Raw genomic sequence first — 43,348 nt, forward strand, 5'->3', positions numbered from 1 at the left:
GGCACCTATTCGGTGGTGCCACGGATGTGGGGCGGCGTGACCAACCCTTCGGAACTGCGCCGCATCGCCGACGTGGCCGACAAATACAACGTACCGATGGTCAAGGTCACCGGCGGTCAGCGCATCGACCTGCTGGGGATCAAGAAGCAGGACTTGCCGGGCGTCTGGAAAGACCTCGACATGCCGTCCGGCCACGCCTACGGCAAATCCATCCGCACCGTGAAAACCTGCGTCGGCAGCGAGTTCTGCCGCTTTGGCACGCAGAACTCGACGCAGTTGGGTATCGAGCTTGAGCACGACCTGTTCAACATGTGGTCGCCGCACAAGGTGAAACTCGCTGTCTCCGGATGCCCACGCAACTGCTCGGAAGCGGGGATCAAGGACGTAGGAATCATCGGTGTCGACTCCGGCTGGGAGATGTACATCGGCGGCAACGGCGGGATCAAGACCGAAGTCGCCGAGTTCTTCGTCAAGCTGAAAACCGCCGAGGAAGTTCGTGAATACAACGGCGCGTTCCTGCAGCTGTATCGCGAAGAAGCCTTTTACCTCGAACGCACCGTGCACTACCTGCAACGGGTCGGCATGGAGCACATCAAGCAGGCCGTGCTTGAAGATCCGGAGCGGCGCAAGGCCCTGAACGAGCGTCTGCAGTTCTCCCTGTCGTTCGAACAGGACCCGTGGAAAGAGCGTCTGGCGCAGCCGCAACTGAAGAAAGAATTCGAGGTGATCCCCGTGAAAAACCTGGAGGTGCCGGCATGAATTGGCTCGATATCTGTGCCCTGGAAGAGATCAATGCCCTCGGTTCGCGGATCATTGCCGGGCCGAAAGGCGACATCGCGATTTTTCGTACAAGCGACGACGAAGTTTTCGCCCTCGACGACCGCTGCCCGCACAAGGGCGGGCCGCTGTCACAAGGTTTGATCTACGGAAAACGCGCGGCCTGCCCGCTGCACAACTGGCAGATCGACCTGCAAACCGGCGAGGCTCAGGCCCCGGACATCGGCTGCGCGCACCATCATCCGGCCCGGGTCGAAAACGGCCGCGTGCAGTTGGCACTGCGGGATGCGGTCTGATGAACCGCCAGACGACCGCCTCGACCTGCTGCTACTGCGGCGTCGGCTGCGGCGTGCTGATCGAGCATGACGGCGAGCGCATTCTCGGCGTCAGCGGCGATCCGGCGCATCCGGCCAACTTCGGCAAATTGTGCAGCAAAGGCTCGACCCTGCACCTGACCGGCGATCTGGCCGCCCGGGCGCTGTACCCGGAGCTGCGTCTGGGCAAAGGCCTGGCGCGCAGTCGCTGCGACTGGAATACGGCGCTGGATCACGCGACCCAGGTCTTTGCCGAGACCATCGCCGAACACGGCCCGGACAGCGTGGCGTTTTACATCTCCGGACAGTTGCTGACCGAAGACTATTACGCCTTCAACAAATTGGCGCGAGCGCTAGTCGGGACCAACAACATCGACAGCAATTCCCGGCTGTGCATGTCGTCGGCAGTGGTCGGTTACAAGCGCAGCCTCGGCGCCGATGCGCCGCCGTGCAGCTATGAAGATCTGGAGCTCAGCGATTGCGTGATGATCGCCGGCAGTAACATGGCCTACGCCCACCCGGTTCTTTTCCGACGCCTTGAAGAGGCAAAATCGCGCCGACCGCAGATGAAGGTCATCGTCATCGACCCCCGACGCACCGACACCTGTGAGCTGGCGGACCTGCATCTGGCAATTTTGCCCGGCACCGATGTCGCTCTGTTCCATGGGATTTTGCATCTGCTGCTGTGGGAAGACTGGATCGACCGCGACTTCATCAAGGCGCACACCGACGGTTTGCCTGAACTGAAAAATCGGGTGCGCGATTACACCCCGCAAATGGTCGCGCAACTGTGCGGGATCAGTGTCGAGCAATTGCAGCAGTGCGCGGAATGGGTGGGCACGGCGCCAAGTTTCCTGTCGCTTTGGTGCATGGGCCTGAATCAGTCCACCGCTGGCAGCGCGAAAAACAGCGCGCTGATCAATCTGCACCTGGCCACCGGGCAGATCGGCCGGCCAGGCGCAGGACCTTTCTCGCTGACCGGTCAGCCAAATGCCATGGGCGGGCGGGAAACCGGCAGCCTGTCCAATTTGCTGCCCGGTCACCGGGAGGCAGCCAACCCCGAACACCGCGCCGAAGTGGCAGCCTATTGGGGCGTCGATCAACTGCCTGAAAACATTGGACTGAGCGCCATCGAGCTGTTCGAGCGGATGCGCAGCGGCCAGATCAAGGCGCTGTGGATTGCCTGCACCAACCCCGCACAGTCCATGCCCGATCAACACGCGGTTCGCGAGGCGCTGCAGGCCTGCCCGTTCGTGGTGTTGCAAGAAACCTTCCGCACCACCGAAACCGCCGCCTTCGCCGACCTGTTGTTACCCGCTGCCAGTTGGGGCGAGAAAGAAGGTTCGGTGACCAACTCCGAACGGCGCATTTCCCACGTGCGCCAGGCCATTCTCCCACCCGGTGAAGCGCGGCCGGACTGGGCGATCACCGTGGATTTCGCACAACGGCTGGAGCAACGTCTGCGTCCGCAACAACCAAGCCTGTTTGCTTTCGAGCATCCGGCGCAGTTGTTCGACGAATACAAACAACTGACCCGTGGACGCGATCTGGACCTGTCGGGCATCAGCCATCAATTGATCGATGAACTGGGACCGCAGCAGTGGCCCTTCCCCACCGGCGCCCGACAAGGCACCGCGCGTTTGTATGGCGACGGGATTTTTCCCACGGCCAACGGTCGTGCGCAGTTTGTTGCCGATCCTTATCGCGCGGCCAAAGAACAACGCGATGCACGGTTTCCGCTGACCCTGATCACCGGCCGTCTGCGCGATCAATGGCACGGCATGAGCCGCACCGGCACCGCAGCGCAATTGTTCGGGCATGTCAGCGAAGCGCTGTTGAGCCTGCATCCGGACGAAATGCGCCGTCATCGTTTGCAGCCGGGGGATCTGGTCAACCTGAAGAGTCGGCGCGGTGCGGTGATTGTGGCCGTCGGCAGCGATGACGGCATACGTCCGGGCCAGGCCTTTTTGCCGATGCACTGGGGCGAGCGCTTTCTCAAGGGCGGAGTAAACAGCCTGACCCTGGCGGCCTTCGACCCGCTGTCGAAGCAGCCCGAACTCAAGCACAGCGGCGTGCGTCTGGAACCGGTGAATCTGCCATGGCAGCTCTTCGCACTCATCGAGGGCGATGTTCAACGGCATTTCGAGACACTACGACCCCTGTGTGAGGCGTTTTCCTACGTCAGCCTCAGCCTTGCCGGACGTGAACGGCCCGCGCTGCTGATACGCGCTGCCAGCGCCACGGCGCCGGAGCCGCAACTGCTGCGCGATATCGATCAGTGTCTGGCGCTGCTCGACGGGCCGGTACTGGCCTACGACGACGCGCGTCGCGCCATCGGCAAACGGGTACGCATCGAAAACGGCCGCATCACCGCGATCCGCCTGGCCGGCGAAACCCTGGCCCAGCATTGGCTGCAGGGGCTATGGCTGGAGGGCCGCGCCGATGAACAACTGCGACGCTGGCTGCTGGCACCGATGAGTGCGCCGCCGGGCAGTGCCGGTTTGCAGGCCAATCCGGGAAAAACCCTATGCAACTGCCAAAACGTCAGCCACAGCGCGGTGTGTGCCGGGATTCGCCAGGGTCTCGATCTGCAAGGCCTCAAACGACAACTGGGATGCGGCACGCAATGCGGTTCGTGCGTCCCGGAAATCAAACGATTGCTGGCGGCCGATCTGCAGCCGGTATCCAGCTGATAAGGAAAACACCATGAATGCAAAAGTCTGGCTGGTGGGTGCAGGTCCCGGTGATCCCGAACTGCTGACGCTCAAAGCGGTGCGCGCATTGCGTGAAGCGCAGGTGGTGTTGATTGACGATCTGGTCAATGCCGCGGTGCTGGAGCATTGCCCCACCGCGCGAATCATTGCCGTGGGCAAACGCGGCGGCTGTCGCTCGACACCGCAGGCGTTCATCCATCGGCTGATGTTGCGTTATGCGCGCCAAGGCAACTGCGTGGTGCGGCTCAAGGGCGGTGACCCGTGCATTTTCGGTCGTGGCGGCGAAGAGGCGCAGTGGTTACGCGAACGTGGGATTGAGGTCGAGTTGGTCAACGGTATTACCGCCGGACTCGCCGGCGCGACGCAATGCGATATTCCGCTGACGTTGCGCGGTGTGGCGCGCGGGGTGACGCTGGTGACCGCGCACACCCAGGACGACAGTCAATTGAACTGGCAAGCGTTGGCGCAAGGTGGGACGACACTGGTGATTTACATGGGGGTGGCCAAGCTTGGCGAGATTCGCGATCAGCTATTGGCCGGCGGGATGGCGGCAGATACCCCGGTGGCGATGATCGAGAATGCCTCTCTGCCAGAACAGCGCGAGTGCCGCAGTGATCTGATGAGCATGAGTGACGACGCCTGCCGGTTTGAGCTCAAGAGCCCGGCCATACTCGTCATCGGCGCAGTGGCTGCCATTGCAGAGCAAAGGATCGCAGTCTCCGGCAGCTCCCCCATGGGAACTGTGTACGCCCTGTAAAGCCAAATCGCAGGCAAAGAAAAGCCCGGCCTGAGCCGGGCTTTTCTCGTAGCGGCAGCTAATTACTTAGCTTGAGCTTCAACCTGCGCTTCTACGCGACGGTTAACAGCACGGCCAGCTTCAGTTTTGTTGTCAGCAACTGGGCGGGATTCGCCGTAGCCGATCGACTGAACGCGGGACGACTCAACACCGTACTGCTGGGTCAGAACCTGCTTAACGGCGTTTGCACGACGCTCGGACAGTTTCTGGTTGTAAGCGTCAGGACCGACGGAGTCAGTGTGACCTTCAACAGTGGTGTGAGTTGCTGGGTACTGCTTCATGAAGTCAGCCAGGTTCTTGATGTCAGCGTAGCTGTTTGGCTTGACGACCGACTTGTCGAAGTCGAACTTCACGTCCAGCTCTACACGAACAACTTCAGCAACTGCTGGGCAGCCATCAGCGTCAACAGTTACGTTGGCTGGGGTGTCCGGGCACTTGTCAACGTTGTCGCAAACGCCATCGTTGTCGCTGTCGGAGCAGACTTCAGCCGGAGCTGGAACTGGAGCAGCAGCTGGCTTGCCGCCGCCACCGAAGTTCACACCCAGACCAACCGATGGAGCGTAGTCCCAACGGCCGTTGTCCAGTTTGTAGTCAGCTTCTACGCCAGCACGGGCGAAGAAGTTTTCAGCGAAGTAGTACTTAACGCCAGCGCCAGCAGTCAGGAAAGTCGACTGGTCGCGACCGGTGTGGCCGTCAGCAGCTACGTTGGTCAGGTTGCCGTGCTTAACACCACCTTCAACGTAAGGACGCAGAGCGTCGCCAGCGTTGTTGAAGTGGTACTGAGCGGTCAGACCGAAGTTGTCACCGCGCAGTTTCTGGCTACCGGTACCGTCGTTCGAACGGGTGTGGTTGTTACGATCCCAGCCGAAGTTGATCGAGACGTCGTCGGTCAGGAAGTAACCGATTTTGGCGCCTGGGTTGAAGCCGTCTTCGACATGATCAATGCTGTCGTTGTACTGCTTCTTGTAGTTGATCTCGCCTTCAACTGCGCCTTGGCCTTGTGCCAGTGCGCCGAACGAAGTAGCGGCAATAAGAGAACCAATGGCCAAGCCCAAGGTGTTTTTCAGTTTCATCCGTTAAATCCCCATCTGGTGATTGTGAAGCAGTCCCGCAAACCGGGGGACAACTCGGCGGCAAGTCTATCAGAACTTGCCTACACGTAAGAGATATTTGCGCTGAACTAAGTTTCAGCAATGCCTGCAAATTTCTCACGCAATTTGTCTAGAGCACGTTTGTACCGCATTTTTGTCGCACTCAAACCCATGTGCATGATGTCTGCGATCTCCTGAAACTCCAGCTCTGCGACAAATCGTAGCACCAGAATTTCACGGTCAATCGGGTTCACATACACCAGCCAGCGATCGAGTCCGCCCTTCTCCTCGGGTTTCGGCGCCTTTTCTTCCGACGCTTCTTCCAGCGGGTCCAGACTCAAGGCGTCCATCAAGCGACGCTTTCGCCGTTCCTTCCGATACTGCGTGATGCATTCGTTATACGTGATGCTGTAGAGCCAGGTTTTGAACTTCGATTTCCCCTCGAAGTTCTTCAGGCCGTACAGCACCTTAAGCATCACTTCCTGACAGACATCGTCTGCGTCGCGATCGTTCCCAAGATATCTCGCACAAACGTTAAATAATGTTCGCTGGTAACGCCGCATCAGCTCTTCATAGGCGCGCGTCACGTGAAACAGCTCGGTATGCGAGCGCGCGACCAACTCCTCATCAGAGAGCTCACGGGGGTCATAGCGCGTGGATAGCGTTTGGGCTTTATTCAAAACAAGTCGTGCCGACAGTCAGGTCAATGTCCGCCGCACCCCTCTCAGGGCATTTTGCGGCGGCATACATTAGCAGGGTTTGCCGGGTTAGCGGCTACTCACATGCTGTTCCAGCAGGATCCGATTGGAAAGTGAGACTAGCTCACCCTCATCGGTCAGCAATGTGGTTTTAACCGTGCCGATCTCTTCGATCTGGCCTTCGACCTCGCCAACACGCACTTGTTGCCCAACCTGATACAACTCACGCACATAGATTCCCGCAAGAATCTGACCGGCAATTTCCCGGCTTCCCAAACCCATGGCCAGCGCAACGGCCAGACCAACGGTAATCAATACGATGACAATCACATGGTTCAGCAGGTCAGTCTTGACCTCGAGCTGGCTGATCGCGACCGAGATACTGATGATGATCACCAGCCCCTGGGCGATTCGGCCCAAACCCGAAGCGTAGTCCAGCCCTACGCCTTCTGCCGCTCCGCGCACCAGGCCGTTGGCCAATTGCGCGAGCAAAACACCCACCAGCAACACCAGCGCGGCGCCGAAAACCTTCGGCAAATACAACGCCAGCATGTCCAGCGTAGCTGAAACTCGCTCAAGTCCAAGGGACTCTGCTGCAGAAACCAGGAAAATCAGCAGAACGAACCAGTAAACAATCTTGCCGATCAAGGTCGAGATCGGCACTTGCAGGCCGGCCCGCGACATCAACTTGGTCAGACCGGTGCCGCCCATCAGGCGATCAAGGCCCAGTTTGGCGAGCAATTTGGACAGCAAGGTATCGAGCAGCTTGGCCACCACGAAACCCAACAGCAGCACCACCAGTGCGCCGAACAGGTTCGGGATGAAGTTGGCGACTTTGGTCCACAACGCAGTCATTGCAGTGACGAGGCTCTGAGTCCAGAGATCAAGTTCCATATTCAATCAGCCTTATCAGCAGTGCGTGCAGTAGTTTTACGAAGACGGGAAACCGGCGAGACGTGGGCCGATCCGTTATTCAGGGCGATCATCAGCGCGGGCAGCCAGCGGCCCAGCAGGCTGAACAGATCACCGGCGCCCACCTGGCGGTTGGCGGTTTTGAGTACGCGACCCAGGCATGCGTCGTCGTCACGGCTGGACGGCGAGGCGTTGAGCATGTCGCGCAAAGACTGTTCAAACGGATCGTGCATACGCACCTCTCGTGATGTCTGTGAAAGACGCGGGCAAATTTGGTCGGGTCACATGTTGCATATTCACACCCAGCGCAAACGGCGGAATAACCACCATTGACCGAAGGCCATCGCCAGCACCGTCAGACAGGCAATCAGGAAACCATAAGGGCTGCTCGAGAACGGAATGCCGCCCACATTGATGCCCAGCAGGCCGGTGAGAAAACTCATCGGCAAAAAGATGCAGGTGATGATGCCGAAGCGGTACATCGTGCGATTCATGCGCACGTTCAAACGCCGGTCTTCGGCCTCCAGCACAAGCCCCATGCGCTCTCGGGTCAATTCCAGCTCTTCGAGATAGCGCGTCAGGCTGTTGTTCAATTCGTTCCAGTAGTCAGCGTCATCGTCGACAAACCACGGCAGTTTTATCCGGGTCAGTTGTCCGAAAATATCCCGCTGCGGTGCCAGAAAACGCTTCAGTCCGGCCGCCCGGCGGCGGATGTGCAAAATAGAGCCATGCTCGGGGGTATACCGTTCGTCGGCATCCAGTTTTTCTTCCTCTTCATCGACCAGTTCCGACAGGCAGGTGACCAGATCCTGCACCTTGTTGGTGAGGAATTGCGCCAGATACAGGATCAGTTCAGAGGAAGTTTTCGGGCCTTTGCCTTCGCTTAGCAGCGCCAGCAGCTCATCGGTGGCACGCAGCGGACGCAAACGCAGCGAGATGACCCGTTGCGCCGACGCGAAAATCCGCACCGAGACCATGTCTTCCGGCTCGGCGCCGGGGTTGAGGTTGACCCCGCGCAGAAACAGCAGAAGTTCGGCATCCGGCAACGGCAACAGGCGTGGCCGGGTGTTCTCTTCCAGCAGCAGGTCGCAGGCAAATTCATTCAGGCCGCTGGATTTGCGCAGCCAGGTCTGGGTTTGCGGATGGCTGCGATCCCAATGCAGCCACAGGCTCTCATGGGCCTGCAGTTGCAGATCGTCGAGCTCAGTCCGGGCAATCGAACGCGCACCGCCTTTACCGTCCAGCACCAGGGCATGCACCAGCCCCCACTGCGCGTTTTCTTCCTCGAACATCCGCATCCCTTTGTCGAAAAACTTATTCAGGCATCTGCAGCGGACTTGGCGAAACGATCACGCCGTTGTTGTCCGCATAGATGTAGTGGCCCGGGTGGAACGTCACGCCGGCGAAAGTCACCGGTACGTTGAGATCGCCGATACCGCGCTTTTCGGTTTTCATCGGATGGCTGGCCAACGCCTGAACGCCGAGATCGGTCTGAGCAATAACGTCGACGTCACGGATACAACCGTAGATGACCAGCCCTTCCCAGCCGTTTTTCGCGGCCTTCTCGGCGATCATGTCGCCCAGCAGCGCGCGACGCAGCGAACCGCCGCCATCGACCACCAACACCTTGCCGTTACCCTTGAGTTCGGCTTGCTCTTTGACCAGCGAGTTATCTTCGAAACATTTGATGGTCACGATTTCGCCGCCGAAGGAATCACGGCCGCCGAAATTGCTGAACATCGGTTCCAGCACCTGCACCAGCTCCGGATAGGCGTCGCACAGGTCAGGCGTGAGGTAATGGTTCATCGAAAAACTCCTGTAAAAAGGAAGACGATCAAGGATGTCGCACTCTTTTGAAACGAGTCCCGGCGGTCGCTGTTTACCTTAGTTCATGCAATGGTCGCTGAACGAACCTGAACAAACGCTGAAACGTAATAGCTAAACAGCCACCAAATATGACCAGAACCGCACAATGCGTCATATCTTAGCCGCAAGGCGACCTGAACGAAATGCCCTTTTCAGAGCCCCGGACTCAGACCGCAGCGGCAAGATCCGGCTTGTCGCCGAGCAACGGCGTCTGCTGATCGTTCAACCAGCGTGCCACCAGCGGCCAGACCTCGGCCTGCGCCGCCTTGCTCACCAACATCTCGACATGCCCGAAGTTGTCGCTGAAGCCCTGCTCGCGCCCCAGATTGACGAACTGTTTGTGCTCGGAGCCGATCTGCTCGAACAGTTTGCGACAGGCCCACGCCGGATCCTGATGATCGCCCGCCGCGGTCACTGCCAGCACCGGCACCTGAACCTCGGCCAGGCCGGCCCACCAGTCCTTGTCCTTGTCGCCAAAACGCCCGAACAAGCCGTACCAGCGCATGCTTTCCAGCGCCAGCCCGATCGGCTCGTCTTCCGGGCCGCGCTTGAGGCGTGAGCCGGACAACTGCGCGAAACGCTTGAGAATGAAGCGCCCGCTCCACTCCACCGGTGGAATCTTCAGCGGCCAGTACGTGCGGCTGACCTGCGTGCCGAAAAACGCCGCCGAGGCCACGGCCGGCTCGCCGAGGTATTCGCCACCCAGCGCCGCCGCCAGCGTGATGCCGCCCAGCGAATGGCCGATCCAGTGCGGCACCTGCCCGCTCTGCTCGCGGACGAACGCGGCAATCGCCGGCAGATCGTAACGGGCGTAGTCGGCTACGCGGTTGCGCCGGTAGTCCTCGTTGCGCTGCGACAGGCCGTGACCGCGCATCTCCGGGATCCACACGTCGAAGCCCAGACGGGTCAGGTACGCACCCAACCCGAGGCCCTTGGGGGAAAACCAGAAGCGCCGATTGGAAAAACTGCCGTGCAACAAAATCACCGGCACGCCGCGTGGTGTCGTGTCGTCGGCCATGCCCAAGCGGGTCACGGCGATTTCCACGGACCAGTCGGGACTGTTGCCGGGTTTGAGTCGATACACATCTTCGCTCAGATCACCGCGACGTTCGGCGCTGATCAGGGCGACAGGAAACAGGTTGCTGCTGCTTTGCATAATGCTCTTGCACAAAAAAGGGCGGCATCTACAGGAGCCCGCCCTACTTCAATCTCAAAGCCCCCGACCTTTGTGGGAGCGGGCTTGCTCGCGAAAGCGGTGTATCAGCCAACATTTGTGGCGGATCTTATTCCGTCTTCGCGAGCAAGCCCGCTCCCACAGGGGAGGATGGCCGTTCACATATGGATCAAGCCTGCGCCTGACCTTCCGCGAGGAAGAACCAGGTTTCCAGTACGGAATCCGGGTTCAGCGACACGCTTTCGATGCCCTGCTCCATCAGCCACTTGGCCAGATCCGGGTGGTCCGAAGGGCCCTGGCCGCAGATTCCGATGTACTTGCCGGCCTTGTTGCAAGCGGCAATCGCGTTGGCCAACAGCTTCTTGACCGCCGGATTACGCTCGTCGAACAGGTGCGCGATGATCCCGGAGTCACGGTCCAGGCCCAGTGTCAGCTGAGTCAGGTCGTTGGAACCGATCGAGAAACCGTCGAAGAACTCGAGGAATTCTTCAGCCAGGATCGCGTTGGATGGCAGTTCGCACATCATGATCACGCGCAGGCCGTTGTCGCCACGGGCCAGGCCGTTTTCGGCGAGCAGATCGACTACCTGACTGGCTTCGCCGAGGGTACGAACGAACGGCACCATGATTTCGACGTTGGTCAGGCCCATCTCGTTGCGCACGCGTTTCAACGCGCGGCATTCGAGTTCGAAGCAGTCACGGAACGATTCGCTGATGTAACGTGAAGCGCCACGGAAGCCGAGCATCGGGTTTTCTTCTTCCGGCTCGTACAGCTTGCCGCCGATCAGGTTCGCGTATTCGTTGGACTTGAAGTCCGACAGACGCACGATGACCTTCTTCGGCCAGAACGCTGCCGCGAGGGTGCTGATGCCTTCCACCAGTTTTTCGACGTAGAAACCGACCGGATCGTTGTAACCGGCGATGCGCTTGTCGACGCTGTCCTTGATTTCCTGCGGCAGGCCGTCGTAGTTCAACAGCGCTTTCGGGTGGACGCCGATCATGCGGTTGATGATGAATTCCAGACGGGCCAGGCCGACACCGGCGTTCGGCAGCTGCGCGAAATCGAAGGCGCGGTCCGGGTTGCCGACGTTCATCATGATCTTGAACGGCAACTCCGGCATGGCGTCCACGGAGTTCTTCTTGACGTCGAAGCCCAGCTCGCCTTCGAAGATGTAACCGGTGTCGCCTTCGGCGCAGGACACGGTTACGCCCTGGCCATCTTTCAACAGTTGGGTGGCGTTGCCGCAGCCCACGACCGCTGGAATCCCCAGTTCACGGGCGATGATCGCCGCGTGGCAGGTACGGCCGCCACGGTTGGTGACGATGGCGCTGGCGCGCTTCATCACCGGCTCCCAGTCCGGGTCGGTCATGTCGGAGACCAGCACGTCGCCGGCCTGGACTTTGTCCATTTCCGAGACGTCCTTGATGATCCGCACTTTGCCGGCGCCAATGCGCTGGCCGATGGCACGACCTTCCACCAGCACGGTGCCAGTTTCTTTCAACAGGTAACGTTCCATGACGTTGGCCTGGGTGCGGCTTTTCACGGTTTCCGGACGGGCCTGCACGATGTACAGCTTGCCGTCGTCACCGTCTTTGGCCCACTCGATGTCCATCGGGCAGCCGTAGTGCTTCTCGATGATCATCGCCTGCTTGGCCAGCTCGCTGACTTCGGCGTCGGTCAGGCAGAAACGCGCGCGTTCAGCCTTGTCGACATCGACGGTCTTCACCGAACGACCGGCCTTGGCCTCGTCGCCGTAGATCATCTTGATCGCCTTGCTGCCGAGGTTGCGGCGCAGGATCGCCGGGCGACCGGCTTCCAGGGTGCCTTTGTGTACATAGAATTCGTCGGGGTTGACCGCGCCTTGAACAACGGTTTCGCCCAGACCGTAGGCGCCGGTGATGAACACCACGTCACGGAAACCGGATTCGGTATCGAGGGTGAACATCACGCCGGCGGTACCGGTTTCCGAACGCACCATGCGCTGCACGCCAGCCGACAGGGCGACCAGTTTGTGGTCGAAGCCCTGGTGCACGCGGTAGGAAATCGCCCGGTCGTTGAACAGCGAAGCGAACACCTCTTTGGCGGCGCGAATAACGTTTTCCACACCACGGATGTTCAGGAAGGTTTCCTGCTGTCCGGCGAACGAGGCGTCCGGCAAGTCTTCGGCGGTGGCGGAAGAACGCACGGCCACGGCCACGTCAGGGTTACCGGCCGACAGCGCGGCGAACGCGGTGCGGATCTCGGTATTGAGTTTTTCAGGGAATTCGGCGTCCATGATCCATTGACGGATCTGCGCACCGGTCTTGGCCAGTGCATTGACGTCATCGACGTCCAGGGCGTCGAGAGCCTTGTGGATCTGATCGTTGAGGCCGCTCAGTTCGAGAAAGTCGCGATAGGCCTGCGCGGTGGTGGCAAAGCCGCCGGGGACCGACACACCGGCACCCGCCAGGTTGCTGATCATCTCGCCCAGGGATGCGTTCTTGCCCCCCACATGCTCAACATCGTGTTTGCCGAGCTTATCGAGGGAAACTACGTACTCTACCAAGGTGATCTCTCCACTAACTGTGTTGGAAAAGCTCAGAAACCGGCGGCTCGGGGGAGCGTTGGCCGGCTGTATGGCCTGGACCTGGAAAATAAGTGAGAATGCGGGCCAATGGCGGCCGGCAAATCGCGCCTATCATATCCAGAAATACTCTTTAGCTTAAGGCCCAAGGTGCAAATGAAACGATCTGCTTTCTTTATCTCCGATGGCACCGGCATTACCGCCGAAACCCTGGGTCAAAGCCTTCTGGCGCAGTTCGAAAACATTACCTTCACCAAGCTCACGCGGCCGTATATCGACAACGCGGACAAAGCGCGGGCCATGGTACAACAAATCAACAAAGCCGCCGAAACCGACGGCTTCCGTCCGATCATCTTCGACACCATCGTCAATCAGGACATCCGTGAGATTCTCGCAACGTCCAATGGTTTCATGATCGACATTTTCTCGACCTTCCTCGCCCCGCTCGAACAGGAACTGACCGAGCATTCTTCCTACACCGTCGGCAAGTCGCACTCGATCGGCCACAACTCCAATTACATGGAGCGCATCGAGGCGGTGAACTTCGCCCTCGACAACGACGACGGCGCGCGCACCCACTATTACGACAAGGCCGACCTGATACTAGTGGGCGTGTCGCGTTGTGGTAAGACGCCGACGTGTCTGTACATGGCAATGCAATTCGGTATCCGCGCGGCCAACTACCCGCTGACCGAAGACGACATGGAACGCCTGACCCTGCCGACCGCCCTGCGCGCCCATCAGCACAAGCTGTTCGGCCTGACCATCGACCCCGACCGCCTCACCGCGATCCGCAACGAGCGCAAGCCCAACAGCCGCTATTCGAGCTACGCCCAGTGCGAATTCGAAGTGCGCGAAGTGGAAAACCTGTTCCGCCGCGAGAACATCCCGCACATCAACTCCACGCATTTTTCGGTGGAAGAGATTTCGGCGAAGATTCTGGTGGAGAAAGGCGTGGAGCGGCGGTTCAAATAGATTTGTGGCGTCTGTTCCGACGCCTTCGAGCAAGCCCGCGCCCACAGGTTGATCGAGCTCCTCCAGTTGGAATGCGATCGCATGTGAGAGCGGGCTTGCTCGCGAAGAACGATTACACGGTTTCCGTTAATGCCCGCGCCAGAGCCTCGAACCCGCCTAGCAACAACCGGTCATCCCCCACCGCATTGCACACACTCGCTCGAATGAACTGCGGCACCGCCGCATGCCCGACCGCAAAGGCCTCGGCGGTGGCCACCAGGTAGTTGTTTTCCTTCAGCTCCGCAGCAATTTGCGATGCGCGCCACAGCTCCGGCACCTCAATCCAGAAGTGCGGGCTATGCGCATCCGCCTTGTAATTGAGCCCCGCCAACACCGGTGCGACCAGCGCCTTGCGCCGGCCGATTTCGCTGATCTGCTCATCCAGCAAACGCTCGGCCATGCCGTTGTCGATCCAGCGGCTCGCCAACTCCATCGCCAGCGGATTGGCCATCCAGCAGGTGCCGCGAATGGCCGCACTCAGGCGCCCGATCAGCGTTTGCGGTGCATGCAGATAACCGACCCGCAGACCGGCTGAAACGGCCTTGCTCAGACTGCCGATCAACACCGCACGCTCGGCGGCGAAATGGCTCAAAGGCAACGGTCGCTGGCGGGCCAGCACCGCATGCGCGTCGTCTTCGAAAACCAGCAGATTGTGTTGGCGACAGATGTCGGCAATCGCCTCGCGCCGTGGCACCGACATGACTGCCGCCGTCGGGTTCTGAATCGTCGGCGTGCAGTACAGCGCCGAGACGCGATGCTGCCGGCAGACGTCGTCCAGCGCTGCCGGCAGCAGCCCTTCGTCATCCATTGCGACACCGATGAGTTTGATCCCCAACTGGCGCGCGACGCTGATCAGCCCCGGGTAAGTCAGATGCTCGGTAACCAGCGTATCGCCGGCCTTGAGCAGGCCCATCAAGGCGCACAGCAAGCCATGCTGGCCGCCATTGACGCACAACACCTGATCGGCGTGCGGCTGGAACGCGCCATGACTCAACCAACGCGCCCCCGCCTGCCGATGCCGCAGCAAACCGCTTTCGACGGTGTAACCGGTCAACTGCTGCAAGCCGCGCGGATCACTGGCGAGGCTGTGCAGGGTCTGGCTCATGAATGCCGCTTCCTGCCCAGGGATCGGCTGATTGCGGCTCATGTCGAAACAGGCGCGCGGCTCATCGCTGACATTGCGAAAGCCCTTGTCCTGCGGCCGCTCCATCCCGCGCTCACGCACATAAGTGCCATCGCCGACCCGGGCCACCACCAGACCGACCCGCTCCAGTTCGCCATAGGCGCGACTGATGGTGCCAATGGTCACGCCCAGACTATCGGCCAACAGCCGGTGCGGCGGCAATTTCGCTCCCGCCGCAATCACGCCTTCGGCGATGGCCTGCTGCACCGCATCCGCCAGGCGCTTGTACTTTACCCCCACCCCGTTGGCGAGGCCGTCGCGGAGGATTGACACCATGGCAATACTTACTTTGACAGTCATTGTCGCCCCGAATAGCGTGCTGAAAACAGGTTCAATCAGAGATAGCCCTTTTCAACAACCGGGTCAATTCCTTTGCTGCGGAGCACCCAGCATGTCGACTGCCATCAGCGCACCGCTGAACATCAGCAACCCCTGGCTCGCCGGATTGCTCACCAGCACGTTGTTTCTGATCGTCTGCCTGAGCTGGGGCACCACGTGGCTGGGGATCAGGATTGCCGTGGAAAGCGTGCCGCCACTGACCGCCGCGGGCCTGCGCTTTCTGATCGCCTTTCCGCTGTTCCTGAGCTTCGCCGCACTGCGCAGGGAACCGCTGTTGTTCCCGCGACAGAGCCGCTGGTTTTTCGTGTTCGTCACGCTGTCGTACTTCAGCCTGCCGTACTACCTACTCAACTACGGCGAGATGCACGTTTCGTCCGGTCTGACAGCGCTGCTGTTCAGTTGCATGCCGGTGTTTATCCTGATGTTTTCCGCGCTGTTCCTGCGCGAGAAAATCCTCCCCACACAGATGCTCGGTATCGCCATCGGTTTCGCCAGTCTGTTCATGATCATTCGCAGCCAGGGCCTGCATCTGGATCAGGCGGAATGGCTCGGCGTATTGGCGATTCTGTGCGCGGCGATCCTGCATGCGCTGTGTTACGTGGTGACTAAAAAGCACGGCAGCGCGATCAGCGTGATCACCTACAACACCCTGCCGATCGGCATCGCCGGGCTGATGTTATTTATTGTCGGCTTGAACGTGGAAGCACCGGTATTCAAGGACGTGACCGCGCGCTCATGGGGCGCTCTGCTGTACCTCGGACTGGTGGCGTCAGTGGGCGGCTTTATCGTGTATTTCATCCTGCTCAAACGCCTCAGCCCGGTGCTGTTGTCGTTCGTGTTCATCATCTTCCCGGTATTCGCCCTGCTCATCGGCGCCTGGTACGAAGGCACGCCGATCTCGCGGGACCTGATGCTGTACTCGGCAATCCTGCTCGCCGGTTTCGCGATCACCAAGCTACCGCTCAAACGCTGAAAGCCCACGACCCGACGTGAGCACAAGGGCTCACACACCACTCAACTTTGAACATCGGAGGTTCAAATGTCGGTACACACCATGGAAACCCTCAGCCTGTTTAACAGCGAACCCTACCGGCGCGCCTTTGGTGCCCGCGTCATCGCAGTGGTCGATCAGGCCGTCGTGCTGGAACACACCCTTTTCTACCCAACCGGTGGCGGGCAGCCGGGTGACACCGGGCATTTCAGTCTGGTGGATGGTACGCGGATCGAAGTCACCGGGACGGTGCGCGATCCCCTGCTGCCGTCGATCATCTGGCATCAGGTGCAGGAGTGTCCGCCGCAGTTGTGTACCGGCGCATTGGTCAACGCCAGTCTCGACTGGGAGCGGCGCTATCAGCACATGAAGATGCATACCTGCCTGCATCTGCTCGGTGCGCTGATCAATGCGCCAGTCACCGGGTGCAGCATCAGCGCCGACAAGGGCCGACTGGATTTCGATCTGCCGGAAATGACCCTCGACAAGGACAGCATCACCCGCGACCTCAACACGCTGATCGAACAGGCCTGCACGGTCAATACCCTGTCGATGCCGGCCGCCGAGTACCCCGCCTTGCTGGAGAGGACCGGCAGCAAGACGGTCAAGCCGCCCGTCATTCAGGGTGACTTGCGCATGGTCGAGGTCAGCGGCGTCGACATCCAGCCCTGTGGCGGCACCCATGTGCACAACACCCGGGAAATCGGCCGGGTGTATTGCGAAAAAATCGAGAAGAAAAGCCGCAACAATCGCCGGGTAATCCTGCGTTTCGCGTAGGCGGACGGGCATTTACCGGATGAAAGTTTCTTCACTCAAAACAGACACGGTCTTTACGTCTTTGTAACATCTGGAAATATACAATCCGCGCAAGCAGCGCATCCGGTTCCCAAACCGGATGCGCCAGCCCTCCTGGCCTGATGAATTCAGCGGGCCCGCAACATTCACCTCCCACTTGAACCTGAAGAACGAGCATCCGCTCACTCGGTGGGTCGTGCAGACAGAAGCTACGCTCAGACTGCCGCGCCCCCTTGGACACCGCTGGAATCACTGCGTATGAAGAAAGTGTTCCGTCACTACATCCCGGCCACGACCCGGCGCTTGCTGCCCAATCGCTGGGACCTGATCGCCATGCCGCTGGTGATCGGCTTCTTGCTGTTTTTCTCGATCACCGCCCGGGAAACCTGGGCGCCAATCGCCACCTTGCAGAGCGAAGTGATTTCCCTCGATCCGGGCAACCTGCCGGAATACGCCATGCGGACCACCCTGCGCATGCTCGCGGCGATGGTCGCGGCGCTGGTGTTCACCCTGCTTTACGGCACCCTGGCCGCGAAAAGCCGTCGCGCCGAAAAACTGCTGGTGCCGGTGCTGGACATCCTGCAATCGGTGCCGGTGCTGGGCTACATCTCGTTCACCGTGACCTTCTTTTTGCTGATGTTTCCCGGCCGGGTACTCGGGGCGGAATTCGCTGCGATCTTTGCGATTTTCACCAGTCAGGCGTGGAACATGACCTTCAGCTTCTATCAGTCGCTGCGCATGCTGCCGCGGGATCTGGTGGAGGTGTCGACCAACCTGCAACTGTCCGGCTGGCAGAGTTTCTGGAAACTCGACGTGCCTTTCGCCATGCCCGGGCTGGTGTGGAACATGATGATGAGCATGTCCGGCGGCTGGTTCTTCGTGGTGGCGTCGGAAGCAATCACGGTGGGGGACCAGACCATCACCCTGCCGGGTATCGGCTCGTATCTGGCCATGGCCATCGCGCAGAAAGACCTGCACGCGGTAGGTTACGTGATCCTGACGATGATCGTGGTGATCCTGATCTACGACCAGTTCCTGTTCCGCCCGCTGGTGGCCTGGGCCGACAAGTTCCGCATGGAAAACACCGCCTCGCAGACCGCCGCGCCCGAATCCTGGGTACTGAACCTGATCCAGCGCACCCGCTTGATCCAGCGCCTGCTGCGCCCGTTCAGCCGCGCCATCAGCCGGCTGGGCAACATGCGCTTGAACCTGCCGCGCGCGGCGCGCCACACCCTCAGCGCGGACAACCCGAGCAGAGCGAAAATGATCGACTGGATCTGGGGCACATTGATCGCGCTGCTCACGGCTTATGCGCTTTATCACATCGTCCTGTATGTCGGCACAGAAGTGACGCTCGCCGAGGTCGGCCATGTATTGCTGCTGGGGTTCTTCACCTTGCTGCGAGTGGCCGGTCTGATTCTCATTGCTTCGCTGATCTGGGTGCCGCTGGGAGTGATGATCGGCCTGCGTCCGGCGCTGGCGGAAAAGATCCAGCCGCTGGCGCAGTTCCTCGCGGCATTTCCGGCGAACCTGCTGTTCCCGGTATTCGTCATCGTGATCCTGCGCTACCAGTTGAACCCGGACATCTGGCTCAGCCCGCTGATCGTGCTCGGCACGCAGTGGTACATCCTGTTCAACGTGATCGCCGGAGCCAGCGCCTTCCCCAATGACTACAAAGAGGCCGCCGCCAACTTCCGCATTCGCGGCTGGTTGTGGTGGCGCAAGGTCATGCTGCCGGGCATTTTCCCGTACTACGTGACCGGCGCCATTACCGCCTCGGGCGGTGCGTGGAACGCCAGCATCGTTTCCGAATTCGTCTCCTGGGGGCAGGACAAAGTCGTTGCCCACGGTCTCGGGGCCTATATCGCCCAGACCACCGCCGCCGGAGATTTTCCGAAAATCACCCTCGGCGTGGTGGTCATGGCGATCTTTGTCGTGGCCTTCAATCGTCTGGTCTGGCGACCGATGTACGCCGTGGCCGAAAACAAACTGCGCCTGAACTGATGGGACTCGCTGCGATGAATACCTATACCGGACAAACCGCCGCCAGCCCCGAAATCTACTCGCTCAGCGATGTGAACCGGGTGTTTGGCAAGGGCAAGGAAGAACTGCAAGTGCTCAGCGGGGTCGATCTGACCCTGCGCGAAGGCGAGATCGTCGGCATGCTCGGCCGCTCCGGCTCCGGCAAATCCACCTTGCTGCGGATCATTGCCGGCCTGATCGAACCGTCATCGGGCGATGTCCTGTACAACGGCCAGCCGCTGCACGGCCCGGCCGAAGGTGTGGCGATGGTGTTCCAGACCTTCGCCCTGTTCCCGTGGCTGACGGTGCTGGAAAACGTCGAGGCCGGCCTGCAAGCCTTGCAGGTCGAACGCAAGGCTGCGCGTAAACGGGCGCTGGCGGCGATCGACCTGATCGGCCTCGACGGTTTCGAAAACGCCTACCCGCGCGAGTTGTCCGGCGGCATGCGCCAGCGCGTGGGCTTCGCGCGTGCGCTGGTGGTCAACCCGACCCTGTTGCTGATGGACGAACCCTTTTCGGCACTGGACGTACTGACCGCCGAAACCCTGCGCACGGATCTGCTGGACCTGTGGAGCGGCAAGCAACTGCCGATCAAATCGATCCTGATCGTCACCCACAACATCGAAGAAGCGGTGCTGATGTGCGACCGCATTCTGGTGTTGTCGTCCAACCCGGGACGGGTGGTGGCGGAAATCAAAGTGCCGTTCGCCCATCCACGCAACCGCCTGGATCCGGCTTTCCGGCAGATGGTCGACGACATTTACGCGCAGATGACTGACCGGCGCAGCGCCGATGCCAGCGCCGGCAAACCCGAGCTGAAAATGAGCAGTCCGCTGCCTGAGGTCTCGACCAACCTGATGGCCGGTCTGATCGAAACCATCGCCGCCGAACCCTACAACGGCCACGCCGGCCTGCCCACCGTGGCCGAACGGCGTCTGCTGGAAGTCGATGACCTGTTCCCCGTGGCCGAGATGATCGAGCACCTCGGTTTCGCTGAACTCAAAGGCGCCGACATCACCCTGACCGACGCCGGCAAACTGTTCGCCGACTACGGCACCCAGGAGCGCAAAACCCTGTTTGCCGAGCACCTGATTCGCCACGTGCCGCTGGCCGCGCGCATCCGTCAGGTACTACTGGAGCGCAATGGTCACCGCGCGCCACGGGTGCGTTTCGAGCAGGAACTGCAGGACTCGCTGACCGAAGCGTTCGTCGAGAGAACCCTGGAAGTGGTGATCGCCTGGGGTCGTTATGCGGAGATTTTCTCCTACGACGACCACACCGAAACCTTCAGCCTGGAGGATGTCGAGGGCAGCCTGTAGCCCGCGACACCTCTGGCGTTGGCCTAGATCACGAACAGGTCGACGAAGCGATTGACCGGCGTGGCTTCGAGCGCTTGCTGATCCTTGCACAGGGTGAAGATCTCGTTGCTGCGCTGGCCGGTGAAACGCGTCGCCAGGTTGGCCTTGAACTTGTCCTCCAGCAACGGGATGCCATCGGCGCGGCGGCGACGGTGGCCGATCGGGTATTCCACCACCACGTTCTCGGTGCTCGAGCCATCCTTGAAAAACACCTGCACCGCGTTGGCAATCGAGCGCTTGTCGGCCTCCAGATACTCGCGGGTGAAACGCGGGTCTTCGACGATGACCATTTTCTCGCGCAGCACATCGATGATCGGGTGCGCGGCGTGGAAATCGTCCTCGTATTGCTCGGCCAGCAGATTGCCGAATGCCAGCGGCACGGCGGTCATGTACTGGAGGCAGTGGTCGCGGTCGGCGGCGTTGGCCAACGGTCCGACCTTGGAAATGATGCGAATCGCCGACTCATGGGTGGTGATGACGATGCGGTCGATTTCATGCAAGCGGTTGCGCACCAACGGATGCAAGGTCACCGCCGCTTCGCAGGCCGTTTGCGCATGGAATTCAGCGGGGAAGCTGATCTTGAACAGCACGTTTTCCATCACGTAACTGCCGTAGGGCCGCGAGAAACTGAAGGCACGTTTGCCTTCGGGCTTGAGCGCCAGATCGTTATTGGTATGGCTGAACGATACGTCGTAGAAGCCCCACTGCCTGGCCGTCAACACCCCGGGAATACCCATCTCGCCACGCAGGGCAATGTCGGCCAGACGCACTCCGCGGCTGGTCGCATCACCCGCCGCCCAGGATTTACGCGATCCGGCGTTCGGCGCATGGCGATAGGTGCGCAGCGCCTGACCATCGGCGAAGGCATGGGACAACGCCGACAGCAGTTGCTCGCGATTGGCCCCCCTCAGTTTGGCGGTGACGGCGGTCGAAGCGACTTTCACCAGCAGCACGTGGTCTAGGCCGACGCGGTTGAACGAGTTTTCCAGAGCGATCACGCCTTGAATTTCGTGGGCCATGATCATCGCTTCAAGTACATCGCGAATCGTCAGCGGCTTCTCACCATTGGCAACGCGCTTTTGCGACAGGTGATCGGCCACCGCGAGAATTCCGCCGAGGTTGTCCGACGGATGCCCCCACTCGGCGGCGAGCCAGGTGTCGTTGTAGTCGAGCCAGCGCACAATGCAGCCGATGTCCCACGCGGCTTTCACCGGGTCGAGGCGATAGGAAGTGCCCGGCACCCGCGCCCCGAACGGCACGACGGTGCCCTCGACGATGGGGCCAAGGTGCTTGGTGCATTCGGGAAAACGCAACGCCAGCAGGCCACAGCCGAGGGTATCCATCAGGCAGTTGCGGGCGGTGTCGAGGGCTTCGGCAGATTCGACGTTGAAGGTGAGGACGTAATCGGCGATGTCCTGCAGGACACGGTCGTAGTCGGGGCGGTTGTTCTGGTCGACGTTGGCGCTCATTGCGGTTCTCCTGGTGGGGAATGATGAGTGGGGTGGTCTTCCTCAGGGGCTGGTTGGTTTTTTTGTTTAGAGCAGATCGTGGTGTCTGCTTTGTGATGTTTCGTCAGTGGATTGTTTCCCTCACCCTAGCCCTCTCCCGGAGGGAGAGGGAACCGACCGGGTGATATTCAACACATACGTCGACCTGAAAGCACTTCCGTGAATCCGTAATCGCCAAGATGCTTCAGGTCGCAGGACATCCAATTACAACTCGGTCTGCTCCCTCTCCCTCCGGGAGAGGCTAGGGTGATATTCAACACATACGTCGACCTGAAAGCTCTTCCGTGAATCCATAATCGCCAAGATGCTTCAGGTCGCAGGACATCCAATTACAACTCGGTCTGCTCCCTCTCCCTCCGGGAGAGGGCTAGGGTGATATTCAACACATACGTCGACCTGAAAGCTCTCCCGTGAATCCATAATCGCCAAGATGCTTCAGGTCGCAGGACATCCAATTACAACTCGGTCTGCTCCCTCTCCCTCCGGGAGAGGGTTGGGGTGAGGGCATCGATACTGGATCAGAAAGAGTCGCCAGGGATACGGACGAAACCTTCCATGAGGACGCGCGCACTGCGGCTCATGATGGCCTTTTTCACTACCCACTCACCGTTTTCCAGACTGGCCTCGGCGCCTACGCGCAGCGTCCCGGACGGATGGCCGAAGCGCACTGCGTTGCGCTCGACACCGCCCGCCGCGAGATTCACCAAAGTCCCGGAAATCGCCGCCGCCGTGCCGATTGCCACCGCCGCCGTCCCCATCATCGCGTGGTGCAACTTGCCCATCGACAACGCACGCACCAGCAAATCCACATCAGCGGCAGCAATCGCCTTGCCGCTGGACGCGATGTAATCCGCAGGCTTGGCGACAAACGCGACTTTCGGCGTGTGCTGTCGCTTGGCCGCTTCGTCCAGATTGGAAATCAGGCCCATGCGCAATGCACCGTAGGCGCGGATGGTTTCGAACATCTGCAGGGCTTTCGGGTCGCTGTTGATCGCGCTTTGCAGCTCGGTGCCGGTGTAGCCGATGTCTGCGGCGTTGACGAAAATCGTCGGAATCCCGGCGTTGATCATGGTCGCCTGGAACGTGCCGACACCCGGCACTTCCAGCTCGTCGATCAGGTTACCGGTGGGGAACATCGAACCGCCGCCGCCCTCTTCTTCCGCTGCCGGGTCCATGAACTCCAGTTGCACTTCGGCGGCCGGAAAGGTCACGCCGTCGAGTTCGAAATCACCGGTTTCCTGCACTTCGCCGTTGGTGATCGGCACGTGGGCGATGATGGTCTTGCCGATATTGGCCTGCCACACGCGCACCACCGCCACGCCGTTGTGCGGAATGCGGCTGGCCTCCACCAGACCGTTGCTGATGGCGAACGAACCGACCGCTGCCGAGAGATTGCCGCAGTTGCCGCTCCAGTCGACGAACGGCTTGTCGATGGACACCTGACCGAACAGGTAATCGACGTCGTGATCAGCCTTGATGCTTTTCGACAGGATTACGGTTTTGCTGGTGCTCGACGTGGCGCCGCCCATGCCGTCGATCTGCTTGTCGTACGGGTCGGGGCTGCCGATCACCCGCAGCAGCAAAGCATCGCGGGCGGGGCCGGGAACCTGCGCGGCTTCGGGCAGATCCTTGAGGCTGAAGAACACGCCTTTGCTGGTGCCGCCGCGCATGTAGGTGGCGGGGATTTTGATCTGCGGTGCGAAGTTAGCTGCGTGAGCCATGGTGCTCCTTATCCGCAAACGCGGGTCAACCGACCCGCGCTCGCACTACGTGATTAAACGGCAACCGCCGACTCTTCGAGGAAGTCCTGGGCGAAGCGCTGCAACACGCCGCCGGCCTCGTAGATCGACACTTCTTCAGCGGTGTCGAGGCGGCAGGTCACCGGCACTTCAACGCGCTCGCCGTTCTTGCGGTGGATCACCAGCGTCAGGTCGGCGCGCGGGGTGCGGGCGCCGATCACGTCGTAGGTTTCGCTGCCGTCGATGGCCAGCGTGTGACGGTCGGTGCCCGGTTTGAACTCCAGCGGCAACACGCCCATGCCCACCAGGTTGGTGCGGTGGATACGCTCGAAACCTTCGGCAACGATCGCTTCGACACCCGCCAGACGCACGCCCTTCGCCGCCCAATCGCGGGACGAACCCTGACCGTAATCGGCGCCGGCAATGATGATCAGCGGCTGCTTGCGCTCCATGTAGGTTTCGATGGCTTCCCACATGCGCATCACCTTGCCTTCCGGCTCGACGCGGGCCAGCGAACCCTGTTTGACCTTGCCGTTTTCCTGAACCATTTCGTTGAACAGTTTCGGGTTGGCGAAGGTCGCGCGTTGCGCGGTCAAGTGGTCGCCACGGTGCGTGGCGTACGAGTTGAAGTCTTCTTCCGGCAGACCCATTTTCGCCAGGTATTCGCCGGCGGCGCTGTCGAGCATGATCGCGTTCGAGGGCGACAGGTGATCGGTGGTGATGTTGTCCGGCAGCACCGCCAGCGGGCGCATGCCCTTCAGCGGCCGCGCGCCGGCCAGCGCACCTTCCCAGTACGGCGGACGGCGGATGTAGGTGCTCATCTCGCGCCAGTCGTACAGCGGCGTGACTTTCGGGCCGGTGTCTTCGTGAATGGCGAACATCGGAATGTAGACCTGCCGGAACTGCTCCGGCTTCACCGACGACTTCACCACCGCGTCGATTTCTTCGTCGCTCGGCCAGATGTCTTTCAGGCGGATTTCCTTGCCGTCGACCACGCCCAGCACATCTTTCTCGATGTCGAAACGGATGGTCCCGGCGATGGCGTACGCGACCACCAGCGGCGGCGAGGCGAGGAACGCCTGCTTGGCGTACGGGTGGATGCGGCCGTCGAAGTTACGGTTGCCGGAAAGCACGGCCGTCGCATACAGATCGCGGTCGATGATCTCTTGCTGGATCACCGGATCGAGGGCGCCGGACATGCCGTTGCAGGTGGTGCAGGCAAACGCGACGACGCCGAAACCAAGTTGCTCCAGCTCGGTGGTCAGCCCCGCTTCATCGAGGTACAGCGCCACGGTTTTTGAACCCGGTGCCAGCGAGGATTTGACCCACGGCTTGCGGGTCAGGCCAAGCTTGTTGGCATTACGCGCCAAGAGGCCGGCGGCGATCACGTTGCGCGGGTTGCTGGTGTTGGTGCAGCTGGTGATGGCGGCGATGATCACCGCGCCGTCGGGCATTTGCCCCGGCACGTCATCCCACTGCCCGGAGATGCCTTTGGCCGCCAGATCCGCTACCGCCACACGGGCGTGCGGATTGCTCGGGCCGGCCATGTTGCGCACCACCGACGACAGATCGAAAGTCAGGCCACGCTCGTATTGCGCGCCTTTCAGGCTGTCGGCCCACAGGCCGTTGAGTTTGGCGTACTGCTCGACCAGTTGCACTTGCTGGTCTTCGCGACCGGTGAGTTTCAGGTAGTCGATGGTCTGCTGGTCGATGTAGAACATCGCCGCGGTGGCGCCGTATTCCGGGGCCATGTTGGAGATGGTCGCGCGGTCGCCGAGGGTCAGCGCGGACGCGCCTTCGCCAAAGAACTCCAGCCAGGCGCCAACGACTTTCTGTTTGCGCAGGTATTCGGTCAGCGCCAGCACCATGTCGGTGGCGGTGATGCCGGGTTGCAGCTTGCCGGTCAGTTCGACGCCAACGCTCTCCGGCAGGCGCATCCACGAGGCGCGGCCGAGCATCACGCTCTCGGCTTCGAGGCCACCGACGCCGATGGCGATCACGCCCAGCGCATCGACGTGCGGGGTGTGGCTGTCGGTGCCGACACAGGTGTCGGGGAACGCCACGCCGTCGCGCACCTGGATCACCGGGGACATTTTCTCCAGGTTGATCTGGTGCATGATGCCGTTGCCCGGCGGGATCACGTCGACGTTTTTGAAGGCCTTTTTGGTCCAGTTGATGAAGTGGAAACGGTCTTCGTTACGGCGGTCTTCGATGGCGCGGTTCTTCTCAAAGGCCTGCTTGTCGAAACCGCCCGCTTCTACCGCCAGCGAGTGGTCGACGATCAGTTGCGTCGGCACCACCGGGTTGACCTGCGCCGGGTCACCGCCCTGCAGGGCGATCGCGTCACGCAGGCCGGCGAGGTCGACCAGTGCGGTCTGGCCGAGAATGTCGTGGCACACCACGCGTGCCGGGAACCACGGGAAGTCGAGGTCGCGTTTGCGCTCGATCAGTTGTTTCAGCGAATCGCTGAGCGTGGCCGGGTCGCAGCGACGCACGAGGTTTTCCGCCAGCACGCGGGAGGTGTACGGCAGGGTGTCGTAGCTGCCGGGCTGAATCGCCTCGACCGCCGCACGGACGTCGAAATAATCCAGGGAACTGCCGGGCAGGTTTTTGCGGAATGCTGTGTTCATCGGGTCAGGACTCGGGTCACGGTAGTTTCAAAGGGTGGGCAGACGCCCGACTCAAGATTCACACCGTCCCTTGTAGGAGTGAGCCTGCTCGCGATAGCGGTAGATCAGTCGACATCAATGGTGAATGTCAGTCCGTCATCGCGAGCAGGCTCACTCCTACAGGGATTTGTGGTGGCTTCAAGGATCGGGTCAGCTCACCATTCAGCGACGTTCGATTGGCACGAACTTGCGCTGCTCAACGCCGATGTACTCGGCGCTTGGACGGATGATGCGGTTGTTGGCGCGCTGTTCGAACACGTGCGCGGCCCAGCCGGTCAGGCGCGAGCAGACGAAGATCGGCGTGAACAGCTTGGTCGGGATGCCCATGAAGTGGTACGCCGAGGCATGGTAGAAGTCGGCGTTGGGGAACAGTTTTTTCTGCTCCCACATGGTCTTGTCGATGGCTTCGGAGACCGGGAACAGCACCTTGTCACCGACTTCGTCGGCGAGTTTTTTCGACCAGCCCTTGATCACCTCGTTACGCGGATCGCTGTCCTTATAGATCGCGTGGCCGAAGCCCATGATCTTGTCCTTGCGCTTGAGCATGCCGAGGGTGCCTTTGATCGCCTCTTCCGGCGACGAGAAGCGCTCGATCATTTCCATTGCCGCCTCGTTGGCGCCGCCATGCAGCGGGCCACGCAGCGAACCGATAGCCGCAGTGACGCAGGAGTACAGGTCGGACAGGGTCGATGCGCAAACGCGAGCGGTAAACGTCGAGGCGTTGAATTCGTGCTCGGCGTAAAGGATCAGCGACACGTTCATCACTTTGACGTGCAGTTCGCTCGGCTTCTTGTCGTGCAACAAGTGCAGGAAGTGGCCGCCGATAGTCGGCTCGTCGCTAACGCAGTTGATGCGTTTGCCGTCGTGACTGAAGCGATACCAGTAGCACATGATCGCCGGGAATGCGGCGAGCAGACGGTCGGTCTTGTCGCGCTGTTCGGAGAAGTCTTTCTCGGGCTCGAGGTTGCCGAGGAACGAGCAACCGGTGCGCATCACGTCCATCGGGTGGGCGTCGGCGGGGATGCGTTCGAGCACTTCTTTCAGTGCTTGCGGCAGGTCGCGCAGCTTGCTCAGCTTTTGCTGGTAGGCGTCGAGTTGTGCCTGGGTCGGCAGCTCGCCGTACAGCAGCAGGTAAGCCACTTCTTCGAACTGCGCGTCTGCTGCCAGTTCACGCACGTCGTAGCCGCGATAGGTCAGCCCGGCACCGGCCTGGCCCACGGTGGACAGTGCGGTTTGCCCGGCAACCTGGCCACGGAGCCCGGCGCCACTGAGTACTTTTGCTTCGGCCATTGCTGTCTCCAATTTTCTTGAATTTGTAGGGGAAACGTGTGGGAGCGGGCTTGCTCGCGAAAGCGCTGGATCAGTCGACATCAATGTTGGATATCAGTCCGTCTTCGCGAGCAAGCCCGCTCCCACAGGGTTTAATTCAGCCTTTCTTTTGTGCAAACAACGCATCGAGCTTCTGCTCGAACGTGTGGTAATCGATACGATCGTAAAGCTCCATGCGCGTCTGCATGGTGTCGATGACATTCTGCTGGGTGCCGTCGCGGCGGATCGCGGTGTAGACGTTTTCCGCTGCCTTGTTCATCGCGCGGAACGCGGACAGCGGGTACAGCACCAGCGACACATCCGCCCCTGCAAGCTGCTCGGTGGTGTACAGCGGTGTCGAGCCGAACTCGGTGATGTTGGCGAGGATCGGCGCCTTTACCCGGTTGGCGAACAGCTTGTACATCTCCAGCTCGGTGATGGCTTCCGGGAAAATCATGTCGGCGCCGGCCTCGATGCACGCCGCGGCGCGATCCAGTGCCGACTCCAGACCTTCCACCGCCAGCGCGTCAGTACGCGCCATGATCACGAAGCTGTCGTCGGTACGGGCATCGACGGCGGCTTTGATGCGGTCGACCATTTCCTGCTGGCTGACGACTTCCTTGTTCGGTCGGTGGCCGCAGCGCTTGGCGCCGACCTGGTCCTCGATGTGAATCGCCGCCGCGCCGAACTTGATCATCGACTTCACGGTGCGCGCCACGTTGAACGCCGACGAACCGAAACCGGTGTCGACGTCCACCAGCAGCGGCAGGTCGCAGACGTCGGTGATGCGCCGCACGTCGGTGAGCACGTCATCCAGGCCGGTGATGCCCAGGTCCGGCACGCCGAGCGAGCCTGCGGCCACCCCGCCACCGGACAGGTAGATCGCCTTGAAACCGGCGCGCTTGGCCAGCAGCGCGTGGTTGGCGTTGATCGCGCCGACCACCTGCAATGGGTGCTCGCTGGCGACCGCATCGCGGAAACGCTGGCCTGGAGTGTTCTGCTTGGAACTCATGACTCACCTCTTTCAGTGGCTGTCTTATTGTCGGCGCCGTCCTGGTAATGACGGGCGATGTTGCGTTTCGAGGCGCCGATGTGGCGGCGCATCAACAATTCCGCGAGTTCGCCGTCACGGTCGGCGATGGCATCGAGAATCCGGTGGTGTTCGGCGAAGGCCTGACGCGGGCGGTTGGGCGTTGTGGAAAACTGGATGCGGTACATGCGCACCAGTTGGTACAGCTCGCCGCAGAGCATCTGGGTCAAGGTGCGGTTGCCGCTGCCCTGGATGATCCGGTAGTGAAAGTCGAAATCGCCTTCCTGCTGGTAATAGCCGACCCCGGCCTGGAACGCCGCGTCGCGCTCGTGGGTTTCCAGCACCCGGCGCAGTTCGTCGATTTCTTCGACGCTCATGCGTTCGGCCGCCAGCCGACAGGCCATGCCTTCAAGGGATTCGCGGATTTCGTAGAGTTCGAGCAATTCGGCGTGGCTGAGCGACACCACCCGCGCGCCGACATGCGGTACGCGCACCAGCAGTCGCTGACCTTCAAGCCGATGAATGGCCTCGCGCAGCGGCCCGCGACTGATGCCATAAGTGCGCGCCAGCTCGGGTTCGGAGATCTTGCTGCCTGGGGCGATCTCGCCTTTGACGATGGCCGCCTGGATGCGCCGGAAGACGTTTTCCGAGAGCGTCTCGGAATCCTCGCCGCTGATGACCGGGGGATCGAGTTGATCCAGCATGATTGTCGACACCTTCAAATCCAATGCAGCAAAAACTAGCCAATTAGCCGGCACCAGTCAAAGGATAAATGGATATTGTCGACAATCGCCTAATAAACCGAAAAGATCGCAGCCTTCGGCAGCTCCTACAGAATGTACGCGAATCCTTTGTAGGAGCTGCCGCAGGCTGCGATCTTTTGATCTTTTATAGACCGGCCCCAGCGCTGGCGCCATAAAACCACCGTGCTAGAATGCCGCCCGCATTTGCTGGCCATTTGTACGGCTTGTCATAAAAAGCTGATAGGCACACGAAGGAGCTTGCGCAGTATTGCCAGGAACCTGAACCGAAAACGGAACGCTGCGCACCAGGATTTATGAGACTCAAGCCCTTCCCCACATTTTTTGCGCTGTTTTGCCTGCCCGGCCTCGCCGCGGCGGGGGAAAAAACCGTGTACGGCCTCAACGAATATGCATCGCTTGACGGCATCAATCTGCAAGTCGCGGCCAAACTCGACACCGGCGCCAAAACCGCCTCACTGAGTGCCCGCGACATCAAACGCTTCAAACGCAACGGCGAGTCCTGGGTGCGTTTCTACCTGGCGATCGACGCGGCGCATTCACACCCGATCGAGCGGCCGCTGGCCCGGGTCAGCAAGATCAAACGCCGCGCCGGCGACTACGACCCGGAAGAAGGTAAAAAGTACACCGCGCGCCCGGTGATCGAGCTGGATATCTGCATGGGCACGGCGTTGCGCAGCATCGAAGTGAACCTGACCGACCGAAGTGCGTTCCAATACCCGCTTTTGATCGGCTCCGAAGCCTTGAAACGCTTCGACGCGCTGGTCGACCCCAGTCTTAAATACGCTGCCGGCAAACCTGCCTGCACCATCGCCGCTCATACCGCCGAGTAATTTCCATGCGTTCTCTAACCTTCCACCTGAAAATCCTGATCACCATTCTGGTGCTCCTGGGCGTTTCGGTTACGGCCTATCAGATTTTCGTGCTCGGCATTCCGGTGACCGAAGACGCCACCGACGACTTGTGGAACATCGACGCCAAAGTCGAGTTCGTCGCCAGCACCAAAGACCCGGTGAAGGTCCAGATGTTCGTGCCACCGCTGAGCCGCGATTACGTCAGCCTCAACGAAAGCTTTATCTCCAATAACTACGGCGTGGCAGTCAACCGGGTCGACGGCAACCGCAAGGTCACCTGGTCGGCGCGCCGGGCCAAGGGCAACCAGACCCTTTATTACCGTCTGGTGCTGACCAAGCGCTACACCGCGGAAAAATCCAAGATCAAAGGCCCGACCTTCCGCGACAGCATCGCCATCGAAGGCCCGGAAAAAATCGCCGCCGAAGCCTTGCTCGCGCCGATCCGCCAGCACTCGGCCGACGTCGAGACCTTCATCGGCGAAGCGATCAAACGCGTCAACAACGCCAACGATGACAACGTCAAACTGCTGCTGGCCGGCGACCCGTCGACGCCGCACAAGGCGAAGATCGTCGAACTGCTGCTGTCGATCGCTCACGTGCCGGTAGAAAAAGTCCACACCATCCGCCTCGTCGCCGATCAACCGCAAACCCCGGAACTGTGGCTACGCAGTTTCAATGGCAACGACTGGCTGTACTTCAACCCGGAAACCGGCGAGCAAGGCCTGCCGACCGACCGCCTGCTGTGGTGGACCGGTGATGAAAACCTGATCACCATCGAGGGCGCGAAGAAAGCCAACGTGACCTTCAGCCTGAACAACAGCGAGATGAACGCGATTCGTCTGGCCAAGCTGACCGACGAAAACACCGACGCCAACTTCCTCGAATACTCGCTGTACGGCCTGCCGCTGCAGACCCAGCAAACGTTCATGATCATGGTGATGATCCCGATCGGCGTGCTGGTGATCCTGATCCTGCGCAACCTGATCGGCCTGCAGACCCTCGGCACCTTTACCCCGGTGCTGATCGCCCTGGCCTTCCGCGAAACGCAACTGGGCTTCGGCATCCTGCTATTTACCGTGATCACGGCGCTGGGCCTGTCATTACGCTCGTATCTGGAACATTTGAAGCTGCAGATGCTGCCGCGCCTGTCGGTAGTGTTGACCTTCGTGGTGGTGCTGATTGCCGCCATCAGTCTGTTCAGCCATAAACTCGGCCTGGAGCGCGGTTTGTCGGTGGCGCTGTTCCCGATGGTGATTCTGACCATGACCATCGAACGCCTGTCGATCACCTGGGAAGAACGTGGCGCCAGCCATGCCATGAAAGTGGCGATCGGCACCCTGTTCGCCGCCTCGCTGGCACACCTGATCATGACCGTGCCGGAGCTGGTGTACTTCGTGTTCACCTTCCCGGCGATCCTGCTGATTCTGGTCGGTTTCATGCTGGCGATGGGGCGTTATCGCGGTTATCGCCTGACCGAACTGGTGCGCTTCAAGGCTTTCCTGAAGAAGGCTGACGCCTGATGTTCGGTTTCTGGAAGACCTGGAAGGCGCTGGAGGCGCGGGGCATCATGGGCATCAATCGGCGTAACGCCGACTACGTGCTCAAATACAACAAGCGCAGCCTGTACCCGATCGTCGATGACAAGATCATCACCAAGGAGCGCGCCATCGCTGCCGGCATTCATGTGCCGGAGCTGTACGGCGTGATCTCCACGGAGAAGGAAATCGACAAGCTCGACGCGATCATCGGCGGGCACAACGACTTCGTGATCAAGCCCGCCCAGGGCGCCGGCGGTGACGGCATCATCGTCATCGCCGACCGCTTCGAGGGCCGCTATCGCACGGTCTCGGGCAAGATCCTTGCCCATGAAGAACTCGAACACCACATCTCGAGCATCCTCACCGGCCTGTATTCGCTGGGCGGTCACCGCGACCGCGCACTGATCGAATACCGGGTGACCCCGGATCAGATCTTCAAGAGCATCAGCTACGAAGGCGTGCCGGACATCCGCATCATCGTGCTGATGGGCTATCCGGTGATGGCCATGCTGCGCCTGCCGACCCGTCAGTCCGGCGGCAAGGCCAACCTGCACCAGGGCGCCATCGGCGTCGGTGTCGATCTCGCCACCGGCCTGACCCTGCGCGGCACCTGGCTGAACAACATCATCAACAAACACCCCGACACCACCAACGCGGTGGACGGCGTGCAACTGCCCTACTGGGACGGCTTCATGAAGCTCGCGGCTGGCTGTTATGAGCTTTGCGGGCTGGGTTACATCGGTGTGGACATGGTGCTGGACCAGGAGAAAGGTCCGCTGATTCTCGAGCTGAATGCGCGGCCGGGGCTGAATATCCAGATTGCCAACGATTGCGGGCTGACCCAGCGTACGCACGCGGTCGAGGCGCATCTGGAAGAGCTGAAGGCGCGTGGGGTGACGGAGTCAGTTGAAGAACGGGTGGCGTTTACTCAGGAGATGTTTGGGCATATTCCGGCGGTCGAGGGCTGAAGCTGAAAAGCTGAAGAGCCCCTCACCCTAGCCCTCTCCCGGAGGGAGAGGGGACTGACCGTGTTGGATGCTCGAAGTACATCGACCTGCAAGTTCGAGTCGAACTCAGAACTTGAAAAGCATGAAGATCCGCCCCCTTTCCCCCTCGCCCCCCTTGGGGGAGAGGGCTGGGGTGAGGGGGTAGCTTTTGATTTTGATCTGGCAGCCGAGAGGACTACAATCCCCACCCCGCCTCGATGGCCGATCTGCCCCGCCCATGTTGACCTGTTCCGTACACCCGCTGCCCTACCGCGCCAACCCCGCCGACTACTTCGCGGCCATCCGCCATGCGCCCGGCGCCGTGCTGCTCGACAGCGGCCGGCCGAGCGCCGACCGAGGCCGTTATGATCTGCTCAGCGCCTGGCCGCTGGAACAACTGGCGGTGTTGCCCGACGAAAGCGGCAGCGTTTTCCTTCAACGCCTGCGCGATAATCTGAGCCGTCTGGGCGAGGCGCAGTTGCCTGGCGAATATGACCTGCCATTCGCCGGCGGCCTGATCGGCTACCTGAGCTACGACTTTGGCCGGCATCTGGAACACCTGCCGAGCCAGGCCCGGGATGATCTGCAATTGCCCGACGCGCGGTTCGGCCTGTACGACTGGGCGCTGATCAGCGATCACCAGACCGCCACCAGCCAACTGGTGTTTCACCCGTCACTGGCCGACAGCGAGCGGCAACGGCTGATCGCGCTGTTCAGCCAACCGACTTCAGCGCCGCTGACGCCGTTCAAGCTGGACACGCCGATGACCGCCGATCTGTCGGCCGATGACTATCGCCAGGCGCTGGAACGCATTCATCAATACATCCAGGCCGGCGACTGCTATCAGGTCAACTTTGCCCAGCGTTTCCGCGCACCGTGTCAGGGCGATCCGTGGCTGGCCTATTGCGCGTTGCGCGAGGCCTGCCCGACGCCGTTTTCCGGTTTTCAGAGCCTGCCCGACGGCGACGCGGTGCTGAGCCTGTCGCCGGAACGCTTCGTCAAAGTCAGCCAGCGCCAGGTGGAAACCCGCCCGATCAAGGGCACCCGCCCGCGTGGCCTGACGCCGGCCGAAGACGCCGCCAACGCCGCCGAACTGCTGGCCAGCCCCAAGGATCGCGCGGAAAACCTGATGATCGTCGACCTGCTGCGCAACGACCTCGGCCGTACCTGCCGCATCGGCTCGGTGCGGGTGCCGGAGCTGTTCAGCCTGGAAAGCTATCCCAACGTGCATCACCTGGTCAGCAGCGTGACCGGTGAACTGGCCGAGGATCGCGATGCGCTGGATCTGATTGCCGGCAGTTTCCCCGGCGGCTCGATCACCGGCGCACCGAAGATCCGTGCGATGCAGATCATCGATGAACTGGAACCGACCCGGCGCGGTTTGTATTGCGGTTCGTTGCTGTACCTGGACGTACGCGGCGAGATGGACAGCTCCATCGCGATTCGCAGTCTGTTGGTCAAGGATGGGCAGGTGTGCTGCTGGGGTGGTGGCGGGATCGTGGCCGACTCGGACTGGCAGGCGGAGTATCAGGAGTCGATTACCAAGGTCAGAATCCTCCTCGATACCCTGCAAAACCTATAACTTTTTGTGGCGAGGGAGCTTGCTCCCGCTGGAGTGCGAAGCGCTCCCCAAAATCTTACGACTGCTGCGCAGCCGAGCGGGAGCAAGCTCCCTCGCCACAATGTTGTAATTACAAACTCAAATCCCGGTTTGAGGCTTTGAGGAATTCCTGCTTCAACTCGACAAACGTATGCACCGCCGGAAACTGCGGGAACTCGCGAATCACGTTGTCCGGCGCATGAAACAGAATCCCCGCGTCCGCCTCGCCCAGCATGCTCGTGTCGTTATACGAATCTCCCGCCGCAATTACCCGGTAGTACAGGCTTTTGAACGCCAGCACCGACTGACGCTTGGGATCTTTCTGACGCAATTGATAGCTGGTCACTCGCCCGCTGTCGTCCGTGATCAGGCGATGGCAGAGCAAGGTCGGGAAGCCCAGTTGCCGCATCAGCGGCTGGGAGAATTCGTAGAAAGTGTCCGAGAGAATCACCACCTGAAAGCGCTCGCGCAGCCAGTCGACGAACTCCACCGCGCCGTCCAGCGGCTTGAGGGTGGCGATCACTTCCTGGATGTCCGAGAGCTTCAGGCCGTGCTCGTCGAGGATGCGCAGGCGCTGCTGCATCAGCACGTCGTAATCGGGAATGTCCCGGGTGGTGGCCTTGAGGGATTCGATTCCGGTTTTTTCGGCGAAGGCGATCCAGATTTCCGGCACCAGTACCCCTTCAAGATCCAGGCAAGCAATTTCCACAAGACACTCCCGTTTGTAGTGATTATTGAGTCGAGCGAGCCCGAACTCTAGCGACTCCCCCGCCACCGCGCAACGCAGCGGGCACACCCTACTCCGCCGCTTTTTGTTACCATCGCCGCCATATAGAGCGCCCAGCGCCACCGACCTGTAGGAAGCCGCCCTGATGAGCCCAACGTTCGATGTCGTGGAACTCGCCACGACCTATGCCAACAAATCCGCCCAAGACATCCTGAAACTCGCGTTCGCCGAGTTCGGTGACGAGCTGTGGATATCTTTCAGTGGTGCCGAGGATGTGGTGCTGGTGGACATGGCCTGGAAGCTGAACAAGAACGTCAAGGTGTTCAGCCTCGACACCGGCCGCCTGCATCCGGAAACCTATCGCTTCATCGATCAGGTGCGCGAGCACTACAAGATCGATATCGAACTGGTGTCGCCGGACTACACGAAGCTGGAACCGTTCGTGAAGGAAAAAGGCCTGTTCAGCTTCTATAAGGACGGCCATGGCGAATGCTGCGGCATCCGCAAGATCGAACCGCTGCGGCGCAAACTGTCCGGCGTCAAAGCCTGGGCCACCGGCCAGCGCCGCGACCAGAGCCCGGGCACCCGCAGCGCCGTGGCGGTGCTGGAGATCGACACCGCGTTCTCCACGCCCGAACGCACCCTGTACAAGTTCAACCCGCTGGCGCAGATGACCAGCGAAGAGATCTGGGGTTACATCCGCATGCTCGAACTGCCGTACAACAGCCTGCATGAACGCGGCTTCATCAGCATCGGCTGCGAACCGTGCACCCGCCCGGTGCTGCCGAACCAGCACGAGCGCGAAGGCCGCTGGTGGTGGGAAGAAGCGACGCAGAAAGAGTGCGGGCTGCATGCGGGGAATATCATCAGCAAGGCGTAAATCTCGCCCCAATGATGTCTCCCCCTGTGGGAGCGGGCTTGCTCGCGAAAGCGGTCTGTCAGTCAGCGAATTTGTTGACTGGGAAGATGCCTTCGCGAGCAAGCCCGCTCCCACATTTGCTTCGTGGTGCCATGAAAAAAAATGTGTACACACGAATGTCACCATCGGTGCCATTTATGTGTGCACTTTTTGCTTACACGCCCTGAAAAGTTACATCCCTGCTGAATTCCCCTGCGCTCTGCCAACTCCGCAAAATCCCTCGCAAAAAATAAATACCTGTTCAATCGGTCAATTTATAACCAATTATTTTCAAACACTTAGCGCTCATCGATAACTTTTCGAAATGAGCACAGCGCTCCATAGATCGCTGACTGGCACAGATCTGGCTTTGGTGCATACATGTTTTGTATACAAAACTGCAAAACATCAATCCACACTTTCGATCCGCAAGCCTGAAGCGCCCTATCCCGTACAGGCTGCAGATGCCCCGTAACCAGTGATGTCTGCTGGCCGCGACGAAGATTTGTCGAGCACTGAGCTCATGCACAGTCATCGCGGCCCCGCCCATCAGGAGCCTGCCGGAATGCGTACAAGTCTCTCCAACAACATCGCGCTGAATCTGCCCGCCTCTGCCCTCGACCAGCCATTGCCCGACGCGGGTCTGGCTCAACCGTTACAACTCAGCCCACGCCTGCACAACAGCGACCTGGCACCGACCCGCGCCGAAGGTCGGCGCTGGGGCAAATACAGCATCTTCGCCCTGTGGACCAACGATGTGCACAACATCGCCAACTACTCGTTCGCCATCGGGCTGTATGCGTTGGGCCTGGGGGGCTGGCAGATTCTGCTGTCGCTGGGGATCGGCGCGGCGCTGGTGTACTTCTTCATGAACCTGTCCGGCTACATGGGGCAGAAAACCGGGGTGCCGTTTCCGGTGATCAGCCGGATCAGTTTCGGCATCCACGGCGCGCAGATTCCGGCGTTGATTCGCGCGGTGATCGCCATCGCCTGGTTCGGCATTCAGACGTATCTGGCGTCGGTGGTGTTTCGCGTGCTGCTGACGGCGATTCACCCCGGTTTCGCCGATTACGACCACAACTCGATTCTCGGCCTGTCGACGCTGGGCTGGGTGTGCTTCGTAGCGATCTGGTTCGTGCAGCTGGCGATTCTCGCCTACGGCATGGAAATGGTTCGCCGTTACGAGGCTTTTGCCGGCCCGGTGATTCTGCTGACCGTCGCCGCCCTCGCCGCGTGGATGTACACCCAGGCCAACGCGACCATTGCCTGGTCGATCCGCGAACCGCTGAGCGGTGGCGAAATGTGGCGCAACATCTTTGCCGGCGGCGCCTTGTGGCTGGCGATCTACGGCACGCTGATCCTGAATTTCTGTGACTTTGCGCGTTCTTCGCCGTGCCGCAAGACCATCAAGGTCGGCAATTTCTGGGGCCTGCCGGTGAACATACTGGTATTCGCCGCCATCACCGTCCTGCTCTGCGGTGCGCAATTTCAGATCAACGGGCGGATCATCGAAAGCCCGACCGAAATCATCGCTTCGATCCCCAACACGTTTTTCCTGGTACTGGGTTGCCTGGCGTTCCTGATCGTCACCGTGGCGGTGAACATCATGGCCAACTTCGTCGCCCCGGCGTTCGTCCTCAGCAACCTGGCGCCGAAGTACCTGACCTTCCGCCGCGCCGGGCTGATCAGCGCGACCATCGCCGTGCTGATCCTGCCGTGGAACCTCTACAACAGCCCACTGGTGATCGTGTACTTCCTCTCCGGCCTCGGCGCCCTGCTCGGCCCGCTGTACGGGGTGATCATGGTCGACTACTGGCTGATCCGCAGAGGCCGGATCAACGTCCCGCAGTTGTACAGCGAAGACCCCAACGGCGCCTATTACTACAGCCGTGGAGTGAATTTCCGCGCGGTGGCGGCGTTCATTCCGGCAGCGCTGATCGCCATCGTCCTGGCGCTGGTGCCGGGCTTCCACAGCATCTCGCCGTTCTCCTGGCTGGTGGGCGCCGGCATTGCCGCGATGCTCTACCTGATCATCGCCAAACGTCAGCCGCACTACGCCGACGTCAGTGGCGAATCGATCGCCGTCGACAACGTCAGCCATTAACTTCCTTGCGGCCCGGATTTGGGCCGCTGAACTGCCCGCAATAAGGACTTCCCATGCGTATTCTTGTGGTCAACGTCAACACCACCGAATCCATCACCCAGGCCATCGCCCGCTCGGCGCAGGCCGTCGCGTCTCCCGGTACGGAGATCGTCGGCCTGACACCGTTCTTCGGCGCCGACTCGGTGGAAGGCAATTTCGAAAGTTACCTGGCGGCCATCGCCGTGATGGACCGGGTGATGTCCTACGACCAACCGTTCGACGCGGTGATTCAGGCCGGTTACGGCGAGCATGGTCGCGAAGGTTTGCAGGAACTGCTCAACGTGCCAGTGGTGGACATCACCGACGCCGCCGCCAGTACCGCGATGTTTCTCGGTCACGCCTATTCGGTGGTGACCACGCTGGATCGCACCGTGCCGCTGATCGAGGATCGACTGAAACTCTCGGGCCTGTGGGATCGCTGTGCCTCGGTGCGGGCCAGTGGTCTTGCGGTGCTGGAGTTGGAGCACGAACCACAGCGCGCACTGGAAGCCATCGTGCAGCAGGCGGAACTGGCGGTGACCCAGGACAAGGCCGAAGTGATCTGTCTGGGCTGCGGCGGCATGGCCGGGCTGGATGAACAGATTCGTCGCCGCACCGGGGTGCCGGTGGTGGATGGCGTGACGGCGGCGGTGACCATTGCTGAATCGCTGGTGCGGCTGGGGTTGTCGACGTCCAAGGTGCGGACTTACGCGACGCCACGGCCGAAGCAGATCATTGGCTGGGCGGAGCGGTTTGCTCGCTGAGTTCACAGACGAATACCGAGTCGTATCCTTCGCGAGCAAGCCCGCTCCCACATTGGATTTGTGAACGCCACAGATCCAATGTGGGAGCGGGCTTGCTCGCGAATGGGTCAACTCGGTGCCACGTCTTGCTCAGAAAGCACTGAACCGCCGAGCCAACCCCTGCTGCGCAAACTGCTCAATCACAAAATCGACAAACGCCCGAGTCTTGCCCGGCAATAATTTATGCTCGGCGTAATAGATCGAAATATTGCCGTCATCGATGTACCAGTCCGGCAGCACCCGCTGCAACGTGCCCGCCTCGAGGTAACCCACGGCAAACGGCATGCTGACCAGTGCGATCCCCAGACCTTGCGCTGCCGTGGCGCAGGCGGCTTCGGAGTCGCTCATGGTCATTCGCGTCTTGAGGCTCAAGGGCTGACAGAGCTGACTGCGGCCACTGATCAACTGCCAGGAGCGCACTCGACCGGTTTGCGGCGAACGAATCAGGATGCCATCGTGACGTTGCAGGTCATCCGGTTCGGCGATGGCTTCTTGCTTTTGCAGATAGTCAGCAGATGCGACCAACACACGATGCGCGGGTGCCAATCTGCGTGCGACCACGCCTTGGGGCAATTCAAAGCCGCCGCCAATCGCCGCATCGAAACCCTGCCCAATCAAATCGACCTGACGGTTATCAAAATGCCAGTCAGGGTTGATCGCCGGAAACCGACGTAAAAATTCTTGCAGCAATGGCACGATGTACAAGCGCCCGAATACCGTGCCCATGCTGACTTTCAACGTCCCCGCCGGCAGCCCTTCCACACTCGCCAGATTGGCCACCGCATTCTGAATCGTCGTCAGACTGCCACTGACCTGACTCAAAAACAGCTGACCGGCCTCGGTCAGGGTCAGGCTGCGTGTACTACGCTGGAACAGCCGTACACCGAGCCGCACCTCGAGCTTCGCCACACTCTTGCCGACGGCGGCCGGGGTCAGGCTCAAGCGCCGGGCGGCTTCGGCAAAGCTGCCGACTTCGGCGCTGCGCACGAAGCATTCGATGCTGCTGAAAGTTTCCATGATCGCCACTATAAACTTCTGGTTTACACAGACTATAGCAATCATGGTCTACACGGTTGTCGATGCGAGGCCGATACTCGGCTCCAACAACAAGGCACCCCGCCTTGAATTTTCTGGAGATCGAACATGACCACTCAACACCTCAGCGGCAAAGTCGCTCTGATTCAAGGCGGTTCCCGTGGTATCGGCGCCGCCATCGTCAAACGCCTGGCCGCCGAAGGCGCCGCTGTCGCATTCACCTACGTCAGCTCCACCGCCAAGGCCGAAGAGTTGCAGAACAGCATCACCGCCAGCGGCGGCAAAGCCTTGGCGATCAAGGCCGACAGCGCCGATGAAGCCGCAATCCGCAATGCTGTCAGCGCCACCGTCGAAGCCTTTGGCCGCCTGGATATTCTGGTGAACAACGCCGGCGTCCTGGCCATCGCGCCGCTGGAAGACTTCAAACTGGAAGACTTCGACCAGACCCTGGCGATCAACGTGCGCAGCGTGTTCATCGCGTCTCAGGAAGCCGCCAGACACATGGGCGAAGGCTCGCGCATCGTCAACATCGGCAGCACCAACGCCGACCGCATGCCCTTCGGCGGTGGCGGGGTGTACGCGATGAGCAAATCGGCACTGGTCGGCCTGACCAAAGGCCTGGCCCGTGATCTGGGCCCGCGCGGCATCACCATCAACAACGTGCAGCCCGGCCCGGTCGACACTGACATGAACCCGGCCCATGGCGATTTCGCCGAGAGCCTGATCCCGCTGATGGCCGTCGGTCGTTACGGCACCGCCGATGAAATCGCCGGTTTCGTCGCTTATCTGGTCGGCCCGGAAGCCGGTTACATCACCGGTGCCAGCCTGACCATCGACGGTGGTTTTGGCGCCTGATTGCGCTGAATCCCGGATACAAAAAACGCCGCGCCTCCTTACAGAGGGCGGCGTTTTTTTATCGGCGCTTATTGGCTGATCAAGCCCATTCCAGCGCCGGCAAACCGCAGGCACTCGGGGTGAACGCCTTGAGCGTGCGCAGAATCCCGTCGGCATGCGCGTATTTTTCATCGGCCATGGCCGCGTCGGGAATCGCAATGGCAGTCATTCCCGCCGCTTTCGCGGCGGTGACGCCAAACGGCGAATCCTCGAAGACCAGACAGTCTTCAGGCGCTACACCCAGACGCCGGGCGGCGGTGAGAAAGATGTCCGGCGCCGGTTTTGCTGCGCCAACTTCCGGGTCGTCGGCGGTGACGATGAAATCGAACAGGGCAAACCAGTCGCGGTGCAAGGTGGTTTTCTGGCCGAACGACTGCCGCGACGAACTCGTGCCCACGGCGATCGGAATGTTGTGCGCCTTGAGGTGACGAATCAGCTCCTCCGCGCCCGGCATGGCCTGGGCCTTGGGAAAGCGTTCACGCATCAGTGGTTCGCGGATCAGCAGAAACTCTTCGGCGCTGATCGGCAGATCCAGCGCCTGCACCACGTAGTTCGCCAGATCATTGGCCCCGCGACCGATGATGTTCTGTTTGATGCTCCAGTCGAAGGTCCGCCCGTAACGCTCGGCGATGAGCGAGGTGACCTCGGTGTAGATGCCTTCGGTGTCCAGCAGCAAACCGTCCATGTCGAAAATCACGGCCTTGATCGGGCCAAACGTCTTCATCGGTGCATTCATCATCGGATCCGTTATCAAAAACATCCCGGGCGGCCCAAACGGCGCCGCTACGCGGATCTGATTAATGGGTTCAGCAGCATAGCGAGGCCAGCGGACATTGAGCAACGGGCAATGTTTACGGGCGGTGGAATGACTCGCTGACATTTAGCGAAATGCCCTACAGATAACGCCTACTTTCCCGACTTCTTTCCATGTTGATCCCCCGCAAAGTCCGCGCACCTCTTTCATGTGCGCGAGTGCTTGCGAATGTTCCAAACCGATCGGCTCCTGGCCCTGAACAACAGCATCGGCCTGCTGGTGGTTGCCGCCCTGAACCCGCAACACCCGGACTTCGAAACGCTGATCCGCGAGTTCCGCCTGTGCCTGAACAACTACGAGGCCTGGGCCGAGCAGCTCTGGACGGGTACGGCACTGGATGTCGAGCAGGTGTTCAAGGTCGGCGACGACGTGCACCTCAGCGCTCCGGTCAAATCCCGCCAGCCGATCCAGACCCCGGTGGTCATGTGCCCCGCGAGCGGCCCGTTGACCCTGGTGCACCTGTTCGAGGCGGCGCGGTTCGTACCGATCGGCGATACCCCGGTGATGCTGGAACCGGTGATCGGCGAAACCGACGGGGTATTGAGTTTCGGTGAACCACTGCGCCATACCATCGGCCCGAGCGGCATTCTGGAAGTCAGCGACTGCGACCGGGGCCAGCGTTACCGCATCACCTTCTTTCCTGATGTTTCCACCGACCATATCCAAGCGCTGTACGCCTCCTATGAAGAGATTCTGGACGGGATGGAGGTCTGGCTTCGCCAGGAGTGGGACGGGTTTCAGCCGCTGTGGGCGGAGTTTTCCGGCGCCGGTTTGGCTGATCGTTACCAGCAGTTGCAACAGGCCGACTGGCGCGGTTTCGAGAAAGCCCTGCACGACATCTGGGATGACGTTAAACAGCTGTTTGCCCTGCTCGCCGACCTGCAGGCCAACAGCGAAAAACTCCTGCAGTACCTGAGCGATGTCGAGCTGCAAGCGCTACTCGACGCCTCCAGCGAGGCTATCGCCAATGGCTTGCTGATCCTTAGTGACGAGCCGTTGCTGTTTATCCATCTGGCAGCGTTCACCAGTTGGCTGAAGATGCTGCCGCCGCAGTATCTGGCAGAAGTAGTGGCCGAAGTCCGGGTCGAGTTGTTGATCAGTTTTCTGCTGATGCGCGTTTCCGGCGGCGTTGGCGTGCCCGTGCGACTGAGCAGCAAGGTGCTGAGCAAGATCAAGTCGCCCCGGGCGCGGCAATGGCTGGCCGCATCGGCGTTGCGCCTGAGCGAACTGACCTCCACTGCGGATCTGAGCAAGCACGCGGGCGCGTTGAAGCCATTGATGGTCAATGCACGCAATGTGTCTTTGAAGCCGACACCCGCGATCCCTCTGAACATTCGCCAGGCCGACTCGGTCGTGCTGAGTGTTCCGAATCCGGCGCCGATGGCGCGGGAAAAGTCGCGGAACACCACCCGGATGGAGCGTCACGAACCCCGCGACGATGCTTCGAACCAGGCC

The 43,348-nt window shown here is 60.7% G+C and carries 35 protein-coding genes and 1 pseudogene (1 of these 36 cut by a window edge); 18 read left to right on the top strand and 18 right to left on the bottom strand.

Translation table 11 applies throughout. The features are described 5' to 3' along the window. The 4 genes in view from nirB to cobA are tightly spaced (at most 13 nt apart) and all read left to right on the top strand, a layout consistent with a single transcriptional unit that may run on beyond the window. Window positions 1-759, top strand: partial view of a nitrite reductase large subunit NirB gene (gene nirB / locus KCG87_RS14000; RefSeq protein WP_134785853.1) — the final stretch only. Its footprint begins 1,695 nt before the window's first position; the window shows 759 of its 2,454 coding nt (coding positions 1,696-2,454); its start codon lies off the left edge, out of view; its stop codon occupies window positions 757-759. Beyond that, the gene (gene nirD, locus KCG87_RS14005; RefSeq protein WP_210557457.1) at window positions 756-1,073 is read left to right on the top strand and encodes a nitrite reductase small subunit NirD; all 318 of its coding nucleotides are present in this window, start codon (window positions 756-758) and stop codon (window positions 1,071-1,073) included. The genes nirB and nirD overlap by 4 nt, the downstream gene beginning before the upstream one ends. Next, the gene (locus KCG87_RS14010; RefSeq protein WP_210557455.1) at window positions 1,073-3,784 is read left to right on the top strand and encodes a nitrate reductase; all 2,712 of its coding nucleotides are present in this window, start codon (window positions 1,073-1,075) and stop codon (window positions 3,782-3,784) included. The genes nirD and KCG87_RS14010 overlap by 1 nt, the downstream gene beginning before the upstream one ends. Window positions 3,785-3,797: 13 nt before the next feature. Beyond that, entirely contained in the window at window positions 3,798-4,562 is a 765-nt protein-coding gene (cobA, locus tag KCG87_RS14015; RefSeq protein WP_027613289.1) for a uroporphyrinogen-III C-methyltransferase, read from the top strand. Window positions 4,563-4,624: 62 nt separating this feature from the next. Here the strand turns inward: cobA and KCG87_RS14020 are convergent, their stop codons facing one another. The 8 genes from KCG87_RS14020 to ppsA all read right to left on the bottom strand — a co-directional run bounded on the left by KCG87_RS14020 (window position 4,625) and on the right by ppsA (window position 12,887). Continuing rightward, complete coding sequence (locus KCG87_RS14020; RefSeq protein ID WP_027613290.1) at window positions 4,625-5,674, bottom strand: OmpA family protein; 1,050 nt, start codon at window positions 5,672-5,674, stop codon at window positions 4,625-4,627. A 107-nt stretch (window positions 5,675-5,781) separates the two neighbouring features. Beyond that, entirely contained in the window at window positions 5,782-6,372 is a 591-nt protein-coding gene (gene sigX / locus KCG87_RS14025) for an RNA polymerase sigma factor SigX (protein ID WP_011333251.1), read from the bottom strand. A gap of 87 nt (window positions 6,373-6,459) precedes the next feature. Beyond that, window positions 6,460-7,284: a mechanosensitive ion channel domain-containing protein gene (locus KCG87_RS14030; protein WP_007916401.1), complete on the bottom strand. Its 825-nt coding sequence runs from the start codon at window positions 7,282-7,284 to the stop codon at window positions 6,460-6,462. A 2-nt stretch (window positions 7,285-7,286) separates the two neighbouring features. Next, window positions 7,287-7,535: a hypothetical protein gene (locus tag KCG87_RS14035; RefSeq protein WP_003223293.1), complete on the bottom strand. Its 249-nt coding sequence runs from the start codon at window positions 7,533-7,535 to the stop codon at window positions 7,287-7,289. Window positions 7,536-7,598: 63 nt separating this feature from the next. Then, window positions 7,599-8,594, bottom strand: a complete 996-nt coding sequence (locus tag KCG87_RS14040) for a zinc transporter ZntB (protein WP_027613291.1) — start codon at window positions 8,592-8,594, stop codon at window positions 7,599-7,601. 22 nt (window positions 8,595-8,616) lie between these two features. Further along, entirely contained in the window at window positions 8,617-9,108 is a 492-nt protein-coding gene (gene rraA / locus KCG87_RS14045) for a ribonuclease E activity regulator RraA (protein ID WP_047599043.1), read from the bottom strand. A gap of 226 nt (window positions 9,109-9,334) precedes the next feature. Further along, entirely contained in the window at window positions 9,335-10,324 is a 990-nt protein-coding gene (locus KCG87_RS14050) for an alpha/beta fold hydrolase (RefSeq protein WP_027613293.1), read from the bottom strand. A 187-nt stretch (window positions 10,325-10,511) separates the two neighbouring features. Next, the gene (gene ppsA / locus KCG87_RS14055; RefSeq protein ID WP_096797095.1) at window positions 10,512-12,887 is read right to left on the bottom strand and encodes a phosphoenolpyruvate synthase; all 2,376 of its coding nucleotides are present in this window, start codon (window positions 12,885-12,887) and stop codon (window positions 10,512-10,514) included. Window positions 12,888-13,061: 174 nt separating this feature from the next. On the opposite strand from ppsA, the gene KCG87_RS14060 reads away from it, so the two are divergent. Then, window positions 13,062-13,880, top strand: coding sequence for a pyruvate, water dikinase regulatory protein (locus KCG87_RS14060; protein ID WP_007960912.1), 819 nt, complete (start codon window positions 13,062-13,064; stop codon window positions 13,878-13,880). 112 nt (window positions 13,881-13,992) lie between these two features. On the opposite strand, the gene KCG87_RS14065 is transcribed toward KCG87_RS14060, so the two are convergent. Beyond that, entirely contained in the window at window positions 13,993-15,402 is a 1,410-nt protein-coding gene (locus KCG87_RS14065) for a PLP-dependent aminotransferase family protein (protein ID WP_210557453.1), read from the bottom strand. Window positions 15,403-15,493: 91 nt separating this feature from the next. Here KCG87_RS14065 and KCG87_RS14070 point away from each other — a divergent pair, with 91 nt between their 5' ends. The 4 genes from KCG87_RS14070 (at window position 15,494) to KCG87_RS14085 (ending at window position 20,568) form a co-directional block, all read left to right on the top strand. Continuing rightward, the gene (locus KCG87_RS14070) at window positions 15,494-16,414 is read left to right on the top strand and encodes an EamA family transporter (protein WP_098967954.1); all 921 of its coding nucleotides are present in this window, start codon (window positions 15,494-15,496) and stop codon (window positions 16,412-16,414) included. Between the two features lie 66 nt (window positions 16,415-16,480). Continuing rightward, window positions 16,481-17,209, top strand: coding sequence for an alanyl-tRNA editing protein (locus KCG87_RS14075; protein WP_210557452.1), 729 nt, complete (start codon window positions 16,481-16,483; stop codon window positions 17,207-17,209). Window positions 17,210-17,485: 276 nt separating this feature from the next. Next, window positions 17,486-19,231 (top strand): ABC transporter permease subunit, encoded by a 1,746-nt coding sequence (locus tag KCG87_RS14080; RefSeq protein WP_098967952.1) that lies wholly within the window; start codon window positions 17,486-17,488, stop codon window positions 19,229-19,231. 14 nt (window positions 19,232-19,245) lie between these two features. Then, complete coding sequence (locus tag KCG87_RS14085; RefSeq protein ID WP_134785845.1) at window positions 19,246-20,568, top strand: nitrate/sulfonate/bicarbonate ABC transporter ATP-binding protein; 1,323 nt, start codon at window positions 19,246-19,248, stop codon at window positions 20,566-20,568. A 23-nt stretch (window positions 20,569-20,591) separates the two neighbouring features. Here the strand turns inward: KCG87_RS14085 and prpD are convergent, their stop codons facing one another. From prpD to KCG87_RS14115, 6 genes are all read right to left on the bottom strand, one after another. Then, window positions 20,592-22,076 carry a 2-methylcitrate dehydratase gene (prpD, locus tag KCG87_RS14090; RefSeq protein WP_210557450.1) on the bottom strand — a complete coding sequence of 495 codons (1,485 nt, stop codon included), beginning with the start codon at window positions 22,074-22,076 and terminating at the stop codon, window positions 20,592-20,594. Window positions 22,077-22,633: 557 nt separating this feature from the next. Further along, complete coding sequence (gene prpF, locus KCG87_RS14095; protein WP_210557449.1) at window positions 22,634-23,836, bottom strand: 2-methylaconitate cis-trans isomerase PrpF; 1,203 nt, start codon at window positions 23,834-23,836, stop codon at window positions 22,634-22,636. Window positions 23,837-23,889: 53 nt separating this feature from the next. Next, complete coding sequence (gene acnD, locus KCG87_RS14100) at window positions 23,890-26,484, bottom strand: Fe/S-dependent 2-methylisocitrate dehydratase AcnD (RefSeq protein ID WP_210557447.1); 2,595 nt, start codon at window positions 26,482-26,484, stop codon at window positions 23,890-23,892. Between the two features lie 201 nt (window positions 26,485-26,685). Then, entirely contained in the window at window positions 26,686-27,813 is a 1,128-nt protein-coding gene (prpC, locus tag KCG87_RS14105) for a 2-methylcitrate synthase (protein ID WP_210557445.1), read from the bottom strand. 136 nt (window positions 27,814-27,949) lie between these two features. Then, the gene (gene prpB / locus KCG87_RS14110) at window positions 27,950-28,843 is read right to left on the bottom strand and encodes a methylisocitrate lyase (protein ID WP_210557443.1); all 894 of its coding nucleotides are present in this window, start codon (window positions 28,841-28,843) and stop codon (window positions 27,950-27,952) included. Beyond that, entirely contained in the window at window positions 28,840-29,562 is a 723-nt protein-coding gene (locus KCG87_RS14115; RefSeq protein ID WP_177416209.1) for a GntR family transcriptional regulator, read from the bottom strand. The genes prpB and KCG87_RS14115 overlap by 4 nt, the downstream gene beginning before the upstream one ends. A gap of 356 nt (window positions 29,563-29,918) precedes the next feature. Between KCG87_RS14115 and KCG87_RS14120 the strand changes: the two genes are divergently transcribed. From KCG87_RS14120 to pabB, 4 genes are all read left to right on the top strand, one after another. Continuing rightward, window positions 29,919-30,455: an ATP-dependent zinc protease gene (locus tag KCG87_RS14120; protein WP_025110318.1), complete on the top strand. Its 537-nt coding sequence runs from the start codon at window positions 29,919-29,921 to the stop codon at window positions 30,453-30,455. A 5-nt stretch (window positions 30,456-30,460) separates the two neighbouring features. Then, window positions 30,461-31,996: an inactive transglutaminase family protein gene (locus KCG87_RS14125; protein ID WP_007960894.1), complete on the top strand. Its 1,536-nt coding sequence runs from the start codon at window positions 30,461-30,463 to the stop codon at window positions 31,994-31,996. Next, a complete protein-coding gene (locus KCG87_RS14130; protein ID WP_103484624.1) occupies window positions 31,996-32,982 on the top strand; it encodes an alpha-L-glutamate ligase-like protein in 987 nt (328 codons plus the stop codon). The genes KCG87_RS14125 and KCG87_RS14130 overlap by 1 nt, the downstream gene beginning before the upstream one ends. A gap of 256 nt (window positions 32,983-33,238) precedes the next feature. After that, window positions 33,239-34,582 (top strand): aminodeoxychorismate synthase component I, encoded by a 1,344-nt coding sequence (gene pabB / locus KCG87_RS14135; RefSeq protein WP_134785840.1) that lies wholly within the window; start codon window positions 33,239-33,241, stop codon window positions 34,580-34,582. 109 nt (window positions 34,583-34,691) lie between these two features. Here the strand turns inward: pabB and thrH are convergent, their stop codons facing one another. Beyond that, window positions 34,692-35,309, bottom strand: a complete 618-nt coding sequence (gene thrH / locus KCG87_RS14140; protein ID WP_098967943.1) for a bifunctional phosphoserine phosphatase/homoserine phosphotransferase ThrH — start codon at window positions 35,307-35,309, stop codon at window positions 34,692-34,694. Between the two features lie 163 nt (window positions 35,310-35,472). Here thrH and KCG87_RS14145 point away from each other — a divergent pair, with 163 nt between their 5' ends. From KCG87_RS14145 to KCG87_RS14155, 3 genes are all read left to right on the top strand, one after another. Beyond that, a complete protein-coding gene (locus tag KCG87_RS14145) occupies window positions 35,473-36,207 on the top strand; it encodes a phosphoadenylyl-sulfate reductase (RefSeq protein ID WP_003223260.1) in 735 nt (244 codons plus the stop codon). Between the two features lie 583 nt (window positions 36,208-36,790). Continuing rightward, window positions 36,791-38,329, top strand: a complete 1,539-nt coding sequence (locus tag KCG87_RS14150; protein WP_134785839.1) for an NCS1 family nucleobase:cation symporter-1 — start codon at window positions 36,791-36,793, stop codon at window positions 38,327-38,329. Window positions 38,330-38,382: 53 nt separating this feature from the next. Then, entirely contained in the window at window positions 38,383-39,111 is a 729-nt protein-coding gene (locus KCG87_RS14155; protein ID WP_027613303.1) for an aspartate/glutamate racemase family protein, read from the top strand. 129 nt (window positions 39,112-39,240) lie between these two features. Here the strand turns inward: KCG87_RS14155 and KCG87_RS14160 are convergent, their stop codons facing one another. After that, window positions 39,241-40,167 carry a LysR family transcriptional regulator gene (locus KCG87_RS14160; protein WP_098968494.1) on the bottom strand — a complete coding sequence of 309 codons (927 nt, stop codon included), beginning with the start codon at window positions 40,165-40,167 and terminating at the stop codon, window positions 39,241-39,243. A 126-nt stretch (window positions 40,168-40,293) separates the two neighbouring features. On the opposite strand from KCG87_RS14160, the gene KCG87_RS14165 reads away from it, so the two are divergent. Then, window positions 40,294-41,040 (top strand): 3-oxoacyl-ACP reductase family protein, encoded by a 747-nt coding sequence (locus KCG87_RS14165; RefSeq protein ID WP_134785838.1) that lies wholly within the window; start codon window positions 40,294-40,296, stop codon window positions 41,038-41,040. 79 nt (window positions 41,041-41,119) lie between these two features. Here KCG87_RS14165 and KCG87_RS14170 read toward each other — a convergent pair whose 3' ends face one another. Next, window positions 41,120-41,815, bottom strand: a complete 696-nt coding sequence (locus KCG87_RS14170) for an HAD-IA family hydrolase (protein ID WP_134785837.1) — start codon at window positions 41,813-41,815, stop codon at window positions 41,120-41,122. A 246-nt stretch (window positions 41,816-42,061) separates the two neighbouring features. Here KCG87_RS14170 and KCG87_RS14175 point away from each other — a divergent pair. Beyond that, window positions 42,062-43,348, top strand: a pseudogene (locus KCG87_RS14175) (type IV secretion protein Rhs); the annotation flags it as partial.

Origin of the sequence: Pseudomonas sp. MWU347 (assembly GCF_017947305.1) — a bacterium.
Classification (GTDB): Bacteria; Pseudomonadota; Gammaproteobacteria; order Pseudomonadales; family Pseudomonadaceae; genus Aquipseudomonas; species Aquipseudomonas putida_A.

Excerpts from the sequence above, each read along its gene's own strand:
- nirD (WP_210557457.1), top strand. The coding sequence starts at position 756 with ATGAATTGGCTCGATATCTGTGCCCTGGAAGAGATCAATGCCCTCGGT.
- KCG87_RS14010 (WP_210557455.1), top strand. The coding sequence starts at position 1,073 with ATGAACCGCCAGACGACCGCCTCGACCTGCTGCTACTGCGGCGTCGGC.
- cobA (WP_027613289.1), top strand. The coding sequence starts at position 3,798 with ATGAATGCAAAAGTCTGGCTGGTGGGTGCAGGTCCCGGTGATCCCGAA.
- KCG87_RS14020 (WP_027613290.1), bottom strand. The coding sequence starts at position 5,674 with ATGAAACTGAAAAACACCTTGGGCTTGGCCATTGGTTCTCTTATTGCC.
- KCG87_RS14030 (WP_007916401.1), bottom strand. The coding sequence starts at position 7,284 with ATGGAACTTGATCTCTGGACTCAGAGCCTCGTCACTGCAATGACTGCG.
- KCG87_RS14035 (WP_003223293.1), bottom strand. The coding sequence starts at position 7,535 with ATGCACGATCCGTTTGAACAGTCTTTGCGCGACATGCTCAACGCCTCG.
- KCG87_RS14040 (WP_027613291.1), bottom strand. The coding sequence starts at position 8,594 with ATGTTCGAGGAAGAAAACGCGCAGTGGGGGCTGGTGCATGCCCTGGTG.
- rraA (WP_047599043.1), bottom strand. The coding sequence starts at position 9,108 with ATGAACCATTACCTCACGCCTGACCTGTGCGACGCCTATCCGGAGCTG.
- KCG87_RS14050 (WP_027613293.1), bottom strand. The coding sequence starts at position 10,324 with ATGCAAAGCAGCAGCAACCTGTTTCCTGTCGCCCTGATCAGCGCCGAA.
- KCG87_RS14060 (WP_007960912.1), top strand. The coding sequence starts at position 13,062 with ATGAAACGATCTGCTTTCTTTATCTCCGATGGCACCGGCATTACCGCC.
- KCG87_RS14065 (WP_210557453.1), bottom strand. The coding sequence starts at position 15,402 with ATGACTGTCAAAGTAAGTATTGCCATGGTGTCAATCCTCCGCGACGGC.
- KCG87_RS14070 (WP_098967954.1), top strand. The coding sequence starts at position 15,494 with ATGTCGACTGCCATCAGCGCACCGCTGAACATCAGCAACCCCTGGCTC.
- KCG87_RS14075 (WP_210557452.1), top strand. The coding sequence starts at position 16,481 with ATGTCGGTACACACCATGGAAACCCTCAGCCTGTTTAACAGCGAACCC.
- KCG87_RS14080 (WP_098967952.1), top strand. The coding sequence starts at position 17,486 with ATGAAGAAAGTGTTCCGTCACTACATCCCGGCCACGACCCGGCGCTTG.
- KCG87_RS14085 (WP_134785845.1), top strand. The coding sequence starts at position 19,246 with ATGAATACCTATACCGGACAAACCGCCGCCAGCCCCGAAATCTACTCG.
- prpD (WP_210557450.1), bottom strand. The coding sequence starts at position 22,076 with ATGAGCGCCAACGTCGACCAGAACAACCGCCCCGACTACGACCGTGTC.
- prpF (WP_210557449.1), bottom strand. The coding sequence starts at position 23,836 with ATGGCTCACGCAGCTAACTTCGCACCGCAGATCAAAATCCCCGCCACC.
- acnD (WP_210557447.1), bottom strand. The coding sequence starts at position 26,484 with ATGAACACAGCATTCCGCAAAAACCTGCCCGGCAGTTCCCTGGATTAT.
- prpC (WP_210557445.1), bottom strand. The coding sequence starts at position 27,813 with ATGGCCGAAGCAAAAGTACTCAGTGGCGCCGGGCTCCGTGGCCAGGTT.
- prpB (WP_210557443.1), bottom strand. The coding sequence starts at position 28,843 with ATGAGTTCCAAGCAGAACACTCCAGGCCAGCGTTTCCGCGATGCGGTC.
- KCG87_RS14120 (WP_025110318.1), top strand. The coding sequence starts at position 29,919 with ATGAGACTCAAGCCCTTCCCCACATTTTTTGCGCTGTTTTGCCTGCCC.
- KCG87_RS14125 (WP_007960894.1), top strand. The coding sequence starts at position 30,461 with ATGCGTTCTCTAACCTTCCACCTGAAAATCCTGATCACCATTCTGGTG.
- KCG87_RS14130 (WP_103484624.1), top strand. The coding sequence starts at position 31,996 with ATGTTCGGTTTCTGGAAGACCTGGAAGGCGCTGGAGGCGCGGGGCATC.
- pabB (WP_134785840.1), top strand. The coding sequence starts at position 33,239 with ATGTTGACCTGTTCCGTACACCCGCTGCCCTACCGCGCCAACCCCGCC.
- KCG87_RS14145 (WP_003223260.1), top strand. The coding sequence starts at position 35,473 with ATGAGCCCAACGTTCGATGTCGTGGAACTCGCCACGACCTATGCCAAC.
- KCG87_RS14150 (WP_134785839.1), top strand. The coding sequence starts at position 36,791 with ATGCGTACAAGTCTCTCCAACAACATCGCGCTGAATCTGCCCGCCTCT.
- KCG87_RS14155 (WP_027613303.1), top strand. The coding sequence starts at position 38,383 with ATGCGTATTCTTGTGGTCAACGTCAACACCACCGAATCCATCACCCAG.
- KCG87_RS14160 (WP_098968494.1), bottom strand. The coding sequence starts at position 40,167 with ATGGAAACTTTCAGCAGCATCGAATGCTTCGTGCGCAGCGCCGAAGTC.
- KCG87_RS14165 (WP_134785838.1), top strand. The coding sequence starts at position 40,294 with ATGACCACTCAACACCTCAGCGGCAAAGTCGCTCTGATTCAAGGCGGT.
- KCG87_RS14170 (WP_134785837.1), bottom strand. The coding sequence starts at position 41,815 with ATGAATGCACCGATGAAGACGTTTGGCCCGATCAAGGCCGTGATTTTC.